Source organism: Arthrobacter sp. SAFR-044 (assembly GCF_059414985.1).
In genome coordinates this window covers 57,211-113,762 of record NZ_JBPFDN010000011.1, presented here as the reverse complement: position 1 = coordinate 113,762, position 56,552 = coordinate 57,211, and the positions used below count along the sequence as shown (strand labels likewise).

Sequence of the window (56,552 nt, the reverse complement as noted above, 5' to 3'; positions counted from 1 at the left end):
CCACGTCCAGGTCTTGTCGTCCGGGATGGGAACCCCCGCCGCTTCAAACACCTTGGTGTTGGCCATGATGACATAGGCGTTCCCGCCGGTGCTCAGCCCGTACTGCGCGCCGTCATACTGGCCCGAGGCAAGGGCCTCCTTGTCCAGTCTTGCGGTGTCGATGCCGTTTTGCTTGGCGAGGTCCAGCAGCGCGCCGCGGCCGCCGTATTCGGCAATATACTTCTGGTCCATCTGGATGACGTCGGGTGCATCGTTGGCGGCAGTCTTTGTTGCCAGTTTGTCCCAGTAGCTGGACCATTCTCCGGGCTCGGCCTTGATCTTGATGTTCGGGTGGGAGGCTTCGAACGCGGCGATGACCTTGTCCGTCTGTCCGTTCAGGTACTCGTTGCCCCACTGCAGTGCCTTTCTCAAAACTGCGCGGGAGCGTCAGAAACCGCTTTCTCGCACGATGTTGCGATTGTTTCGCGCATTCCAGGGCACGTCAAGAATGTTTGGTAAACGTTTTCCTGCGGGCGGTTGGTACGCGTGTCAGTTGCTTCTGGCAGGATGGACCGGTGACGATTACTGCAGCGGCTGATGGTTCGGCCTTGGGAAACCCCGGCCCGGCCGGCTGGGCCTGGTATGTGAATGACGATTGCTGGCGCGCGGGCGGTTGGCCCCACGGGACCAACAACCAGGGAGAGCTGATGGCTGTCCTTGACCTGCTGCGCGCCACGGCCCACCTGCCCGGGGAAGACCTGCGCATTCTTTGCGACAGCCAGTACGTGATCAACTCCATTACCAAATGGATGCCCGGATGGAAGCGCAAGGGCTGGCGCAAGGCCGATGGAAAACCCGTCCTGAACGTGGAACTGCTGAAGGAACTTGACCGGGAATTGGCCGGCAGGACCTACACCTTCGAATGGGTCAAAGGGCACGCCGGCCATGACCTGAACGAGGCAGCCGACGAGCGTGCCAGGGCGGCCGCCACGGCCTACCAGCAGGGGGTGGCAGCAAGGTCGGGTCCGGGGTTCCCGGGCGGCCACCACCCTGGCACCTCCGGGCGTCCAGCGGCCGCGCAGCCTGCATCCGGCGTCGGACTCCCGTCCGCCACGCTGGACATTCCGTCCACTGGGCAGGCCCGCCCCGCGGCAGCGCCGGCCGGCAGGGCGCCTGCAGCCGGCGTCAACGTTCCTGCAGCTGGCGGCGCTGGTGCCGCGGGAACGCCGCGGGCAACTCCTGCCCCGGTCTCAGCCTTCGAGGAACTTGACCTGTTCAGTGAACTCGGAAACGAAGCCCTTGAAGTTGCGGAGGCAACCCAACATGCCGGCTCCATCCCGCCCGAAGCGCTGGTGGAAGAGCTCGAACGTGAGCTGCTGGGCCCCCTGGTGCGGGGAGACATCGGCCGGACCGCCGTCCTGCTCCACCCCGACTTCATGGAGATCGGCAGTTCGGGAAGGGTGTGGACCCGGGATGCCATGATGATGGCCCTGGAAGAGGACCCGGGCGAACGGACCGATATTGAAATCCTGGGTGCTGACCGCATCGGCACCGGCGCGGTCCTGCTGACGTACCGAAGCTTCGCACGTTCCGGCACGATCCTCCGCAGCTCGCTGTGGGTTCTCGACGGGGGCCGGTGGCGGCTCCGGTTCCACCAGGGAACTCCGGAGGCCTGACGGTACCCTCAGGCCATGGCGTCAGCTGAACCGCTGCGCGTTTCCCTGCTCCGCCTGGGCATAGGTGGCGGCGGCGGACGCCAGTGCCGCGTTGATGGAGGCGAGAGATGCCTCCACCCTGCCCTGGGTGATGGTCCACTCGGTCACGAGCGCCTGGAAGTTGGTGGCTGCGGCACCCCGCCACGAACCCTGCAGCTCGTCCAGTCCGCGCTTCATGGATTGCACGTCCGCGCTGATCCGGTCCACGGTTGCCTGCACGTTGGCGGACTTCAGCTGCAGTAATTCTGTGTCGACGGAAATGATGCTCATGGCTGTGCCTTTCGGATTCGGCGGGCGGAGCGCCCCGCGCCCGGGGGTTCCCGGCTGCTGGGACGAGCCTACGGAGCAGCGGCAGGCCTGGGCGATGGCCGGTTGGCTATATGTGGATAACCGATCCGTCGCTGCCCTTGGCGCCTGCGGTACTGCCGGCGGATGCTTCCTGTCCGTCCACGCTGCCCTCCCGTGGCGCGTCTTCGCGCCGGGGCAGGCTGACCACCAGGGTGGCGCCGCCGCCGTCGGTCTTCTCAACCCGCACCGAGCCTCCGTGGGACCCCACGATTGCCGCCACGATGGCGAGCCCAAGGCCGCTGCCTCCTGTCTCCCTGGTGCGGGACGTATCCGCCCGGTAGAAGCGTTCAAAGACCTTGGCTGCGTCCTCTTCCGAGATGCCGGGTCCGTGGTCCCGCACCTCGATGACGGACCGCTCCCCGCCGTCAGTCCTGCGGACTCCGACGGCGAGTTCGATGGGGCTGCCTTCGGGGGTGTAGCGCAAGGCATTGCCCACGAGGTTTCCCACCACTTGCCGCAGCTTGGCCTCATCGCCGAGCACCGGGGAAGGCGCCGCCGGTCCGCCGTCGAGCCCGGTCAGCGAGATCACCCTGGAACGGTCACTGGCCTGCGTGTCCACCACGGCATCGTGGGCGATGAGCTGCAGGTCCACCGGCTTTTGCTGCAGGGGACGCTGCTCGTCAAGCCGCGCCAGCAGGAGCAGATCCTCAACCATGGACCCCATGCGCTTGGCTTCGCTTTCGATCCGGCCCATGGCCGTGGCCACGTCCTCATCCGTTGCCAGGGCGCCGTGGCGGTACAGCTCGGAGAAACCGCGGATGGTGACCAGCGGAGTGCGCAGCTCGTGGGAGGCGTCGGCGGCGAAGCGGCGCATCCTTGCTTCCGAGGCGGTCCGCGCTGCGAACGCGGTCTCGATATGGGCCAGCATGGCGTTCAGGGAGCTGCTCAGCCGGCCCAGCTCGGTGGTGGGGTTTTCCACCTCCACGCGGCGGGAGAGGTCGCCCGCGGCAATGGCGGCGGCCGTTTTCTCAACCCGGGCAAGAGGCCGGAAGGAACGCGACACGGTCCAGCTCGCAATGAGCGATGCCAGCAGCAGCGTCAGCAGGCCTACCCCGGTGACCACCAGGGTGGCATGCTTGAGGACGTCGTCCACGCTCTCCAACGGCAGCCCAATCACCACCACGGCAGTGCTTTGGCCGTTCTGGACCGTCACCGCCACTACGCGCCAGTTCTCCCCGTCCGTCCCACGGACCTGGAAGGGGGCCAGCCCGCGGGCCTGCGCCTGCTCCACGGTCATGGAGCTGATATCCGGGTGGTCGTCGGGATCGCCGCCGAACGTGTACGGCTGCTCGCCCGGAGCGAAGAGCATCAGCGAATAGTCGGTGGGTATGGAACTGGGAGCCTGCAGCTGGGTGAAGGAGCGTTGTTTCCGGGCGGAGTCGACGGCGGCGTTCAGTTTGTCATCCACCTGGCCCTGGAGGTAGCTGTGCAGCAGTGTCAGGGTCACTGCGCCGGTCACCGTCAGGGCCACAATCAGCAGGGCCATGATCATGGCCACCAGCTGCGACCTGAGTGAGGCCGACTTCCACCGCTTCAGCAAGGTCAGCGCTTTTCAGCCGTCCGCAGGACGTAGCCCACGCCGCGCTTGGTCTGGATCAGGGCCGGCGCCTCGGGGTCGATGTCCACCTTCCGCCGCAGGTAGGAGATATAGGACTCCACGATGGACGCGTCGCCGTTGAAGTTGTACTCCCAGACGTGGTCCAGTATCTGCGACTTGGACAGGACCCGGTTGGGATTGAGCATGAGGTAGCGCAGGAGCTTGAACTCGGTGGGGGAGAGCTCAATGACGGTGCCGCCGCGCCGCACCTCGTGGGCGTCGTCGTCGAGTTCGAGGTCGTCCACGCGGATGACCGCGTCGTCGTCGAGCAGGGGCTGCGTGCGGCGGAGCACGGCCCGGATCCTTGCCACCACTTCGTCGAGGCTGAAGGGTTTGGTGACATAGTCATCGCCGCCCACCGTCAGGCCGGTGACCTTGTCCTCCGTGTCATCCTTGGCGGTCAGGAAGAGAACGGGGAAGTGCTTGCCCGAGGCGCGAAGCCGCCGGGTCACGGTGAAGCCGTCCATGTCGGGGAGCATGACGTCCAGCACGGCCAGGTCAGGGGCGTGGGTGTCGGCCGCGGCGAGGGCGTCGCGGCCGTTTGCGGCGGAAACCACTTCAAAGCCGGCGAACCGCAGCGACGTGGAGAGGAGCTCGCGGATGTTGGGTTCATCATCGACGACGAGCAGCCTGGCTTCTGGACCGTTCTTGTTCATGCTCCCATCATGCTCCCAGTCTCTGGGAGTTGTCTGGATATTGCTTGTGAGCATGATGGAGATGGGCTTGCGGTTACCAGCCCATGGTTCCCGGCTCGCCCTTGAACGGGCCCACCACACGGGCGGTGATCCAGCCGCCGTAGAAGCGGCCGGGCTGCGGCTTGACCCGCTCTCCATCCACTTCGCAGTAGTCCATCCGGCCGGGGTAGACGGCCACCCGGTCCGCGAGCGCCTCAAAACCGGACGCGGGGTCAGGATAGGACCAGGCGGCGCTGTCCGCTTCCTTGCCGCCGCCGCGAACGGTCAGGTACTTTGCCGAGCCTTTGAACTCGCAGAAGCTGCTGCCCGAGGCAGGCTCCAGTGCGCCGGCGGCGAATGCAGACTTGGGGACGTAGTACACCGGCGGGTGGCTGGTTTCGAGGACGCGCAGGGAATCGGTCGTATCGAGAATCAACTCACCGCCCAAAACAATGCGTATCCGTTCACTGCTGGGTTCGATCCGCGGGGGCCGGGGATAGTCCCACACGGACTCCTGCCCCGGCCCGGGCACAGCCGGAATGACTCGTATGCTCATGCTTCCAGTGTGCGCTCCGGCGGCTGCTGTGCGCACCGGCGGATTCCTACTCCGAGGCGTGCACGTCCTTCGCGTCCATGATCCGGTAGGCGTAGCCCTGCTCGGCAAGGAACCTTTGGCGCTTGGCGGCGAACTCCTGGTCGAGGGTGTCCCGTGCCACCAGGGAGTAGAAACGGGCGGCCCGGCCGTCCTTCTTGGGCCGCAGGAGCCGGCCCAGCCGCTGCGCCTCCTCCTGCCGGGACCCAAAGGAGCCCGAGACCTGGATGGCCACGGAGGCCTCGGGAAGGTCGATGGAGAAGTTGGCCACCTTGGACACCACCAGGGTCTGCAGCTCCCCGGTACGGAACGCATCAAAGAGCTTCTGCCGGACCTTGACCGAGGTATCACCCTTGATCACGGGCGCCTGCAGCCGCTCCCCAAGGTCATCCAGCTGGTCGATGTACTGGCCGATCACCAGCAGCTGCTCCCCGGAGTGCCGTGCCACCAGTTGTTCCACCACCTGGGTCTTTGACTCCGACGTGGCGCACAAACGGTACTTGTCGGCGTCATCCGCCATGGCATAGGCAACCCGCTCATCCTTGGGCAGGTCCACCCGGACCTCCACGCAGTCCGCCGGGGCGATGTAGCCCTGCGACTCGATGTCCTTCCAGGGCGCGTCATACCGCTTCGGCCCGATCAGGCTGAAGACCTCGCCCTCGCGGCCGTCCTCCCGGACCAGGGTGGCGGTCAGCCCAAGCCGGCGGCGGGCCTGCAGGTCGGCGGTCATCCGGAAGATCGGTGCCGGAAGGAGGTGCACCTCGTCGTAGATGATCAGGCCCCAGTCGTGGCCGTCCACCAGTTCCAGGTGCGGGTAGATGCCGCCGCGCTTGGTGGTGAGCACCTGGTAGGTGGCGATGGTCACCGGCCGGACCTCCTTCAGGGCGCCGGAGTACTCACCCACCTCGTCCTCGGTAAGGGAGGTGCGCCGGAGCAGTTCGTCCTTCCACTGCCGGGCAGCCACCGTGTTGGTGACCAGGATCAGCGTGGTGGTGGAACCGGTGGCCATGGCCGCGGCGCCCACCAGGGTCTTGCCGGCGCCGCAGGGCAGGACCACCACGCCGCTGCCGCCTGCCCAGAAGTTTTCGCTGGCCAGGCGCTGGTACGGCCGGAGCTGCCAGCCGTCCTCGTTGAGCGAAATCAGGTGCGGGGTGCCGTCCACGTACCCGGCGAGGTCCTCCGCAGGCCAGCCGATCTTCAGCAGCAGCTGTTTGAGCTGGCCGCGCTGGGAGGCGTGCACCACCACCGTTTCGCCGTCGATCCTCGGCCCCAGCAGCGGCGCGATCTTCTTGGCCCGGATCACTTCCTCCAGGACGGGGTAGTCGTCGGTGCGCATGACCAGCCCGTGCCGGGGGTCCTTTTCGAGGCGCAGCCGGCCGTACCGGGACATGGTTTCCTCGACATCGATCAACAGGGAATGCGGCACCGGGAAGCGGGAGTATTTCAGCAGCGCGTCCAGCACCTTTTCCGCGTCCAGCCCGGCGGCACGTGCGTTCCACAGCCCAAGCGGGGTCAGCCGGTAGCTGTGCATGTGCTCAGGTGCCCGTTCCAGCTCGGCGAACGGCGCGATGGCGTGCCGGGCCTCGGTGGCGAGTTCGTGGTCCACCTCGAGGAGGATGGTCTTGTCGCTTTGGACAATCAGGGGTCCGTCGGTCACGCGGGGGATTCCTTCACTGGCGCAGTTCCTCTGCCGCCTCGATATCGATAATGCGGTGCACGGACAGGACCCGCTCCGTGTCCTTGGCAGGATCGAAGACGCGGACCCTGCCCCCGCTCACAGAGAGCGGAACAACGACTTCCTGGCTGGCATTCCCCAGGCTGTCCACCACGTTCATGTGGATCCGTTGCTTCAGCCGGATGGCCCTTTGCAGTGCCTCAAGCCCCAGCTGCGTCGCGGCCTCGCTGCCGGCAGCGGTGCCGGGGTGGTGCCCGACGCCGGCACCCGCCTGCCGCAGGACGTCCAGTTGGGCGTCGACTTCCTCCGCCGGGGGCGCCATCCGCGGGGCGGTGTAGACGGGGCGGGAGGTTTCCTGCGGCGTGGAAGGGCGGCGCAGATGCGTGACCGGTTCGGCCCCGTCCACGGACGGGGACAGGCCCAAGCTGCGAAGCGCGGCGGCGAGTTCACGCGGCGGCGACGAGGAGGCCACCACCGTGGGTGAGAGGCTGACCAGGCCCAGCTGGGTGGCTTTCGGTCCAGCCAGCAGCTCGCGCAGGGCCGCTTCATCGTCGCTTTGGATGAAGCTGGCGGCCTGGCCCACGCGGAGGCTGCCGTGGCGGGAGGCCGTGTCCTCCACCAGGTACTCCAGCGGCTGCGGTAGGGCGGTGGCCGAGTGTTCACGGAGAAACGCCAGCAGGCCGGAGGCGTCGTAGCCGTGGTCGAGTGCCCGCTTGATGGTCTCCGCGGAGAACCGGTAGATGGTGGCCGGTCCCTGGCCCTCCGCGTCGGCCATGACCAAGAGCTTTTCGGTCAGGGCCGGGGCGAGGTAGCCCGGCGCAACGGCTGTGAGGTCCGCCTGCAGCAGCACGTGGTTCAGGGCTGCAGGCAGGTGCTCGCCCAGGATGGCAATGGCAGCATCCGGGTTGTCCTCGGCGATGGCGCTGCCCAGCTGGCTCAGGGCACCCGAACCCACCAGGCCCAGTATTTCGGCTTCGGCGAGGACCCCGCGGATCAGCGAGCTGAACCGCCTGGCCATCCGCGGCTGCGACCACTCCGCGCGCTGCAGGACGGCGGCGGCGTCCAGAACGGGCGCCGCACCGTCGGCCGCAGGCGCCTCCTGGGTGAGCTCGTGCAGGATCTCGAGGATCCGCTTGCGGACCACGGGAGCGTCGGGCCGCTGCGCTCCGGCGGACAACGCGGCGATGGTGGTTCCCGACGCCGAGCGCCCGGCCGGTGTGCCCGGAGCCGAATTCACCGGCTGGCCCACCATCGAGGGCACGCGCTCGCTGGCCAGCCAGGCGTTCACCAGCCACAGCCATTGTTCCTGCCGGGGAAGGACCAGCCATTCCAGCTGCGGCGGCTGCACCCATGATGAGGAGTCGACATCGAGCCGGATGAGGCCGGCCAGCCCGCACAGCTCCAGCAGCAGGTTCACCCTGCCCTGGTCAACCCGCAGGTGCTCGGCCAGGCGGCGGATTTCGCGGACTCCCACGCCTCCGCTGCGCAGCGTTGCCAGCGGATGTTCCTTGACCGCGTGGAGCAGCTCGGCGGCCAGCCGCAGGGTGTCCGAGATGGCGCTCAGGGCCGCATTCCGGCGCAGCGCGGCCGTGGTCCGGCCCAGCTCGGGGACCGGTGGCGCAAGGGTGAAGTCGTTGATGATCGCGCCGCCGCGCAGGGCCAGTCCCACGCTGTGGGGCAGTTCCACGTGGGCGGCGTCGAGCGGAACCAGCAGCCCGCGGGCGAGGAGCCAGTCAACGGGCCCGACGTCGGCCCCCTCCGTGGTGACCGACGCTTTCCGCTGTGCCTGGGGGACGGCACCCATGGCCCAGTTCCGGAACCTGGCGAGCAGCGCCGTCGTCCGTTCCGGGGCGCCGGCGAGGATGTCCTGCAGTGCCTCGGGGGAGGACGTCCAGTGCTGAAGGGCCAGGGCAGCCTCCATGGGCGTGGTGGCTTCGTGGATTGCGAACCCGCTGCGGTGCAGTTCGGACACCAGCTGTACCGCCCGCTGGGCGAAGGCGGGTTGCAAGCGGACCAGTTCGGTATAGCTGCGGCCCAGGCCGGCCGGGTAGATTCCCACCACGTCCTTGAGTGACCCCACCGGAAGGTAGAAGGGCTGGCCGGCGGCCGGGGAAGGGGTGCCGTGCGGGGGAGCGGCGGGGTGCACCAGCGCCAGCTCCTGCAGGGTGCCCAGGATCTGGTTGACTGTGGCCAGGGCGGAGCCGTGGATTAGTTTGTGCACCCCCTCAGCGGAGGCACTGTGCCCGGTGTCGGTGTTGGTGCACAGATGCAGGGTCTCCAGGACCTGCATCTGCGGCCGGTTGAGCCGCTCAAGGGCGCGCTGGACGCTGACGCGGGATGTGGCCCGTGCCGCCAGGGCAGCGAAGTCCGGAACGGAAGGGGAAATGAGGTCCGGCCGCGCGGCGAACAGCGCACGCAACGAATCGTCGCTGCGTGCCTCCAGGTCCTTGCCAAGCGCGCGAATGAGGGACATCAGTCCAACGTTACCGCTGCTGCGTCCTTCCCGCCCGCCGCCGGGCGGCAACACCGTCCAGGACCAGCAGGAGCATCAGGATGAATGCCACCGGGAGGCCGTACAGCGCGGTGTAGGTGACCCAGGCAGGAGCCACCGAGCCGGCGAAGGCAAGCGCCATGACAGCTGCCACGGCTATCAGGGACAGCACGGCAACAACTGCGGCGAGGACCATCAGCGGCCGCCGGTAACGCGAGGGAGTCATGGACGCAACGCTACCGCGCCGGGAACGGCGCGGGTTAAAGCCGGGGCCTTGCGCCTGGGGCGGAACAGCGCTGCCCAACGCATCAATAGGCCATGCGGCAGGATAACCTTGAAGCATACAGACCAACACGGTTTACGTTTGCCATACCCTGAACCCGCACAACAATGCGGATGCGGTGGCAGCGGGCCGTGTCTCATGACAGCAGAACGAAGAAGGTTGATTACGTGCCTACCGGCAAGGTCAAGTGGTATGACAAGGACAAGGGCTTTGGGTTCCTGGCGGGCGAAGACGGCCAGGAGGTTTTCCTGCCCAAGTCGTCGCTGCCCGAGGGCGTTACGGAGCTGAAAGCCGGCACCCGCGTGGAGTTCGGAGTGGCGGACGGGCGCAAGGGTGCCCAGGCCCTGGGCCTGCGGGTACTGGACAAGACCCCTTCCATCGCCAAGGCCAAGCGTCCCAGCGCCAAGGACCTCGCCCCCCTGGTGCAGGACCTGGTGACCGTCCTGGACAACCTGTCCGGGACCCTGTCCAAGGGCAAGTACCCGGACGGCAACAAGGGCAAGGCCATTGCTGCCGCCCTCCGCAAGGTCGCCGACGAGCTGGACGTTTAGGCGCCCATGACTCCCGATTCTGAACAGCCGGGCACGCCAGTGCAGGAGCAGGCTGCCAAGACTCCGCCCAAGCGCAAGGCCGGCGTGCCCGTGTGGCGCACGGGCAAGCCGGATGCTTTCCTGGCTGCTGCGGTGGACACTGCCCGGGCCGCCGTGGAGGGCATCACGCCGGCGGCGACCGTCGGCGCGCACCTGGCGGCCAAGAGCGAGGGCGACCGGCTGGTCACGCACCTGTTCGAGTCCAGGCTGCCCGGTTACGCAGGATGGCAGTGGTACGCGGTATTGACCCGCAACTCGCGCTCCAAGGTGGTCACCGTCAACGAGCTGGGCCTGCTTCCATCCGAGGATTCGATCCTCGCCCCCGAGTGGGTGCCGTGGGCCGAACGCGTCCGCCCCGAGGACCAGCAGCAGGAGGAGGACCAGCAGCAGGAGTCCGAAGCCGACAGCGGGGAAGCAGCCGCCCCCGAAGCAGCCCGGCCTGCAGCGGACGGCCAGGAAACAGCGGAAGCGGCGGAGGATTCCACGGACGACGCCGGCACGCAGCCGGGAGCCTGACCGCACCTTTGCCGGGAAACCGGCCAGCCCTTGCGGGCGACAACGAAAACGGCGCCGTCCGGGAAGAACCCGGGCGGCGCCGTCGTACGTTACCTGTAGCTGCTGCCGTACCTACTTGCGCAGCTCGCCCACAACGTAGTCGATGCTGGACAGCAGGGCGGAGACATCGCTGGGCTCGATGGCCACGAAGGTGGCGATGCGGAGCTGGTTGCGGCCCAGCTTCCGGTAGGGCTCAGTGTCCACGACGCCGTTGGCGCGCAGGACCTTGGCAACAGCCGCGGCATCAACCGACTCGTCGAAGTCGATGGTGGCGATGACGTTGGAGCGTTCCTCCGCCTTGGCCACGAACGGGGTGGCAAAGTCGGAGGCCTCGGCCCAGCTGTAGATGCGTCCGGCCGAGTCAGCTGTGCGCGCTGCGGAAAAGTCCAGGCCGCCGTTGGAGTTCAGCCACTGGACCTGGGCGTCCAGCGTGACCAGCGTGGACAGCGAGGGCGTGTTGTACGTCTGGTTGAGGCGGGAGTTGTCGATGGCGGTCTGGAGATCCAGGAAATCCGGGATCCAGCGGCCGCTGGCCTTGATCCGTGCAGCACGCTCGATGGCGGCGGGGGAGAACAAGCCAAGCCACAGGCCGCCGTCGGAAGCAAAGTTCTTCTGCGGGGCAAAGTAGTAGACATCGCTCTGTGCAACGTCCACGTCCAGGCCGCCGGCCGCGGAGGTGGCGTCAACCAGGACCAGGGAGCCTTCGTCGGCTCCGGCTACCCGCTGGACCGGGGCGGCCACGCCGGTGGAGGTCTCATTCTGCGGCCAGGCGTAGACGTCCACCCCGGCCTCTGCCCGGGCTGCAGGGCGCGTGCCCGGCTCTGACGTGATAATCGAGGAGGCATCCAGGAAGGGCGCCTTGTTGGTGGCCGAGGCGAACTTGGAGCCGAACTCGCCGAAGGACAGGTGCTGGGCCTTCTTCTCGACGAGCCCGAAGCTCGCGATGTCCCAGAACGCCGTGGAGCCGCCGACGCCGAGGACTACCTCATAGCCCTCCGGGGCGCGGAAGAACTGGTTCAGCCCTTCCCGGACCGATCCAACCAGGTTCTTGACGGGCGCCTGGCGGTGGGACGTGCCGAGGATGGTCTTGGACGCTGCTGCCAGGGCATCGATCTGTTCCTGGCGGACCTTTGACGGGCCGGCGCCGAACCGCCCGTCCTTGGGCAGGAGGTCGGCGGGGATCGTGATGCTGGTGTCGCTCACAGGTGCTCCAATTCGGCGGGGACGAAAGCTTTGGTCCGGACGGGCGGGTTAAAGGTGGCCGGTGGCGCGCAGTGGCTGCGCAACAGGGCCTTCCCCATTCTGCCTGAATGGCAGTGGGGGCGGGAGCCGGAGGGATCAAAGTCCAGACAATGAGACGCGCCGCACGCTGTCAGGCTGCCCGGGGCGCGGCTATTCGGACAAAGTCAAAATAGGCTAAGCTGGCCCCCGGACTACCTCGCGGCAAGAGGCGATACGGTGGGACAACGCAAGGTACTGCGCTCGAGGAGCTGAGCTGGATGACGGATCTGATCGACACTACGGAGATGTACCTCAGGACCATCCTGGAGCTTGAGGAAGAGAACATCGTTGCCCTCCGGGCCCGTATCGCCGAGCGCCTGCGCCACTCGGGCCCCACCGTGTCCCAGACCATCGGCAGGATGGAACGCGACGGACTGGTTGTCGTCTCCGGTGACAGGCACCTGGAACTCACGGATACGGGCCGCAAGCGGGCCACCGAAGTCATGCGCAAGCACCGGTTGGCCGAGCGCCTGCTGGCCGACGTCATCGGACTGGACTGGGCCTACGTGCATGACGAAGCCTGCCGCTGGGAACATGTCATGAGCGAGCGTGTTGAGCGGCGCATTTACGAGATGCTGGACCATCCCACGGAATCGCCCTACGGCAACCCGATCCCCGGCCTCGCGGCGCTGGGCGGACAGCCGGCCACCGGGTTGGCCGACGGCGCCATCAGCCTGGTCGAGGCAATGAAGAGTTATGCGCCCGCCTCCGTGGTGACCATCAGCCGGTTGGCGGAACCGATCCAGGTGGAACCGGAACTGCTGGCGCAACTGGACGAAGGCGGAATCCGGCCCGGGGCTGCCGTAGGCCTGGAGCGCGTGGGGGATTACATCTCCGTGCGCGTCTCCGGAATCGAAGGCGCACTGGAGCTCCCGCCCGAGGTTGCAGCCCACGTTTTTGTCGCCATGCGCCGGTCCTGAGGCGGGCCCTATAGCCCAGCGCCGTCGTTCCACGCAAAGATAACGGAATTGTTACCTAGGGTCTTAAGGCCCTATAGTGGAACCAATCGTTGATACTTAAGCGTTACCCGATCCGGAGCCGAGCTCTGCCAGCGGATCGGGTGCACGAGTCGTTACTGGCAGAGGCGGGGGAACCACAAACGGCAGCGGGGGGCTGCCTTGGGGTGAAGTCCGTCAGCAGCAAGCCTCTCCAGTGAAGGATTCTTCCGGGAACACCCCTGTGCAGAAGCTTGCCCTGACGGGCCGGGTCTTTGATCTCTCTGACCCGAATCCGACAGCTAACTCCGCAGGCTTTTCCAGAGAGGAACCCTTCTTGACCATGCAGACCTCCCGGGGCCGGCGCCGCGCGGCCGGCACCCCTTCGGCACCCCGGGTTGTCGAAGATGTCGCAGCGGAGCGCCCCCGTGATCTGCATCGCGACGCGCGCCGGCGCCGGGGTCCGTTCCGGCAGGTGACGGAGTTTGCCGCCGCCAGCGGTATCGGCCAGAAAGCTGGAATCGCCCTGGCCGCCACCGGCCTGGTGCTGACGGTCACGGTGCCCGCCACCAGTCCTGTCATGGCAACGGACGCGTCAGGCAACGCGCCGTTGGCGGCCTCCGCCGTCAGTCCCCAGATTTCCGCTGATATCGGGGCCCAGATCGACTTCAGCCGCTCAGCCGTAGTGACCCAGGCCGACCCCGACGGGAAGCTGAAGCAACTCCTGAGCGCCCAGTCCGCCGGTTCCGTAACGCGGGCCGCGTCGGCCGGTACCCTGGCCGCGCCGCTGGCCTCGCTCACCACTGCGTCACCCTTCGGTTACCGGGTGAGCCCGATCACCGGTGGCTCCGGGGACTTCCACCGCGGCCAGGACTTCGTGGCCCAGTGCGGAACCTCCGTCCTTGCTGCCGCGACGGGCACCGTGACCTTCGCGGGCTGGCACCAGTTCGGCGGCGGAAACCGGGTGGTCATCGACCACGGCAACGGGCTCGAGACTACCTACAACCACCTGTCGTCCTTCAACGTCAAGGTGGGCCAGACGGTCTCCCGGGGCGACGTTGTGGCGCTCAGCGGCACGACAGGGGCGTCCACCGGCTGCCACCTGCACTTCGAGGTGCAGGTCAACGGCGAAGTGGTCGACCCGATGGGCTGGCTGTAACCAAATGATTGACCACTCTCAGATCGCATCCACGCGCTGTGACCTGAATGTGACATTGAAAGAAAACTGCTGTACCGTCTAACTCGCGTCAACTTTTCCGAAGTTGACGCTCTTGAGTGGATTGCCTAACTCTGCCACCGCTCAAGGTCCGTTCGCATTTCATCGTCTGGCAGGGGCGGGGGAACCAATTTTGGCCTTCACGTTCAGAAGGCCTTGGGGTTAAGTCACGAGCTTCCCAGGAAGCAGTGTGGCCGGGTGACTCCCATCCGAATCCGACAGCTCACCTCGCAGGCATTGGGAGAGGCTACCTTCGTGTCTTCACGCCATAATTCTGCGCGCCACCGTGCGCAAACGGTTCGCACCAGCCCCTTGGACGCCGTGTCCAAGGCCGTGAGTGCAAATGCCGGGCCCGTAGGCCGCCAGGCTGCCGTTGTGGCAGCGGCGTCGGGCCTCATCCTGAGCATGGGCCTGCCGGCCACCGCAGCAGACACCACCGCTGGTGTCTCTGCCTCCACCGAGTCCGGTTCGGCCCAGACGGCCCTCGCTGTCACCGCCGCCCCGACGGCCACGGTTTCCTTCGAGCGCCCCGTCGTCAAGACCACCGCCGCTCCAAAGGTGGAAGCGGTGCGTACCCAGTCCACCGCTACGGCCGAACGCGCTGCCACGGCCACCGCAGGCCAGGACGCTGCCCCGGCCGCGAAAGCCGCAGAGACCGTATCCGCGGCAACGTCCGGCATTGCAGCCATCGCCTACACCGGCATCGGACACTCCTACGTGTGGGGCGGCACCAGCCCCGTCACCGGCTGGGACTGCTCCGGGTTCGTTCAGTGGGTTTACGCCCAGGCCGGCATCAGCATCCCCCGCACCAACGCGTGGAACATCATGACCCCCACCTCCACCCCGCAGCCTGGCGACGTTGTCGTCCAGAACGGCGGCGCGCACGTGGGCATCTACGTCGGCAACGGCATGATGATCAGCGCACTCAACCCGTCCCAGGGCACGCTGCTGCACTCGCCTGCAGCCACCGGTACCTCGTCGTACTACCACCTCAACAAGTAGTTCTTGGACTTCATGCTCCAAGGGCTATTTCTTTGCCCAAAGCCTTTTCGCTAGAAACCACATCCCCGTTCGGGATGCGCCGGCGTACCCCCAAGATGCCGGCGCGTCCAGTTCCCTTTGCCTGCCTACACGCGGTCCGAAGGAAAAACGAAAGAGAGAACTCATGACGACTCGTGCTACCGCACGGCACCGCGCCGAGGTCACCAAAACCAACTCGATCGCAATCATTGCCAAAGCTGTCAGCGACAACGCCGGTGGCATGGGCCGCCAGGCTGCTGTTATCGCCGCGGCTTCCGGCCTGGTCCTGACCAGCGGAATTGCTGCGAACGCTGCCGACGCCAACGTCAAGCGCGATTCCGCTCCGGCATCCCAGCTGGAGGTTGAATCGGTCGTTGATGCTCCTATCTCCGCGGCTTCCACCATCGCCATCAGCTACGAGAAGCCTGCCGTCACCACCACGCCGGCTCCCGTCGCCGAGCCTGAGCCCCAGGTGGAGGTGCAGGAGGCTGCACCTGCTGCCCAGCCCGCTGCCGCTCCCAAGGTCACGGCCAAGGTTGCCACCGCTGCTGCTCCGGCTGCTCCTGCAGCCCAGGCTTCCGCGAGCGGGAAGGGTGCAGCCATTCTCTCCGCCGCCTATGCCCAGCTTGGCGTGCACCAGGACTGCACCATGCTGGTGACCAACGCCTTGGCCGCCGTTGGCATCCACTTCCATGACTGGCCTGCCGGCTACCTGTCACTGGGTGACACCGTGCCCATGTCCCAGGCCCAGCCCGGCGACCTCCTGTACTACGCTGATGGCGGCGGCGGCATGGCCCACATTGCCGTCTACGCCGGAAATGGCATGGCCGTGCACGGCGGCTACAACGGCAACGACACCGTGGTCTTCAGTGCCAATGTTGGTTCCGGACCCGTTGCCATCCGCGTAAGGTAACATTTTTCGTGCCGGCCTGAACCAGCGTCGGCCACGAATTGCAGCAAAGGACCCCTGCCGGAAGGCGGGGGTCCTTTTCGTTTTGAGCCTTCCGCGCCCGCATGGCTGCCTGTCCTTGTCTTTGGGGCTGGAACGGGCCCAGGGGCCGCGATTACCCGATTCTGCACTTCTTTGCTTACTCTTGTGATGTCGATCCATAGCCCGGACATGCCGGGGGCAGCCGGCCCTCGTGCCCCTGACGGGTGCGGCCGTGAAGAGGTAAGTGCATGCGCACTCTCGTTCTGAATGCTGGATATGAACCGCTGGCGGTAATCACTTTCCGCCGGGCGCTGGTGCTTGTGCTCACGGGCAAGGCAAGCGTGGTGGCCGAAGGGGACGACCCCGTGGTAGGCCCCACCGACGTACTGGGCCGCCCGTCCGTTATTCTCCTCAACCGCTACATCCGGCCCCGGTACAACCACTCCACGGCAGTCAGCCGCAGGGGTGTGCTCCGCCGCGACGGGCATAAATGTGCTTACTGCGGCAAAGCCGCGCACACGATCGACCACGTGCACCCGAAGTCACGGGGCGGGGCCGATTCATGGGAGAACCTGGTGGCTGCCTGCCTGCGGTGCAACAACGTCAAGGGCGACCACACTCCCGCTGAAATGGGTTGGACCCTTCGGTTCGTTCCTGAACCCCCGCACGGAATGATCTGGCAGATCAAGGAGCTTGAGAAGCCGACGCCCGCCTGGGATCCGTTCCTGCTGCCGGAGCGCGCTGCCTGATTACCTGCGCTGCATCACCACCTGCCCCGTGTGGCCAAGGCGCTCCCCGGCCACCTGCCGGTCACCTGACCCTATGATCCAGCCCCGGTCTGCGGCTTTGGCTGCCCGGTACCGTGTTGATCTATAGGCTGGGGGAGTGCAAGAGAACAGGTTGGCTTTCGACGCCTTGATCCTGGCCGGAGGGCGGTCATCCCGGCTGGGCGGCGTGCCCAAGCAGTCGCTTGTCTTCCAAGGTCAGACCCTGCTTGAACGTGCCATCGCCGCGGCGGAAGGTGCGCGGCACACCGTGGTTGTCGGCGATGCGGGGTCCCTGCCGGACGGGGCCCTGGCCGCCGGCCTGCTGCGCCCGCCGACCAGGCCTTCCCGCCTGCTGATGTGCCGGGAGGAGCCGCCGTTCGCTGGTCCCGCAGCTGCGATTGCCGCGGGCCTGGACGCCCTGGCCAGGAACGGCGAAGAGGCTCCCTACTCCCTTGTGCTGGCCTGCGACATGCCGCTGGCTTCCCTGGCGGTGACAGCGCTGCGGGATGTACTGGCGCAATCCGCTGCCGCAGGGGGTGGCGGGGACGGCGTGATCGCCTGTGCCCAGGACGGCCGCGTGCAGCCGCTGGCAGGTTTATACGGCACGGCTGGGTTAACAAAAGCCTGCAGGAACCTCGCTTCCCGCAACGCCCTGGTCAACGGCTCTGTCAGGGCGCTCCTTGCTAGTCTGGACGTGCAGCTTGTCACAGTCCCCGCCGGGTCCACTTCCGATGTGGATACCTGGGACGATGCTGCCGCGCTGGGGGTTGCCGCCGGGAAGCAGCGCGTATGCCAGGACCGGCAAGCGGGCGGAGACAACGTGGGAGGCAAGTCGTGAAAAGCCAGGACGAGACGCTGGAAGAGTGGTGCAGGGCGCTGCTCCAGGCATACAAGCTTGAGGATGCCCAGGTGGATGTCAATGCCGTACTGTCGCTTGCCGGCGTCGCTGCCCATGCGGTTGTCCGCCCGGCCGCGCCATTGACCACCTTCATCGCAGGCTTCGCAGCGGGACTGGCTGCCGCTCCAGGCAGGGAAATGGACGCAGCTTCGATGGACGCCGCGCTGGCCGTTGCCCGTTCACTGGCCGCAGACTACGACGCTGAAGCCGCCGGGACCGCCGGCGAATGACAGCAGAACCCCACGACGATCCGGAGGCGCCGCCGGGCAGTGAAGCAGAGGCGCACCCGGTTACAACTGAACAGGGGCATGCTGACCACCACCATGCGGCCCACACCTGGGAAGAGGCGCGGCAGGCTGCGTTCGATGCAGCCACGCCCATTCCCCCCGGACCGGTGGGGCTGCGGATAGCCGTGGGCCGCAAACTTGACCGGGACATCGTGGCCCTTCAGGACATGCCCCACTACGCGTCCTCAGCGATGGACGGCTGGGCAGTCAATGGAAGCGGCCCGTGGATTCCGGTGGAGCCCGGGACCCGGCTGGCACCGCACCAGGCGAGCCCCATTGCCACAGGTGGGCTGATCCCGCCCGGGGCCAAGGCTGTTCTGCGCACCGAGAATGCCGTCCTCGGCCAGGACGATGAGGGGCTCCCCGTCCTGATGACCGGCGGCAAGGCGCGACCCGGCGAGCCCCGCGCGGGGGAGCACATCAGGAAGGCCGGGGAGGAAGCCCTGGAAGGGGACACCCTGGTCAAGGCGGGGGTGGAACTCAACCCGGCACACCTGGCCCTGGCCGCCCTGGCCGGCTACGACGAAGTGCAGGTCCAGGGGAAGCCGGTGGTCCGGCTGGTGCTGACCGGGTCAGAGGTGGTTGAGCACGGCACGCCCGCCCCCGGCCAGGTGCGCGACACATTCGGCCCGCAGTTGCCGGACGTCGTTGCCATGCTGGGCGGCATCGCCGGCGGCCAGCAGCGGATCGGCGACTCCTACGCCGAATGGCTGGCGGCGCTTGAGGACGTACTGCCTGAGGTACCCGACGCTCCGGACCTGCCTGCCGACGTCGTCATCACCACCGGGGGCACTGGACGCTCGGGAACTGACCACCTCCGGCGGGCAGTGGCTGAACTCGGCGGCCGGCTCATCATCGACGGCGTGGCAATGCGGCCCGGACATCCGGCGGTTCTCGCGGAACTTCCGGACGGCCGCTTTGTCCTGGGACTTCCAGGCAACCCGCTGGCGGCCATGATGGCCCTCTCCACCGTGGGGGCTCCGCTGCTGGCCGCACTGGGGCACCGCGCCATGCCCCCAGTGGAGGAGGTGCCGTGCGGGACGATGATCGAGCCGGACCCCGGACGCACCCGCCTGATGCCGTTCCGGCTGCTGTACGGCATGGCCTCCCCGGCGCAGCATACGGGACCGGGCATGATGCGCGGGCTCGCCGCCGCCGACGGGGTACTGGTGGTGCCGCCGCACGGAGTCCAGCTGGGCGAAGTGGTGCCCGCCTTCGCGCTGCCGTGGGGGCCGCCCATTCCCCGTCCCCGCGAAGGGGGCGCAAAACCCCGAAGCAATGCCCGCACCGGCCAGCCCAAGGCCAAACCGGCACCCAGCGGGCCCGTCGACTGGAGCGCACTCCTGGGCTAAGGGGCCAGGCAGCTGGGGCTGGAGCGCTCGGGCCAAGCGCCCCGGGCTGCGCCTTTTGGGCAAGGGGAGGCTCTGTTGGTGCCATGATGGAGTAATGAACAGGCAGGGTGGAACATGGGACGAGTGACCCAGCGCCGCAAGGTGCACAAGTATCTTCTGGACGGTTCTCCGGCCGCCCTGGAGTACCCGGTCCGGCACCGCGAAGATGTCCTCGCCGTGGAGGAACCGCTGGAAATCCGGCTGGGCAGGCTTTCCTACTCTGTCACCATGCGGACACCCGGCGACGACTTTGACCTGGTGGCCGGATTCCTGGTGTCCGAGGGCGTTATCTGGGCGCCCGAACAGCTGGTGTCGCTGCGCTTCTGCGCCGGCGAGGACGAAAACGGCGTCCAGACATTCAACGTGGTGGAGGCCCAGTTGCGGCCGGACGTCCCACTCCCCGACACTGGCCGCAGGGTCTACACGTCCAGCTCCTGCGGCATCTGCGGAACGGACTCCATCGAAGCTGTCCAAAAGTCCTCCCACCACAGTCCTCAGGCGGACCCGCTGACGTTGGACGCCAAGGTCCTGGCCTCCCTGCCGGGGCTGCTGCGCGAGTCCCAGCGCGTCTTTGACGATACCGGCGGAGTACACGCGGCGGGCCTGTTCAGGATCGACGACGACGGCGAGCCACGGCTCCTGTGCCTGCGGGAGGACGTGGGACGGCATAACGCCGTGGACAAAGTGGTGGGCTGGGCGCTGCGCGAAGGCCTCCTGCCGTTGGCCGGGACAGTCCTCCAGGTGTCCGGCAGGGCGTCCTTCGAACTGGTGCAGAAAGCCTCGCTCGCCGGAATTCCCGTCCTGGCAGCCGTCAGTGCCCCTTCCAGCCTTGCCGTGGAACTGGCAGAGGCGAACGGGCTGACGGTGGCGGGATTCAGCCGGGGCGCCAGTTTCAATGTCTACGCCGGGAACGCCCGGATCCTGAGGCCCGAAGCGGCCGTTCCAAGAACGTAGGGGTGCCGACACCTGGGACGGTCCGCTGGATGTGCCCAGGGGGTTGGATGCAGTGCTGCCAGCGGGTAGATTTGTCCATCGAATGGACGCGATGATCCAGTCTCCAGCCTAAAGAGGACCTATATTGCATGACGACCGCAGGATCACGGAAGTCCGCCTCGCGAGATTTGTGCGCGAGCGCATTGTCCCTGCCGTTTACAGCAGGACAGTCCCGCTTACCCTGAGCAGCTGGGAAGTGCCCGGTGAACCGGTCCCCGCGCTCGAGGCGATGAGGCAGGAGTTCCAGCCGCAGGAGCACGGTGCGCCCTGGGGACGGCCGTGGGGCACCACGTGGCTGCGGCTTCAGGGGGAAGTGCCCGAATCCTGGGGCGGCGGCCCGGACACCACCGTGGAGGTGGTGGTGGACCTGGGGTTCACCACAGAAGCGCCCGGGTTCCAGTGCGAAGGCATCGCCTGGCGGTCCGACGGCAGCATCATCAAGGCAATATCGCCCCGCAACCAGTACATCCCGCTCAAGCTGCTGGGCAGCGGCATGGCGGTGGACTTCTACGTGGAAGCGGCTGCGAACCCGGACATGGCGCAGGGCTGGACCTTTGCCGCTACCCCGCTGGGGGACAAGGCAACCGCCGGGGACGCCCCGCAGTACCGGCTGGGAAACATCGCCATCGCCGAACTGAACCAGAGCGTGTGGGAACTCCAGCAGGACATCTGGACCCTTGCAGGCCTCATGGAGCAGCTTCCGGTCGAGCTCCCGCGCCGCCACGAGATCCTCCGGGCACTCGAACGCATGATGGACGTGATGGACCCGGACGATGTTGCCGGAACCGCCGCCGCCGGACGGCGGGCGCTCGCCGGCGTCCTGGCCAGGCCGGCGTACGCTTCGGCGCACCAACTGGTCGCCACGGGGCATGCGCACATCGACTCCGCCTGGCTGTGGCCGGTCCGGGAAACCATCCGCAAATGCGCCAGGACGTTCTCCAACGTGGTGGCCCTGATGGATGAAGACCCAGGCTTTGTCTTCTCCTGTTCGTCGGCCCAGCAGTTGGCCTGGATCAAGGAGCAGTACCCGGACCTGTTCAGCCGGATCCGGGAAAAGGTCCGGGCGGGGCAGTTCGTCCCGGTCGGCGGCATGTGGGTGGAGTCGGACACCAACATGCCCGGCGGCGAAGCCATGGCCCGGCAGTTCGTCGAGGGCAAGGGCTTCTTCCTGGCGGAGTTTGGCATCGAGTGCAGGGAAGCGTGGCTCCCGGATTCGTTCGGCTACAGTGCGGCCCTGCCGCAGATCGTGAAGGCCGCCGGCAGCCGCTGGTTCCTCACCCAGAAGATCTCCTGGAACCAGACCAACAGGATGCCCCACCACACTTTCAACTGGGAGGGAATCGACGGCACCCGGCTGTTCACCCACTTCCCGCCGGTGGACACTTACAACTCGGATCTCAGCGCCAGGGACCTGGCCCACGCGGAGCGGAACTACCGGGACCATGGCCGCGGCACGGTGTCGCTGGTGCCGTTCGGGTATGGCGACGGCGGCGGCGGTCCCACCCGCGAAATGCTTGCCGCCGCTGCTCGTACGGCCGACCTGGAAGGATCCGCGAAGGTCAGGATCGGCTCCGCGGAAAGCTTCTTCCGGCAGGCCGAGGAAGAGTACCCCGCCCTGCCGGTCTGGGTGGGTGAGATGTACCTGGAGCTGCACCGCGGCACCTACACCAGCCAGGCACGCACCAAGAAAGGCAACCGGCGCAGCGAGCACCTGCTGCGTGAAGCGGAACTCTGGTGCGCCACCGCTGCCGTGCGCGCCGGCGGCGCCTATGACTACCCCGGCGCCGAGCTCAAGCGACTTTGGCAGCTGGTCCTGCTGCAGCAGTTCCATGACATTCTTCCCGGCAGCGCCATTGCCTGGGTCCACCAGGACGCCGAGCGGAACTACCAGGCCATCGAAACTGCCCTCGAGTCACTGATCAACCGCGCCGCTGCGGCCATGCTGGGCTCCGGCGACCGCCAATTCCTGCTCAACGCCGCACCGCATGCCCGGGACGGGGTCCCCGCCCTGGCGGCGGGGGAGCCCGCGTTGAGGCCGGAGCCCGTGCAGGCCACGCCGCACGACGGCGGCTACATCCTGGACAACGGAATCATCCGGGCCGTGGTGGACGCCAACGGACTCCTCTCCTCCCTGCGCGACCACGCCAGCGGCCGCGAAGCGATCGCCCCCGGCCAACACGGCAACCTGCTGGAACTGCACCGGGATACCCCGAATGAGTGGGATGCCTGGGACATCGACGAGTTTTACCGGCGCAACGTCACGCCGCTGGTCCAGGCGGAATCGGTAGGGCTTGCCAGCGAAGGCGGCAGCGCCGTCGTTGTGGTGCAGCGGTTGGCGGGCACGTCGCCGCTGACCCAGCGCCTCACCCTCGCTCCCGGCAGTCCGTCACTGGAAATCACCACCTCGGTGGACTGGCAGGAGCGTGAGAAGCTGCTGAAGCTTGGGTTCGCCCTCGACGTGCGGGCGGACCGCTCGGCGGCCGAGACGCAGTTCGGCCACGTCTTCCGGCCCACCCACACCAACACCTCGTGGGAGGCCGCCAAGTTCGAAATCTGCGCCCACCGGTGGATCCATGTGGGCGAACCCGGCTACGGCGTGGCCGTGTCCAACTCCTCCACCTACGGCCACGACGTGGGCAGGAGCATCAGGGAAGCCGACGGCGGGACCACCACCACGGTGCGCCTTTCCCTGCTGCGGGCACCCAAGTTCCCCGACCCGGACGCAGACCGTGGACAGCACGAGTTGACGGTGGCCATCCGCCCGGGTGCCGATATTGCCGATGCGGTCCAGGAAGGCTACCGGACAAACCTGCGGCCCCGGCTGGTCAGCGGCGCCGCCGGCGTGGAGCCGCTTTTCTGCGTCAGCAATCCTGCCCTGGTCATTGAAGCGGTCAAACAGGCGCAGGACGGTTCGGGCGACGTGGTGGTCCGGCTTTACGAGTCACTGGGGCAGCGTTCCACGGGGAGTATTACGGCGAACTTCCCGGTGCGGGACATTGTGCCCACGGACCTCCTGGAGCGCGCCGCCGAAGCTCCTGGAGTTGAGCCCACCGGCACCGGTGCCGTGCTTACGCTCCGGCCGTTCCAGCTGGTGACGTTGAGGTTTGCCCGGAAGTAGTTGCCCGCCTGTGTGGGCCGGCCCTGCTGATATGGCCTGCTGAAAGGGGCCTTAAACAGGCTGAGTGGGGGCGGTCCCCAACGATCCGCCACCACTCATCCCCCCAATGTGTGCAAAGGCCCCCGGGCCGGCGGCGATTTGGAATTTATCCCCGTTCGAAAGCGCTTGGCGGCCCCGCCTTCACACATTCATGATTGTGTCACAGTCTAATGATTTTGTGAAAGCGGCAGGAGGTTATGTTTCAGAAGATGTCCTCTTGCGGGCCGTGCTGCGGCCGTTGACCACCCTTGCTGCCCAGATCAAGGCTAATCCGACGACGAAGCACAGGATCGCCGTGTAATTGATGATGAACTCAATTTGCCCCAGTTCGGGCGGGATCACCGGAAAGAGTAGCGTGAGGGCAACCGCCGCTCCGCCCAGCGCCAGCAGCCCGGCACCGGTGCGCACCAGGGCAGGAAGCCGGTCCCGCGCCGCCCCCACCAAGGCCGGAACCAAGGCCAGGGCCACATAGGCGGGATAAGCCCGGCCTGCCGCACCGTAGTACTCCACGAGCGCGAAGTGACGGGCGTCTTTCGCGGAAATGGCGCTTAGGCCCGCCGAGGAACCGGCCGTGTCCATCGAGAAGAACAGCGCCACCATAACCGTGGAGATCACCAAGAGAACCAGCATCCCCGTTTTCCCCGTGATATGCCGATAGGCGCCATCTGCACCGAAGCCCCTGGAGATGCGGATGCCCATGAAGTAGATGGCCCCGAAGATCACGAACCGCAGCAGCAGGTTGGCGAGGTTGATCCCTCCCAGCGCCTGGTCGATCACCAGATAGGGACCCTGGATGCTCAACAGGATGGCCAGCGTCATCATGGCAAAAATGCCAAACAGGGAGCGGTTCTCGCCGCGGAGGGTGCTGGGAACGCGGGCCACTGCAACGAATGCGCAGATGGCCAGCGTGGTCCATTGAAGGGTCTCGATCATCCCAGGTTCTCCCAAATCTTTTCTGTCTGCGCCTGGTCCTGCTCCTGCCGGCGCAATACTTTGCCCAGTGCCTGGAGCCTGTCTCCTGCAAGCGCGGTAAGTTCTCCGTCGGAGAGGCTGTCCAGTGCCGCCTGCCGGGCTCCGGGAGGCCAGCCGGCCTCCTCCTCCGTGATGACCCCGGTGGCCACCAGGCCGCCGGCAGGTCCCACCCCGGCCGCCGACGCCGTAGCCATGGCAAGCTCGGGGGACAACCGGTTGGCCGTCAACTGGGCGGAATAGTTTTGCGGGGCCACCCCGGTGGAGGCCGAAACGCGGTGCCGGACCTCGCCGTCGTCAATGGCGTCAACCCAGTTCTTCACGGAAGTGGCGTGCGGGGCGGGGCTGAGGGCGGGAGCCGCTGCTCCCCGGTCGGCATCCATGGCGGGGCGGGCCAGCAGCGCCCGGAGGAGGTCTGCGGTTGAAATCTGGCTCACCAGCTCGTTCCTGGTGGGCGGACGCGGCGGCCCAGCGAGGGCGCTGTAGGCGTCGAACCCGGCCAGTGCCGTGACGGGGTTGATCCTGTAGGCGCGGCTGATGCTGACCACAGTGCTCACGGAGACCTTGCCGCGGACCAGTTGCTGGGCCAGCGTGGTCCGCTTGATCCCCGAGACCCGGCAGACGTCTGCGGTGCTGGCATCTGGTGCGATGCCTTGCAGCCAGCGCTGGAACGCCTTGGCGGAAAGGGTCATGGAGGACTCTCTGCAGAACGGGTGGTGCTGACGATTTTACCGCGCCCGCGTGCGGCGTCCGGCCGGGCGCCGTGTACCTCGGATTTTGTCCATGGCCCACATTCGTCTATAGTTGATGGTCGAGCCCGTTGGTCCGTACACCCCCCAAGTCCGGACCAGCGGGTTCTTCTATGTCCTGCAGCCCCAGCGGCGCCGCGGCCCGCTTTTCGCCGCCTCTGCCGGCCGTCAACGGCTGTCCGGGCAGCGGCGAAAGGACGAATCGATGACTGCAACCCTTGTTGCCAAGGACATCTCCGGCGGGCACGGCCACCGCACGCTTTTTTCCGGGCTCTCGCTCTCAGTGGCTCCCGGTGACGTGGTGGGCGTCGTGGGCGCGAACGGCGCCGGAAAGTCCACGCTGCTGCGGCTCCTCGCAGCTGTGGACCAGCCCCAGCAGGGCTCTGTCAGCCTTGCCCCGTCGGATGCATTTGTGGGTTGGCTGCCGCAGGAACATGAACGCGTTCCGGGTGAAACAGTGGCCGCCTACGTCGCCCGCCGGACCGGCTGCGCGGAAGCCACCCTTGAGATGGAATCCACCGCGGAGGGTTTGGGCTCCGGTGCTCCCGGGGCAGATGATGCCTACGCCCGGGCGTTCGACCGCTGGATGGCCTCCGGCGCCGCCGACCTGGATGACCGCCTTCCTGCCGTGCTTGCAGAGCTGGGTCTGGACGCCGGCCCTGACGCACTCATGACCGGGCTTTCCGGCGGCCAGGCGGCCCGGGTGGCGCTGGCTGCCCTGCTGCTGAGCCGCTTCGATGTGGTGCTCCTGGACGAGCCCACCAACGACCTCGACCTCGCAGGCCTTGCCACCCTTGAAAACTTCGTGACGGGATTGCGCGGCGGGGTGGTCCTGGTCAGCCATGACCGTGAGTTCCTTGCCCGCTGCGTGACCAGGGTGGTTGAGCTGGACCTGGCCCAGAACAGCGTGGACGTGTACGACGGCGGCTACGACGCCTTCCTCGAAGAACGCGCAGTGGCGCGGCGGCACGCGCGCGAGAAGTACGAGGACTTCGCCGCCACCAAGGCAGACCTGGTGTCCCGGGCACGGACCCAGCGTGAGTGGAGTTCCCAGGGCGTCCGCAACGCCATGAAGAAGAACCCGGACAACGACAAGATCCGCCGCGCCGCCAGCACCGAGTCCTCCGAGAAGCAGGCGCAGAAGGTCCGGCAGATGGAATCCCGGATCGCCAGGCTGGACGTGGTGGAGGAGCCCCGGAAGGAATGGCAGCTCCAGTTCAGCATCGGCCAGGCACCCCGCTCCAGCGCCGTCGTCGCCACCTTGCGCAACGTGGTGGCACGCCAGGGCGACTTCACGCTGGGACCGGTCAACCTCCAGCTCAATGGCGGCGAACGGATCGGCATCACCGGCCCCAACGGCGCCGGCAAGTCCACGTTGCTGCGCCTCCTGCTGGGAACCCAGGCCCCGGACGACGGCGACGCCTCCATGGGTGCGTCCGTCGCCGTCGGCGAAATTGACCAGGCCCGCGGCCTGCTGGATGGCAGCCTGCCGCTGGGCGACGCCGTCGAAGCAGTGCTGGCGGACTGGACCGGCGCCGACGTCCGCACGCTCCTGGCGAAGTTCGGCCTCAAAGCCGACCACACGTCGCGGGCCGTGGATTCCCTGTCACCGGGGGAGCGGACACGGGCAGCCCTGGCCCTGCTCCAGGCCCGGGGCGTGAACCTGCTGGTGCTGGATGAACCCACCAACCACCTCGACCTGCCGGCCATTGAGCAGCTGGAAGAGGCCCTTGAAAGCTACGACGGCGCCCTGCTGTTGGTCACCCACGACCGCCGCCTGCTGGAAAACGTCCGACTCGACTATCGGTGGCACCTGGAAAACGGGAACGTCCAGGAACTCCACCACGCTGCTAGCCAGGAGAAATAACCATGAGCATGGACCGCGTGGCCTGGAGCTCGCTTTACAACATCAGCACCGCAAAGAGCGCTTCCAAGCCGTTCTCGAAGGAAACCCTGAAGCGGGTGCTTGCCTTCGCCGCCCCGCACAAGGGCAAGCTCATCGCCTTTGTGCTCTCCTCCATCGTGGCTGCCTTCCTGGCGGTCGCCACCCCGGTGCTCGCCGGACAGGTGGTGGACGCCATCATCGCCAAGGCAGGCGTTGACACGGTCATCTGGCTCGCGGTGCTGATTGCCATCGTGGCCGTCGGGGAAGCCGGGGTGGGACTGCTGACCCGTTGGCTGTCCTCCACCATCGGCGAGGGCGTCATCGTGGATTTGCGCACGCGGGTGTTCGACCACGTGCAGCGCATGCCCATTGCCTTCTTCACACGCACCCGGACAGGGGCGCTGGTCAGCCGCCTCAACAACGATGTCATCGGGGCACAGTCAGCCTTCGCCGGCACCCTCTCCGGCGTCGTGAGCAACTCGGTGGCGCTGGCACTGACGCTGGCCGTGATGCTCAATACGTCCTGGCTGGTGACCGTGCTCGCCATGGTGCTGCTGCCCATCTTCCTGATCCCGGCCCGGCGCATGGGCTCCAAGCTCGCAGACCTGCGCCGCGAAGCCGCCGCCCACAACGCCGCCATGGGCACCCAGATGACGGAGCGGTTCTCCGCGCCCGGCGCCACGCTGGTCAAGCTGTTCGGCCGGCCGGATGAGGAGTCGCGTGAATTCGCCGCCCGGGCGGGGCGCGTCCGTGACATTGGTGTCCGCATGGCGATGCTGCAGTTCACGTTCGTCACGGCACTGACCCTGGTCTCCGCGCTCGCACTGGCGCTGGTCTACGGCCTGGGCGGCTGGCTCGCCCTGGGCGGCCAGCTCGCGCCCGGCGACGTGGTGGTCCTGGCGCTGCTCCTGACCCGGCTCTACGCCCCGCTCACGGCGCTGTCCAACGCCCGGGTGGAAGTCATGAGCGCGCTGGTCAGCTTTGAACGGGTATTTGAAATCCTGGACCTGAAGCCGCTTATCCAACAGAAACCGGACGCCGTGGCGGTGCCGGCCGGGCCGGTATCCGTTGAGTTCGACAACGTCCGCTTCGCGTACCCTTCGGCGGACAAGGTGTCCCTGGCCTCCCTGGAAGAGGTCTCTACCCTTGACACCCGGGGCGGCGAGGAAGTGCTGCACGGCGTCAGCTTCCGGGTGGAGCCCGGCCAGACGGTGGCTTTGGTGGGTTCTTCCGGCGCCGGCAAATCCACCATCGCCCAGCTGCTGTCACGGCTGTACGACGTCGACTCGGGCGCTGTGCGGCTCGGCGGCACCATGCCGGGTACGGGCCTGGACGTCCGGGACGTCACCTTCGATTCCCTGCGGGACACCCTGGGCATGGTGACCCAGGACGGCCACCTGTTCCACGAAAGCATCGCCTCCAACCTCCGGCTTGCCCGGCCGGACGCCACGGACGAAGACATGTGGGACGTCCTGCGGCAGGCCCGGTTGGAGACCATGATCAGGTCTCTGCCGGACGGCCTGGAGACAGTGGTGGGGGAGCGCGGCTACCGGCTCTCCGGCGGTGAACGCCAGCGGCTCACCATCGCCCGGCTCCTGATCGCCCAGCCACGGGTCGTCATCCTCGACGAAGCCACCGCCGCGCTCGACTCCACGAACGAAGCCGCCGTGCAGGCAGCCCTGGGCGCCGCGCTCGAGGGCCGGACCGCCGTCGTGATTGCCCACCGGCTCTCCACTGTCCGTGCGGCCGATGCCATCCTGGTGGTGGAGGGCGGGCGGATCGTCGAACGCGGAACCCACACCGAACTCCTGGCAGCCGAGGGCCGCTACGCCGAGCTGTACCGGACGCAGTTTGCCGAGGCCACGGCAGTGGCGCAGGAAGCCGTCCCCGAGTTTTAGCCGGACTTCGTGGCCTGTGCCGCCAGCAGGGGCAGGATGTGGTCCGTCAGCAGCGGTGCGAGGTCCTGGGGGAGGGCCGTGCTGACGGCGGGTGGGCTGATGTCCAGCCACCGGATCTCGGCGATTTCGGCAGCAGGCGAGGCCTGCCAGGTACCCGGGGCGATGAAGACGGTGGCTTCGATGTCCGTGGCGGCCTCGTTGGCGGCGTCGGCGATCCACACCCCCATCAGTTCCAGCTCCCCGGGGTGGACGATGATGCCCACCTCTTCGGCGAGTTCCCTCGCAGCGGCCTGCACGGCCGTTTCACCCGGCTCGGGCTTGCCGCCGGGGTGCATGAACATGCCGGTCCCGCGCTTCCGCACCGTCAGGAGGCGCCCGGCCTTATCAAACACGCAGACGGCGGAGACCACGATCCGGTCCTTCACGGGGCGATCCTGGCAAGGCGCGAGACCAGCAGCAAATCCTTGCGGGGACCGGTCACGTCCCAGCTGTAGCTGAACGCGTCCGGGCCCAGGCGGGTGTAGGACACGCGGTACGTGTCGGGGTCGCACCAGTGGGTGTCCTGGCTGGTGTCCGGTGTGAAGCTCATGCGGTGGAACGGCCTGCCGTCGGGAAAGAACACGTCCAGCGCATCGGGCTCCGGCACGGGTTCCAGGACGTACTCACGCGAGGCGGGGCCGGTAAAAGCAGGCCAGCGCATGGTGCCTTCCTCGCGAAGGGCCAGGCTGCCGTCGTCAATTGGTGTGAAAGTGACGACGCCGGAAAAGGTTCCGCGGGTGCCGTCCGACCTGTCCAGCAGGTCCCGCTCCAGCCGCCAGCGGCCCGGGCGCCCGGGTTGGCCGGTTGGAGAGCTGCCCAGGAGGTAGGCGCGGAGGCTTGGCTCCGGGGAGGGAGAATTCAAGTGCCCTCGATTGGAATCGAACCAACGACACCGGCTTTAGGAGAGCCGTGCTCTATCCACTGAGCTACGAGGGCGGGTGTCCGGTGGGGTTCGGCGGGGCCGGTCCGTCCGGACACGGTTACAAGCATACAAGGTGCCGGGCCGTACTACGCTCAAGGCATGAGTCCAGCCCCCACTGCCGCTCCCGCCACTGCCTTCATCCCGAACATTGCGTCCACCCGGCAGTACATCGGCGCGTGGGCAGTGCTGAGCGTGCTGCAGTATTTCGCCGCTGAGGCAGCCGTGGCCATGGCCTGGGCGGGACCGCGTCCGTACGACCTGAGGACCGGGTACATCAGTGACCTGGGGGCGCTCCACTGCGGGATCTTTTCCGGCCGGGATGTCTGCTCGCCGTTGAACTGGCTGATGAACGCCTCGTTTGTGGTCCAGGGCCTGGGGCTGCTGCTGGGGGCGGTACTGCTGACGTCGGGACTGTTGCGCGTGGCCGCACGGCCTGGCACGCGGGTGGACTGGGGGCGCAGGGAGCCTTGGCTCGCGGCCTCAGCCGTCCGGCTGCTCACCGGAGCCGCCGGTGTTGGAACCGTCGTGGTGGGGCTGGTCCCCGAAGACGTTGGCTCCCCTTGGCACTATGCGGGAGCCGTCATGTACTTCATCACCGGGGGCACGGCACTGCTGGTGCTCGGCCTGCTGTGGCTGCGGAAGACAGGGATGGCGTGGTTCATCCTGGCGTGCGGCGGCGTCTCCGTGGCGGCAACAGCCACCGGGGGGCTTACCCACATGATGGTTCCCGAGTCAGGCACCCTGGAGCGGTTGATGGCCTATCCGGTAACCGTGGGAATGGCCGCCGCCGGGCTGGTCGTTGCGCAGCGGGTGCACAGGCACCGGAAGCAGCTGCGGGCAGCCGCTGCTGCTGCAAGGGCAACTGCCGCCTAGCGCTCTTTCCGTTTCCGGCTGTTGAGGAATACCGCCGCCGCCCCGGCCAGCAGGCTCAGCACCAGAAGCACCCAGCCTGCAACGGTGAGGCCGGACGCCAAGGCCACCTGGCCGGCGTCGGGACCTGCCGTGCCCAGCATGGCGTCGATGGCCACGTTGCCCCACAGCCGGACCACCACGAACAGCATGGGCAACGCCCAGAGCGCCCAGCGGACCGCCTTCCGTGCCACGTTGGTGCCAATGAGCAGCAGCCACGTGAACCCGAAGATCAATGGGAAGAGTGTGCCGGCGGTCTTGTGCACGTAGTTCAGCTGGCCCAGCGCATCGCCGTTCATGGCGCCCTGAAGCCGGCTGATGTAGCCGGCATCGAAACCGCCCACCAGCGAGTCCGGCATGGCCATGTCCTGGGAAAGCTGCGTGAGCTGGTTCAGGGTCAGCAGGTGCAGGTACCAGAAGAGGAACAGGCTGGCCACCACGCCGGCGATGACGATCAGGTTGCTGTTGCCCTGCGCCTTCTCCGGTGTTCGCGCCGTGGTGGGATTGACCACCGGTGGCAGGTGATGCTGCGGCACGGCCGCGTTGGCGCCGTGCTTTTTGATCCGCTGGGCAGGGGTTTTGGCCATGGCACCATTATCCCGCCCCATAAACTGAACGCATGACCACTGGCCGACACAGCGCAGCTGTTCTTGACCCCTCATTGAATGACTACGACCTGGCGGCCGCGCTGGTCCGTGAAGCGGGACAGCTGGCGCTCCTCATGCGCATGGCCGGGCTGGAGTCCGAGCAAAAAACTTCTGTCTCCGACGTGGTGACCGCGGCCGACCACGCCGCCGAGGCCTACGTGCTGGAACAGCTGAGGCGCTGCCGGCCGGAGGATGGGATCGTGGGCGAGGAAGGCGCCTCCGTCCAGGGGACCAGCGGCCGCACCTGGGTGATAGACCCCGTGGACGGTACCTACAACTTCCTGCACGGCTCCACCTACTGGTGCTCAGCCATCGCGCTCAAGGACCGCCGCGATGTGCTGCTGGGCGCTGTTTTCCAGCCTGAGGAGGACAAGTTGTGGCTTGGCGGCCATGACCGGCCTGCCACCTTGAACGGTGAAGCGCTGACGTCGTTTGCCGACGCCGGAGGCAGGCGCAACACCACCAGCGTTGCCGAACTTGGTGCTGCCACCTACATCCATCCCACGTGGCTGATGGACCCTATGTGCGCCATGCCCTGGCACGCCGCCGCGACCTCCGCCGCGTCCCTCCGCATGCTGGGATCCGGTTCGTGCGACCTGGGCCGGGTGGCCGACGGGCAGCTGGGGTGCTGGTTCCAGCACAGCTGTCCGGAATGGGACTGGCTCCCCGGAAAGGCCATCGTCCTTGCGGCCGGCGGTGCCGTGGACACCGTCCGGGTCAACGGGCTGGAGTGGTTTATCGCAGGAGGAACGACGGCGGTGCGCGAGTTGCGCGCGGCCCTTGAGTCAGCGTCGGTGGGCTAGGCATATGTTGCCCTGGCATGGGCGCATACCGTTTCCGGCCGGTGGATAAGGGCCAGTAATCCACAGGCTGGAAGGCGGTGTCGGTCCCACCGCCTAGACTTGTAGGCACCATGGATATGTTGTTTGACCCGTACTCTGACGGACCGTTCAAGGCCGCCCCCGCCGTCACCGCCCGCACCAGGACGGGGTCCGAGGGCGTTGTCACCACCGCCGGGCCGGGCGGAATGCCGGACCCGCAAGGCGGCGGCCAGCACCGCTCCGGCGGCTGGCAACAGTCCAACCCGAACGGCGGGAACAGGCACGACGACGGCGGCCACCATGGCAGCCGCCGCCCCGATGCTGCCCAGTTGCTGCAGGGGTTGAACCCGCAGCAGGAGGAAGCGGTCAAGCATGGCGGATCGGCGCTGCTGATCGTCGCCGGCGCCGGATCGGGCAAGACCCGCGTGCTCAGTAACCGGATCGCCTACCTGATTGCCACCGGCCGTGCCCACCACGGCGAGATCCTGGCCATTACGTTTACCAACAAGGCGGCCGCGGAGATGCGGGAACGCATTGAGGCGCTGGTGGGCGGACGCGCCAAGATCATGTGGATCTCCACGTTCCACTCCTCCTGCGTCCGGATCCTGCGGCAGGAAGCGGCGAACGTCGGCCTGAAATCCAATTTCTCCATCTACGACTCCGCCGACTCCCTGCGCTTGGTTACCCAGGTTTCCAAATCCCTTGACCTGGACCCCAAGAAGTTTGCGCCCAAGGCCATCCAGCACAAGATTTCCGCGTTGAAGAACGAACTGATCGACGCCGACTCCTTCGCCTCCGCGGCCAACTACAACGACCCCTTCGAACATGCGGTGGCGGACGTCTACAAGGGCTACACGCAGCGCCTGCGCCAGGCCAACGCCATGGACTTCGATGACCTCATCGCCGAGACGGTCTACATGTTCCGGGCCTTCCCGGCGCTGGCCGAGTCCTACCGCCGCCGGTTCCGCCACGTCCTTGTGGACGAATACCAGGACACCAACCACGCCCAGTACGCCCTGGTGCGCGAGATCGTGGGTGAGGGCCCCGGCGCGTCGGAGCTCACCGTCGTGGGTGACTCGGACCAGTCCATCTACGCCTTCCGCGGCGCTGACATCCGCAACATCGTGGAGTTCGAAAAGGACTACCCCGAAGCGCGCACCATCAAGCTGGAGCAGAACTACCGCTCCACCCAGAACATCCTGAGTGCCGCCAACTCCGTCATCTCCCGCAATCCCAACCGGCCCGAAAAGCGGCTGTGGACTGCCGAGGGCGAAGGCCACAAGATCATCGGCTACGTTGGCGAAAATGAACACGACGAAGCGCAGTTCATCGCCAAGGAAATCGACCGGCTCCAGGACGAAGAGAACCTCCGCCCCGGTGATGTGGCCATTTTCTACCGGACCAACGCGCAGTCCCGCTCCATCGAGGACGTGCTGGTGCGCGTGGGTTTGCCGTACAAAGTGGTGGGCGGCACGCGCTTCTACGAGCGCAAGGAAATCAAGGACGCGTTGGCCTACCTGCGCGTGCTGGTGAACCCGGACGACGACGTCAACCTCCGCCGGGTGCTCAACGAACCCAAGCGCGGCATCGGTGACCGCGCGGAAGGTGCCGTGGCGGCCCTCGCCAGCCGTGAACGCACCTCCTTCATGGCGGCCGCACGCCGCGCGGACCAGGCGCCCGCCATGGCCACCCGCTCGGTCAACGCCGTCCTGGGCTTCGTGAAAATGCTTGACGACCTCGCCGAGGTGGCCGCCGGGTCGGGGGCTGCCGCGGCCCTCGAAGCCGTGCTGGAACAGACCGGCTACCTTGCCGCACTCCGCTCCAGCACCGACCCGCAGGATGAGTCCCGCGTGGAGAACCTCGCCGAACTTGTGGCCGTGGTGCGCGAGTACGAGCAGGAGAATCCCGAGGGCAGCCTCGGCGCATTCCTGGAACAAGTCTCACTGGTGGCCGACGCCGACCAGATCCCGGATGCCCCCGGTGCGGACATCGACGCCGCCGTGGCCGAAGCCAAGCGGTTGGGCGTGGTGACGCTCATGACCCTGCATACGGCCAAGGGCCTGGAATTCCCGGTGGTGTTCCTCACCGGCATGGAACACGGGCTCTTCCCGCACCAACGCTCCGCCACCGACCCCAAGGAACTGGCCGAGGAACGCCGGCTGGCCTACGTAGGCCTCACCCGTGCCCGGAAGCGGCTGTACGTGACCCGGTCCGAGGTACGCAGCATGTGGGGCCAGAGCCAGTACAACCCTGCCAGCCAGTTCCTCGAGGAAATCCCCGCCGAGCTCCTGGAATGGAAACGGGAAGGAACCAGCCGGCAGTCGTGGGCAGGGGGCGGCTCGATTGGTTCGGGCCGGTACAGCGGATCGTTCTGGGGCGCCGGTACCGCCCGCGGAGCCGCGGCAGATTCTTCAGCCGGCTTCAATGCCGACGTCCCGGCGTTCATCGCCAAGAACCGGGTGCAGCCGCAGAAGGAAATCATCGCCGTCAGCGTGGGGGACAAGGTCAACCACACCAGCTTCGGCAACGGAACCGTCCTGGCCCTCGAAGGCGCAGGAGACAAGACCGTGGCAAAGGTGAAGTTCGACGTCGGTGAAAAGCGCCTGCTGCTGCGCTACGCCCCGCTCACCAAACTCGACGCCTAGAAACGCCCGCGCCCGCGCCGCCCTGCCAGCGTGGGGTCCGGTGGGTGCAGCATCAGCTACGTGCCGGGCAGGACCCGGCCACGAGGCGGCGGGCCATGGCCACTGCCCGGGCCCCGTACGCAGCGCCGTCCAGGACCGCGGCCGTGGCATATGCGCCGTTAAGGACAATGAGGAGTTCCTCGGCAAGCTGGTCGGGATCCTGGACGCCGGCGTCGGCCGCCAGTTCGCGGAACCAGTCGCGGACCTGCTGCTTGTGCGCGACGGCTGCCAGATGAGCCGGGTGCGACCCCTCGGGGAACTCGGTATTGGTGTTCAACATGGGGCACCCCCGGTAGCCGCTCCCGGCGCAGTCCGTGGCCAGTACTTCGAAGACGGCAACGAGCTTGTCCTGCGGAGCCGCTTCCCCGCCGGCGGCATCACGCATGCGTTCGAACCAGGCGTCGGCCCGGCCCTGGACGTAGGCGGTGGCCAGTGCATCCTTGGTAGGAAACTGCCGGTAGACGGTGGCGTTGCCCACCCCGCACTCTTTGACGACGGCATCCATTCCCACAGCCCGGATACCGTGCGCATAAAACAGGCGCGTGGCAACTTCCAGAACATTACGCCGATTTTCCTCAGCAGTCCTGCGCACCACAACACTCCTCTCGTTCGCTCCGACATCGACGCACCAAGTTTGACAGACGGAACGATCCGTCACAAACTTGAGAACGATCCGTCACATTGAGTGGGTGGACCACGCGCGAACAGGAGAACAGCATGAAGTCAGCAGTACTGGGGACCGGCATGGTCGGCCGGACCATCGCAGCACGCCTCGCAGAGCTCGGCCATTCCGTCACCGTCGGCACCCGCGATCCTGACGCCGCCATGGCCCGGAACGGGGCGGATGAAATGGGCAACCCGGCCTTCGCTGCCTGGGCCGCGGAACACCCGGACATCAAGGTTGCACGATTCTCCGACGTTGCGGCAGGCGCCGAGCTTATCGTCAACGCCACCAACGGCGGAGCATCCCTTGACGTTCTGGGGCAGGTTGGTGCTCGAAGCCTCGATGGCAGGGTGATCCTGGACATTGCCAACCCGCTCGACTTCAGCAACGGCATGCCGGCAACCCTTTTTGTGAAGGACACCGATTCGCTGGCTGAGCAAATCCAGCGTGCCTTCCCCACTGCCCGGGTGGTGAAGGCGCTGAACACCCTGAATGCGGACCTGATGGCCCGTCCCGGACTGCTGCCTGACCCTGGTTCCGTCTTCGTTTCCGGTAACGATGCGGAGGCGAAGGCCATTGTCACCGGGATCCTGAAGGACTTCGGCCACCAGGACGTCATCGATCTCGGCGACATTACTACCGCCCGTGGAACCGAAATGCTGCTGCCTGTCTGGCTGCGCCTTTGGGGTGCACTTGGAACGCCGGCCTTCAACTTCAAGATCGTCCGCTGACGGGCCGGACCCGGCAGTCACACGCGGGTTGCCTGAGGACCGCGCCGGCAAACACCAGCGGCTGAGCGTCCCCGACTTTCCGCGGCCGGGCATAATGGAGGCCATGCGACGGACTGTATGGGGGATGCTGGCCGCCCTTTTCCTGATCACCGCCACAGGCTGCACCGTGACCACCAAGGACCCGTCCTACGTTCCGCCGGCTCCTCTGCAACCCATGGAACAGCTGGAAAAGGCGCCACTGGCCGATGCGAAGACGTTCTCCAGCGGTGCAGATGTCCTCTCTTTCATCACCGCCGACCGGACCATCGCGTGCTCGCTCACGTCCGCCCGCGGGGAACACCTCAACCTCCCCTACGAGCAGAACCGCTACAGCGACGCCGCCAACAACAAGCTGCCCATCGTCCCGGTGGCCCACTGCGAGCTCGCCTCCTACCCGGCGCCCGAGCCAGGCGATATCAAGGACGACTGCGCCGGGACCCATCTTGGCTACCTGGGCGGTGTGGCCCTCCTGTCGCCGGACACCGCCCGGTACGGTGAATGCCGCTCCGGCGTCACATCCATGGAAGGAACCTACGGGCCCAAGGGGAACAAGCAGGGAGCGCTGACCCAGTTGCCTGTGCTTGCGGACGGGCAGAACCTGGAGCGCAACGGGCTCCGCTGCTCGGCCTACAACGGCGGGGTGGCGTGCGGAAATGTTTCCGGGGGCGTCGGATTCTTCGTTTCCCCCGAACGTTACGAGCTGGTTCCGGGGCCGGCCAAAAGCAGCCAGCCGCCGCAGCCGGAGGGTCAAAAAACCCCGTGATTCCGCGGTTTTTCTACGCCCCATAGAATAGTGTGCTTACTCACATAAGAGGTAGTCTGGGACGGCCCGGTCCCTCCAAAGGACTAGAGTTCCCCATGGAGCATTACGCCGCGTGGCTCGTTTCCAGACAGGCCGCCGGTGCGTGCAATCCGCAGCCCGGTCATCGTCTTTTCCGATGGTGTCCGACTGTACAGAAACTACTTCGACGTAGAAGGACACTAAACCGTGGACCTGTTTGAATACCAGGCGCGCGATATGTTCGAGGCGCACGGTGTACCCGTGCTTGCCGGCATCGTGGCGTACACCCCAGAAGAAGCAAAGGCAGCTGCCGAGAAGATCGGCGGCGTTACCGTTGTCAAGGCACAGGTCAAGGTAGGCGGCCGTGGCAAGGCCGGCGGCGTCAAGGTCGCAAAGTCCGCTGATGAGGCGTTTGAGCACGCCTCCAACATCCTCGGCATGGACATCAAGGGCCACACCGTCAAAAAGGTGATGATTGCCCAGGGTGCGGACATCGCCGAGGAGTTCTACTTCTCCGTCCTGCTGGACCGCGCCAACCGCAACTACCTGGCCATGTGCTCGGTTGAAGGCGGCATGGAGATCGAACAGCTCGCCGTCGAACGTCCCGAAGCGCTGGCCAAGATTGCCATCGATCCCGCCGTGGGCATCGACCAGGCCAAGGCCGACGAAATCGTCGCAGCCGCCGGCTTCGCCGAGGAACTGCGCGGCAAGGTCGCCGCCGTGATCCTCAAGCTCTGGGATGTCTTCAAGAAGGAAGACGCCACCCTGGTGGAGGTCAACCCGCTGGTCAAGACCGGCGCCGGCGACATCGTGGCACTGGACGGCAAGGTTTCCCTGGACGAGAACGCCGACTTCCGTCACGCCAAGCACGCGCAGCTCGAGGACAAGGACGCTGCAGACCCGCTTGAGGCCAAGGCAAAGGCGCAGGACCTCAACTACGTCAAGCTCGACGGCGAAGTGGGCATCATCGGCAACGGTGCAGGCCTGGTCATGTCCACCCTGGACGTCGTTGCCTACGCCGGTGAAAACCACGGCAACGTCAAGCCCGCCAACTTCCTGGACATCGGCGGCGGGGCCTCGGCAGAGGTCATGGCCGCCGGCTTGGACGTCATCCTGGGCGACGAGCAGGTCAAGTCGGTGTTCGTCAACGTCTTCGGCGGCATCACCGCATGTGACGCCGTCGCCAAGGGCATCGTCGGCGCACTGGCCGAACTGGGCCACACCGCGAACAAGCCGCTGGTAGTCCGCCTCGACGGCAACAACGTCGAGGAAGGCCGCCGCATCCTCAACGAGGCCAACCACCCGCTGGTTACCCTGGCCGCCACCATGGACGAGGGCGCCGACAAGGCCGCCGAGCTCGCCAACGCAGCGAAGTAAAGGGACGCACCATGTCTATCTATCTGAACAAAGACTCCAAGGTCATCGTCCAGGGCATCACCGGCGGCGAAGGCACCAAGCACACCGCCCTGATGCTCAAGGCCGGCACCAACATCGTTGGCGGCGTCAACGCCCGCAAGGCTGGCACCACGGTCCTGCACGGCGACAAGGAAATCAACGTCTACGGCACCGTCAAGGAAGCCATGGCTGAAACCGGCGCCGACGTCTCCATCGTCTTCGTGCCGCCGGCTTTCACCAAGAACGCCGTTGTCGAAGCCATCGAGGCCGGCATCGGCCTGGTCGTGGTCATCACCGAAGGTGTTCCCGTCCAGGACTCGGCCGAATTCTGGGCCCTGGCCCAGTCCAAGGTGGACGCCGACGGCAACCAGGTCACCCGCATCATCGGCCCGAACTGCCCCGGCATCATCACCCCCGGCGAAGCACTGGTTGGCATCACCCCCGCCAACATCACCGGCAAGGGCCCCATCGGCCTGGTCTCCAAGTCCGGCACGCTGACCTACCAGATGATGTACGAACTGCGCGACCTGGGCTTCTCCACCGCCATCGGCATCGGCGGCGACCCCATCATCGGCACCACGCACATCGACGCCCTGGCCGCGTTCGAGGCTGACCCCGAGACCAAGGCCATCGTCATGATCGGCGAGATCGGCGGCGACGCCGAAGAGCGTGCGGCCGACTTCATCAAGGCCAACGTCACCAAACCGGTCGTCGGCTACGTGGCCGGCTTCACCGCGCCCGAGGGCAAAACCATGGGCCACGCAGGCGCCATCGTCTCCGGCTCGGCCGGTACCGCACAGGCCAAGAAGGAAGCCCTCGAGGCTGCCGGCGTAAAGGTCGGCAAGACGCCGTCCGAGACCGCCAAGCTGCTCCGCGAGGTCTACGCAGCCCTGTAGGCAATACGTCGCAACGCGGGGCCACCCCGGTCCGTTCCCCCTCCACGGGACGGACTTACGGGTGGCCCCGCGTTTGTTGTTTAACGAATGACGACGACGGCGGGCGGCGCCTGCCCACCCCGGTCGAGTAATGTTGGGGAAGGAAAATCGGGGCGCCTTGGGCGCGCAGGCAGGGGAATGACGATGGCAGAAAAGCGACCCACTCTGGTCGACGCCGTCGTTGACAAGGTCCTCGAGCACATCATCAGCGGGGACATAAAGGCCGACGACGCCCTGCCGCCGGAGGCTGATATCGCCAAGGAATCGGGTGTCAGCAGGCTGACGGCCCGGGAAGCCATGAAGGTGCTCAAAGCGCAGGATGTTGTCTACGTCAAGCGCGGCCTGGGCACGTTCGTCAATCCGCCCGAGCGCTGGACCGGGTTGGACGCCATCATGCGCGCAGCCTCCAGGGGAGTGGCCTCGGACCAGGTGGCACTTCGCCTGCTCGAGGTCCGCCGGATGGTGGAGACCGGGGCAGCAGAACTCGCGGCCTCCCGCCATAGACCCGTTGACCTTGCCGCCCTGCAGGACAGCGTGGAGCAAATGGAAGCGGCGCACCAGGCCGGAGACGTCGATGCGCTGACAGTGGCCGATATCGCCTTCCATGACACCGTGCTGCGGGCGTCCGGCAATCCGTTCGTACCCGCACTGCTGGGCCAGCTTTCCACCCTGCTGTACGCCATGCGCAGGGAAACCTCCGCATTTCCGGACGTTCAGCGCCACGCCATCCATCACCACAAGATGGTCCTTGCCGCCATCGCTGCCGGTGATCCTGCCACGGCGCGCTCCACCATGGACGCCCATATCACGCAGACCTTTGAGGACTACGAGCAGTTCCTTGCCATGTCCAGCCGCCGGGGAACCACTGCCCGCTAGGCATGCCGCCCCCGCGGACCCGGGTTCGCCGCGCCTTCCCTCCTGGACCCGAGGGTGCTTCGCTTGTGTTGACGGCCGCATGGACCTGTGACTAGAATCTCAGTCAGACATCAGACATCTGATATCACCCCCCAAAATGCCGCCAGCCAAAGGAGTCTTCATGCGCGCGCATTCCCCTTTTGAGGGTCCCCGCACCACGACGGGAGGCACCCGATGACCTCCCGTGCTACCGCCCCCGCACTCAGCGAACTCGGCAGGACCACCCTCCGCAAGGTACGCCGGCGGCTGATGCCCCTGATCGTCCTTCTCTACTTCGTCGCCTACCTGGACCGGAACAATGTGGGCTTTGCCAAGCTCGGCATGCAGGGCGACATCGGCCTGACCGAGGCCGCCTACGGCCTGGGCGCCGGCATCTTCTTCCTGGGATACGCCCTGCTGGAGATCCCCTCCAACGGCGGCATGTACCGCTTCGGCGCCCGCAAGTGGATCGCCCGCATCCTGATCAGCTGGGGCATCTTCGCCACCGCCATGTTCCTGGTGAACGGCGAGGCCACTTTCTACGTCATCCGTTTCCTCCTTGGCGCGGCCGAAGCCGGCTTCTTCCCGGCGATCCTCTTCTACCTGACCCTCTGGTTCCCGGCCGCCCAGCGGGTGACGGTGCTTGGCATCTTCATCCTCGCCCAGCCCATCTCCAACGCCCTCGGTGCACCGGTGTCCGGCATGCTCCTGAACCTGGAAGGTTTGGCCGGCCTGCACGGCTGGCAGTGGCTCTACATCCTCGAAGGCATCCCCGCAATCATCCTGGGCATCATCACGCCGTTCGTCATGACGGACCGCCCGGAACACGCCAAGTGGCTCAAGCCGGAAGAGCGCGAATGGCTCTCCACCACCATGGCCGCGGAACTGGCCAACAAGCAAAAGGCCGGCAACCACAACTTCCTTGCCGGCCTGAAGGACCCCCGCACCATCGCCTACTCCGCGCTGTACTTCGGCCTGGTCTGCGGCATCTACGGCCTGGGGCTCTGGCTGCCCACCATCGTCAAGGCACTGGGGAAGTTCGACTCAACGCAGGTGGGATTCATTGTCTTCATCCCGTACGCCATCGCCGCGGTGTTCGTTTACTTCTGGAGCAAGCGCTCTGACCGCACCGGCAACCGCGTCTGGCATGCGTCCGTCAGCATGGTGCTCGCCGCCATCGGCCTCCTGGGCGCAGGGTTCCTGCTCCCCGTCAACGCCGTGCTCGCCATGGTCTTCCTGACCCTCGCGGCCATGGGCATCTACTCCGCGATTGCGCCCTTCCTGGCCATGCCTTCCGCAGCCCTCACCGGTGCCGCGGCAGCCGCTGGCCTGGCAATGGTCAACTCGCTCGGCAACCTGGGCGGCTTCGTGGCCCCCTACATCGTGGGCATCCTCAAGGACGCCACCGGAAACAGCCAGACCGGCCTGGTCTTCCTGGCCGCCTGCCTCGCCGTGACCGCCGTCGCCACCTACCTTTACGCACGCAAGCGGCCCGAAGGTGTCTCCGCGCCCGGAGCCACCGTTCCTGCCGCCGAAACCCACTAGGAAACAGCAATGACAACTCAGAACACTTTCCCCGCAGAACGTACCGCGGTCCTGACCGGGGCGGCATCGGCCCGCGGCATCGGCCGCGCAACCGCCGACCGCCTGGCCAGCGAGGGCTGGTCCATCGCCATCCTGGACATCAACGCCGAAGACGCCCAGGCGGCAGCGGCGGAAATTGGCTCCAGCCGTGCCGTCAAGGCCATCGGAGTGGGCGCCGACGTCTCGGACGAGGCGTCGGTGGACCGGGCCATCACGGAGATCGAGCAGTCCCTTCCGCCCATCGTGGGACTGGTCAACCTGGCCGGAATCAGTTCCCCCACTCCCTTCATGGAAACCACCGTGGCGGAATGGGACAAGGTCTTCGCCATCAACATGCGCGGCACCTTCGTGGTATCCCAGCGCGTCCTTAAGGGCATGATCGAGCGGGAACTGGGGCGGATTGTCAGCATCTCCTCCATCTCCGCCCAGCGCGGCGGAGGAACCTACTCCAAGGTTGCCTACAGTGCCTCCAAAGCCGGCATCCTCGGGTTTACCCGTGCGCTGGCGCGTGAAGTGGGCGAGCACAACATCACCGTGAACGCCATCGCGCCGGGCCCGATCGACACGGACATCATGGGCGGAACGCTGAGCGATGAGCGCAAAGCCCAGATGTCCGAGGGGATCATGATGGGCCGCGTAGGAACCCGCGAGGAAGTGGCTGCCCTGATTGCATTCCTCCTGGGCGAGGATGCGGGCTATATCACTGCCGCCACCTATGACATCAACGGCGGCCTGCAGGTCTCCTGACGCTCCTTGCGTTCCTGACCCACTGCGCAATGGTGCCGTGCGGATTACCCCCGCACGGCACCATTTCCGGAGCGCCGTCCTCCGCAACGTCCCGCCCCTTCAGCGGCTATAGGATTTCTACATGGCAACCAAGAACCAAGCCACCGGCGGGGTGAGCAGGCAGGTCCTCGCCGACCACGTCTACGAGGCGCTCTTGGTTGCCCTGATGGACGGCCGCCTGGAAGCAGGCACGCCGGTCAGTATCGACGGGATGGCCAGGGAACTGGACGTCTCACCGACGCCCGTACGGGAGGCGCTTGCCCGGCTGGAGGCCACCGGCATGGTCCGGCGGATGGCCCTGCGTGGCTACCGCGTGGCCCCGCTGTTCTCCCCGGAAGAGCTGGCAGACCTGATGGACGCCCGGCTGGTGATCGAACCCGCCAACGCCTTCATGGCCTGCAAGCACGCAGACCAGGAGCTGACAGGGCAGCTCCAGCAGGCCATCGAGGACTTGAAAGCCGCGCCGCGAGGCCCGTCGTTTGCCGAGTTCCGTGCCTACTGGGAGGCCGACGAACGTTTCCACCGTCTGATCGCCGAATCCGCGGATAACCAGTTCCTGCTGTCCGCCTACAACGCGCTGGGCGGCCAGGTGCAGCGTTTCCGCTTCTTCGGCGGCCTGGGCGTGACCGACGCCGACTACGCCATCGCCGAACACGCTGAGATCCTCAAAGCCATTGAAGCAGGCGACGCCGAGCTCGCCCGCCAAAAAATGATCGACCATATCGAGGGCGTTAAGCAGCGCTCGCAGCACGACAGCGAAGTCCGCAGCTAGCAGGACGCCCAGGGGCCGGACCGGCCCCTTCCTTCCTGGACTCCACAGCTGGAGTCCACAAACCAACCCTTGACAGGATCCCCAAGCAGCGTAGATCCTATAGGAAATGCGATTCTAGATCTGGAGTGACAATGCCGTACACAGCCGAAAACTGGCCCATCGCCGCAGCCCTGCTGCAGTTCCCCGGAACCAAACCCGATGGAACCGCCGTCCAGGACGCCCCTGCCAGTGACTGGCAGCAGGTCTTCGAGGAAGTGGCCGACGCCGGCTTCACCAACGCGGACCTCACCGACAGCTGGGTCCGCCCCGGTGACCTCTCCAGCGCACGCCTCGATGAGCTGAAGTCCGCAGCCACCGCCGCAGGCCTTGGATTGCCCTCCATCTCTGCCATCCGCCGCAGCGTGATCGAAGAGGGCAACTGGGAGGACAACCTGGCCTACACCCACCGCACCATCGAGGCCGCCGCACAGCTTGGCTGTGAGGTTGTCTCCATCGGGCTGCACCAAGCCATTACCCCGGAGCAGAAAAAGCAGCTGTGGTTCTGGACCGTCGAAGGCCACAAGGACCCCGTGGGGGACAAAGAAGCGTGGAACAACGCCGTCACCCGCATCCGCGAGGTGGGCAAGCACGCCGCCGAACTCGGCCTCCTGGTGTCCCTGGAGATGTACGAGGACACGTACCTGGGAACAGGGGACTCCTCCGTGCAGCTCGTCCAGGACATCGGCCTTGCCAACGTTGGACTGAACCCGGACCTGGGCAACCTGATCCGCCTGCACCGTCCCATCGAGGACTGGCGCGAACTGGTACACAAGACCCTGCCGTATTCCAACTACTGGCACGTCAAGAATTACATCCGCGATGAGGACCAGGCCCGGAACCAGTACGTGGCCATGCCGGCCCCCATGGAATCCGGCCTCATCAGCTACCGCGAGGCTTTCCAGTTCGCCATCTCCGTCGGCTTCCAGGGCGTCATCTGCACCGAGCACTACGGTGGCGACGGCCTGAGCGTCACCGCCGCCAACCAGGACTACCTGCGCCGCCAGGTCCTGCCCAAGCGCGACGGCTACGCCGTGGGCACCAGCCTCGTGGCCCAGGGCCGGCAGGCACCCGCAGCGGTTCCAGCACGCTAAGCCGCCAGGCATCCCAGCCGACCCAACCGGTTCAACGAGGAATCATGACAAAGATATTTGACGATCCAGCGCAGTTTGCAGACGACGCCCTCGACGGCTTCGTCGCCGCCAACCGCCAGTACGTGGCCCGCGTTGATGGCGGCGTGGTCCGCTCCACCGAGTCTCCGCAGGGCCAGGTGGCGCTGGTCATCGGTGGCGGATCCGGGCACTACCCGGCCTTTGCCGGCTTGGTGGGTGCCGGACTCGCGGCCGGAAGTGCCTGTGGAAACATGTTCGCTTCCCCCTCGGCGGGGCAGGTGTACCGCGTGGCCAAGGCCTCCCAGGCCGGCGGCGGCGTCCTGCTCAGCTACGGCAACTACGCAGGTGACGTCCTCCACTTCGGCCAGGCGCAGGACAAGCTGAACGCCGAGGGCATCGAAACCCGGACCGTCCTGGTCACCGATGACATCGCCAGCGCCCCGCTCGCAGAGATCGGCAAGCGCCGCGGCATCGCCGGCGACCTCACGGTCTTCAAGGTGGCCGGGGCGGCGGCGGAAGCCGGCCTGGACCTGGACGAGGTGGAGCGCCTTGCCATCAAGGCCAACCTCCACACCCGCTCGCTCGGCGTGGCCTTCGCCGGCTGCACCCTGCCCGGAGCAGGGGAGCCCCTGTTTACGGTGCCCGACGGCATGATGTCCGTCGGACTTGGCATCCACGGCGAGCCGGGTATTTCGGAGCAGCCGCTGCCCACCGCCAGCGAGCTTGCCAAGCTGCTGGTGGACGGGCTGCTGAAGGACAGGCCCCACGCCGCGGGCACCAGGGTGGTGCCCATCCTCAACGGCCTGGGCACGGTCAAGTACGACGAACTCTTCCTGCTGTTCGGCAAAATCGAGGCCTTGCTGACCGCAGCCGGACTTGAGATCGTGGAGCCCGAATGCGGCGAACTGGTGACCAGCCTGGACATGTCCGGACTGTCCCTGACGCTGTTCTGGCTGGATGAGGAACTGGAGAAATTCTGGGCCGCGCCGGCTGATACCCCCGCCTTCCGGAAGGGCAACCTGGCTCCCCGCCGGGCCCGTTCGCTGGAGGCCCTGGAAGACGCCGAAGCTACTCCGGCGCTGGTTGCCACGGCAGCCTCCACCGCCCTGGCGGCTACCGCGGTGGGCGCCCTGAAGGAGGCCCAGGCCGTCGTCGTCGAACACGAAGAGGCACTCGGGAAGCTTGACGCCATTGCCGGGGACGGGGACCACGGCATCGGCATGCGCCGCGGGGTGGATGCCGCCGTCGCCGCCGCTGAAAAATCCCACGCTGCCGGCGCCGGCCTCGAGGAACTCCTCGCGGCGGCGGGGGAGCAGTGGGCCGAACGTGCCGGCGGCACTTCCGGTGCCCTCTGGGGCGCGGCCGTCACCGCTGTCGGAAGGACCCTGGGCAGCAAGGATTCCTACACTGCCGCAGACGCAGCTGCAGCCGTCAACGCCCTCCGCGACGCCATTGTCACCCTGGGCAAGGCCGAAGCCGGAGACAAGACCATGGTGGACGCGCTGCTTCCCTTCGCCGACACCTTCACCAAGGCAATTGACGACGGCGGCAGCCTGGCCGGCAGCCTTCGTGCGGCAGCGCAGGCGGCGGCAGAGGCCGCTGACGCGACTGCCGCGCTCAGCCCGAAGAAAGGCCGCGCCCGGCCTTTGGCGGAAAAGAGCCTGGGCCACCCCGATCCCGGGGCAGTGTCCTTCGGCCTCATCGCCCGCCGGGTGGCCGAGTACGCCGCCTCGATCGAAAGCAACTAAGGAGACCCATGACTGAGAACACCCAGCCAGGCTGGCGCATCGTCGTCGGCAATGACGAAGCCGGCGTCGAATACAAGAACGCCCTGCGCGAATTGCTGGAGGCGGACCCCCGGGTCGCTTCCGTGGAGGATGTGGGAGTCGGCGCCGACGACACCACTGCCTACCCGCACCTGGCCGTCGCCGCGGCCCGCAAGGTGGCCGCCGGTGAAGCCGACCGCGCCCTGCTGATCTGCGGGACGGGCCTCGGTGTCGCCATTTCGGCCAACAAGGTACCGGGAATCCGGGCGGTCACGGCCCACGACAGCTACTCCGTGGAACGCTCCGTGCTGTCCAACAACGCCCAAGTGCTGACCCTGGGCCAGCGCGTCATCGGCCTTGAACTGGCCAAGAAGCTGGTGGGCGAGTGGCTCAACTACCGCTTCGATGAAAACTCCGCATCCGCGGCCAAAGTAGACGCCATCTGCTCCTATGAGGGCGCGTCGGAAGGACTTGAAACCAAATGAGCATCCGTAAAATCGCCGTCGTCGGTTCAGGCTACATGGGCGGCGGCATCGCCCAGGTCCTGGCACTCGCCGGAGCCCGCGTGGCCCTGGCCGACGTCTCGGCCGAAATAGCCCAAAGCAACTACGAACGGCTGCTGAAGGAATCCGACGAATTCGTGGCAGCCGGCCTCTTCCCTGCCAACGCCACGGACCTGCTCAAGGAGAACCTCTGGGCCGCCAAGGACATCGAAGAAGCGGTGGCGGACGCGGAGTACATCGAGGAGGCGGTGCCGGAAGTCCTCGAGATCAAGCACGCTACCCTCGGCCGGATCAGCGCCGCCGCCCGTCCCGACGCCATCATCGGCTCCAATACCTCCACCATCTCCATCGCCAAGCTGGCCGAGGTGGTGGACAGCCCGGAGCGCTTCCTGGGCGTCCACTTCTCCAACCCCGCGCCCTTCATCCCCGGCGTGGAAGTCATCCCGCACGAGGGGACCTCCGAGGCCACCGTGGAGGCCGCCCGCACCATCGTGGGGGAGACCGGCAAGGAAACCGCCACCGTCAAGGACGTCACCGGGTTCGTGCTGAACCGCCTCCAGTACGCGCTCTTCCACGAGGCTGCACAAGTGGTGGAGGAAGGCATCGCCACTGCCGAGGACGTGGACACGCTGGTGCGCACCACCTTCGGCTTCCGCCTCCCGTTCTTCGGTCCCTTCGCCATCGCGGACATGGCAGGGCTGGACGTCTACGCCTTCTGCTATAAGTCGCTGCAGACCGGCTTCCCCGAACGGTTCGCCACCCCGAAGATCCTGCAGGAAAAGGTCGACGCCGGCCAGCTCGGCACCAAGACCGGTTCGGGTTTCCTCGACGTCCCCGCCGACCGCACGGCAGCCTTGGTTGCCTACCGGAACAAGGCGTACGTCGCCATGCAGAAGCTCGTTGAGGAACTGGGCCCGGCCCCGCTGTCCTGAGTTTTTGGACTGCAGGCCGCCGGCCCCCATCAGAAGGAACACTTCATGACAGCATTTCCCGCAGACCGCACGGTGATCGTCACCGGCGCAGTCTCCGAACGCGGCATCGGCCGCGCCACCGCGGACTACCTCGCCGAGCGCGGCTGGAACATCGGCGTGATCGACCTTGACGACGCCGCCAGCAAGAACCTGGCCAAGGAACTGGCCGAAAAGCACGGCGTCAAGGCCCACGGAGCCGGAGCCAACATTGGCGACGAAGCCTCGGTCCGCGCCGCCATCGACGAGATCGAGGCCGAGCTTCCCCAGCTGGTGGCCCTGGCGAACATCGCAGGCGTCAGCTCCCCGGTTCCCTACCTGGAACTCGACGCCGCCGAGTGGGACCGCGTGGTGAACATCAACATGAACGGCGTCCACTACGCTACCCGCCGTGCGGCCGAATCAATGGCCAAAAACCGGCTGGGCCGGATCGTGAACATCTCTTCGGTCTCCGCGCAGCGCGGTGGCGGAACCTTCAGCAAGACCCCGTACTCCGTGGCGAAGGCCGGCGTCATTGGCCTTACCCGCGCCACCGCCCGGGAACTGGGCGAGTACGACATCACGGTCAACGCCATCTCACCCGGTCCGATCGACACCGACATCATGGGCGGCACCCTCAGCGAGGAACGCAAGGATGAACTCGTGAAGGATCTGGTGGTGAACCGTGTGGGCACCACCCGCGACATCGCGGCGGCCATTTCCTTCCTCATCGGCGAGGACGCCGGCTACATCTCGGGCCAGACGCTGAACGTCGACGGCGGCCTGTACATGCACTGACGGCACCCACGCGGGATGCCATAAGTCCCGCGGGCCGCCGGCCCGCGGGGAAACACCAACGTCACCACTCGAAGGAGAGTGTTGTGTCAGAAACCACCGCAACATCCAAGGAACTTCTGGCCCGTCCGGTCCTGAAGTCCGCGATTTCCAAGGCGGCCCGCCGGCTCATGCCGATGCTGGTCATCCTGTACGTCGTGTCATTCCTTGACCGCACCAACGTGGGCTTCGCCGAGGCGGCACTGGGTGCGGACAAGGGGGTGTCCGCCGCGGCTTTCGCCCTGGGCGCCGGCATCTTCTTCATTGGCTACGCGATCTTCGAAATCCCCAGCAACCTGCTGCTCAAGAAGGTGGGCGCCAAGATCTGGCTGGCGCGTATCGCCATCACCTGGGGCATCGTTTCGGCGTGCTTCGCGTTCGTGCAGGGCGAGACCTCGTTCGTGGTCCTGCGTTTCCTCCTCGGCGTCACCGAGGCCGGGCTGTTCCCCGGCGTCATCATGTACCTTGCCGAATGGTTCCCCAACAAGGTGCGTGTCCAGATGTTCGCCATTTTCTACCTTGCGCAGCCGTTCTCCCAGATGATTGGCAACCCGCTGTCCGGCTGGCTGATCAACATTGGCGACCAGGTGCCCGGCCTGCGCGGCTGGCAGGTCATGTTCTTCGTCGAAGGCCTCCTGGCCGTCCTGGCAGGCATTGCGGCCTTCTTCTTCCTCATCAACGGGCCGGAAAAGGCCAAGTTCCTCAACAGCGAGGAAAAGTACGCGCTGAAGGAGGTCATGGCGCTGGAGGACACCATCAAGGACGAGACCGGCCCCCGCGGCATCCTCGCCGCCATGCGCAACGGCCGCGTCTGGTACTTCACCGTCATCTACTTCTGCCTGCAGATTGCCGTCTACGGTGTGACGTTCTTCCTGCCGCAGCAGGTGTCATCCCTGACCGGGCAGAAGGTGGGACTCGCGGTGGGCCTGTTGATCGCCGTTCCGTGGTTCTTCGGCATCTTCTCCTGCTACTTCATCGGCAAGGCCGCAGACACCGTGGCCAAGCGCCGCAAGTTCGGCACCATCCTGTTCATCTCCACCGGCCTGTGCATCTTCGGCTCGGCCTGGGCGGGAACCAACCACCAGCCGGTCCTGGGCATGATCTTCATTACCCTGGCTGTCTGCAGCTTCCTGGCCGTCGGTCCCGTGGTGTGGTCCTATCCCACCGCGTTCCTGGCCGGATCCGCCGCTGCGGCAGGCATCGGGCTGATCAACTCCCTGGGCAACCTGGGTGGCTTCGTGGCGCCCATCCTGCGGACCGCGGTCAACGAGGCCACGCAGTCGCCAACGGGCTCAATGGGCGTCTATGCCCTGGGTGTCCTGCCGTTCGTGGCGGCAGCGATGATGTTCGCCACCAGGCGGTTCAAGAACAAGGCCGACGACCTGCTCGACTGAGCACGCCGCACTATCCACGCAAGGAATACCATGAGCACCTCCGGCAGCAGCACAGGCAAAGGCCCCCTCTACATCGGTGTCAGCACCAAGATGTACCTGGGTTACCAAACGAGCCTGCGGTGGCTGTCGGAGGTGCGTTCCATTGTTGACGAGAGGCCCGGACTCGGGGATTCCGCCGAAGGCGCCCCGGTCCGGGTCTTCGTCATCCCGTCCTTCCCGCTCCTCGAGGCCGCCGGCCGGATCCTGGCCGGGTCACCCGTGCTGCTTGGAGCGCAGAACTGCGCCTGGGGCGACGGGCCGCTGACCGGGGAAGTCAGCCCCGGCATGCTGGCCGAACTCGGCGTCTCACTCGTCGAGATCGGCCATGCCGAGCGCCGCCGGCTGTTCGGTGAGGACGATGCCGTGGTGGCACGCAAGGTGCGTGCCGCCGTCGGCCAGTCCCTGGCCCCGCTGCTCTGCATCGGCGAGCCGGACAGGCTCGACGCCGGAGCTGCCGCCGCCTTCTGTGTGGAGCAGGTCCGTGCCGCCACGGACGGCGACCCGGCCCTGCTGAACCGTGTGGTCCTGGCCTACGAGCCCGTCTGGGCCATCGGTGCGCAGGAGCCCGCCCCGCCGCACCACGTCAACGCCGTCCTGGCGCGGATCCGTGAGGAGCTTGGCTCGGCCTGCCCGCTGATCTACGGCGGCAGCGCCGGGCCCGGCCTGCTTCCGCGGCTGCCCGCCGCCGGCGGACTCTTCCTGGGCCGCTTCGCCCATGATGCCGCCAACCTTGGCCGCGTGCTGGACGAAGCCCTTCTGCTGCGTCAGACCGACGCGCCCGCCAACAGTTCGTCCAGCCGCTCATAGCCTTCGGACATGCCGCCCTCCATACCGGAGTGCAGCATGCCGTCGCGTGCCTCCATGCTCTGGTACATGGCGTGGCCCCGCAGCCGGCACCGGCCGCCGTCGAGCTCCTCAAATGTCATGGACTCCAGGCTCACCGAGTCCGGATAGCCGCCGAACTCGAAGGTCTGCAGGGCGAACTCGTTCTCGCGCACCGTATGGAAGATGCCGCGGAACTCGTATGGCACTCCCTCCGGGCCGGTATGGATGTACCGGTAGCTTCCTCCGGTGCGGAAGTCGTAGTGGTCCATCTCCATCTTCATGCCCCGCGGGCCGAGCCATTGGGCCACCAGTTCGGGGTCCTTATGCGCCCGGAACACGTCCGCCACCGGAAAATCGAACTCCCGCTCGAAGTCGATGTAGGGGAGTCCCTCGGGGGCGGTGATCTTCAGTTGGTTGGTCATTTTCAGTCCTTTGCCTTTGGCGCCGCTTGCCCGGCGCTGGATTCAAGCACCGCATCGAGGCTGCGGAACTGCCCTTCGCGGACCAGCCGGTACTGGTCGATCCAGGCGGTGAGCGCCTCCAGCCGTGCGGGGTTCAGATGGACGGGCCGGCGCTGGGCGTCCCTGCTGCGGGTAACCAGCTGCGCCTGCTCGAGCACCTGGATGTGCTTCGAGACGGCCTGCTTGGAAATCTCGAAGGGTTCGGCCAGGTCGTTGACGGTGGCCGGGCCGCGGCTTAAGCGGGCAATGATGCGTCGACGGACGGGGTCGGCCAGGGCCAGGAAAGCCACGTCCAAAGCCGCGTCATCATCAGACACCCTTCCGCCCCTCTTGTAATCAATTGTTTCGTTTATCAACCTTGTGGTTGATTAATGGTAGCCCTGCTGCTGCGCGCCGCGCAAGAGGTCTTGTATTCCTGAAATGCAGTTTGTTAGTATGTCAGTACAAACTATCTGAGGGAGAAGATTCATGCCGCTTGTTCGCGTTGACGTCAATGAAGGACGCACCGCCGAGGATCTGCAGCAGTTGAGCCGCGGCATCCACGACGCCATCCTCGCGGAGTACGGCATCCCGGAGCGGGACTACTTCCACATCCTTACCGAGCACCCGCAGGGCCAGATCTTCGCCCAGGATGCCGGGCTGGGCTTTGAACGCACCGGGGGAGTGGTGATGATCCAGATCTTTACCCAGGGCGGTCGGTCCCAGGAGGCCAAGCAACGGCTCTTTGCCGCAGTGGCCGAAAAGCTCGCCGCGGTGGGGGTTGCCGGCCAGGACGTCTTCATTGGCTATGTCGAAAACACTGCCGGCGACTGGTCCTTCGGGTTCGGCAGGGCGCAGTACGTCACAGGCGAGTTGGCGGTCCCGAAGAAGTAGCGCAAACGCACCCGTTGAATGGGGGACGGGTGCCTCCAACTTCTGTTGTAAGCATGTCAGTACAAACCTTTGACAGGACATTGGATCTAGGGCAAAGTAGTGCATGTGGCCCACGCCACGGCCTGCCAGTCCCGGAACTCCTGCTCTTCAAAGGATCCGAGTTCCACACCAGAAAGGTCCACGATTCCCGTGACCCACGAGCTTCTTACGATCGGGCGCATCAGCGTTGATATCTACCCGAACGACATCGGGGTTGGCCTGGAGGACGTTAATTCCTTCGGCAAATACCTTGGCGGTTCACCGTCGAACGTCGCTGTTGCCGCTGCCCGCCATGGCCGCAGGACGGGTGTCATCACCCGGACCGGGGACGACCCGTTCGGGGAGTACCTGCACCGCGAGCTGCGCAAGTTCAACGTGGACGACACGTTCGTCACGCCGGTGAAGGACTGGCCCACGGCGGTGACCTTCTGCGCGATCAAGCCGGCCACGGACGAGTTCCCGCTGTATTTCTACGGCCGGTTCCCCACGGCGCCGGACCTGCAGATCAAGGCTGAAGAGCTGGACCTGGACGCCATCCGCGAGGCCGGCATCTTCTGGTCTACCGTGACCGGCCTGTGCCAGGAACCTTCCCGTTCCGCGCACCTCGCCGCCCATGAAGCCCGTCCCCGTACCGACCTGGCCGAGGGACAGTTCACCATCCTGGACCTGGATTACCGGCCCATGTTCTGGGCGTCCGAGGACGAGGCCCGCGCAGAGGTGGCCAAGATCCTGCCGCACGTCACGGTCGCGATCGGCAATGACAAGGAATGCGCCGTCGCCGTAGGTGAAGGCACCCCCGACGAACAGGCGGACCGTTTGCTCGCTGCCGGCGTGGAAATCGCCGTCGTCAAACTCGGCGCCGAAGGCGTGATGGCCAAGACCCGCACCGAGCGCGTGGTCTCCGCCCCGGTCCCCGTCGAGACCCTGAACGGATTGGGTGCGGGCGATTCGTTCGGTGGCGCCTTCTGCCACGGGCTTCTTGCCGGCTGGCCGCTGGCCCAGGTCCTGGACTACGCCAACGCCGCCGGCGCCATCGTCGCCTCCCGCTTGTCCTGCGCGGATGCGATGCCGACGCCGGACGAGGTCACCTCCCTGCTGGCCGAACGCGGCCGTATTGTGCCAGGCGCAGTGCCCGGCGTTTCGCAGCTTGCCACCGAAGGAGCAGCACTGTGACCCTCACCCCGATTGCCTCAAACCACGTGGTGGATGATGATCCGCGCCGTTACGAGCACCTGAGCACCATCCGCCTCGAAGACCCGGACGCCGTGGCCCGCGCCGCGAAGGCCCGGCGCCGCCACCCCGGCGTGAAGGCCGGCCGGCAGAACTTCATTGTCGCCGCCGACCACCCGGCCCGGGGCGCCCTGGCCGTGGGCGATGACCCGGTGGCCATGGCGGACCGCCGGCAGCTGCTGGACCGTTTGCAGATCGCGCTGGCCAACCCCGCCGTCGACGGTGTCCTGGCTTCCCCGGACATCATGGACGACCTGCTCCTGTTGGGCGCCCTGGACGGCAAGCTCGTTTTTGGTTCCATGAACCGCGGCGGCCTCTCCGGCCTGGTGAACGAGTTCGATGACCGGTTCACCGGCCACACCGCCGCCGCCCTGGAAGCACTCGGCGCCGATGGCGGGAAGATGCTGACCCGCATCTGCCTGGGCGACCCGGACACGGTGGCGACCCTGGAGGCAACTGCCAAGGCCATCGACTCCCTGGCCGAGCGGAAGCTGATCGCCATGGTGGAGCCGTTCCTGTCGGTCCGGGAGAACGGCCGGGTCCGCAATGACCTGTCTCCCAACGCGGTGATCAAGTCCATCGCGATCGCCGAGGGACTGGGTTCCACCAGCGCGTACACGTGGATGAAGGTTCCCGTGGTGGCGGAAATGGAACGCGTCATGGCCGCGACCACCATGCCCACCGTGCTGCTGGGCGGGGACCCGGACGGGTCCCAGGACGAGGTCTTCGCTTCCTGGGGTGCCGCGCTGGCACTGCCCGGTGTCCAGGGCCTGACCGTTGGCCGGACGCTGCTCTACCCCGCGGACGGGGACGTCGCCGGCGCCGTCGCAGCTGCCGCCTCGCTCCTGCACTACAGCACAGAACTCCCGGAGAACTAGCTATGGGCACAACAACAGGAACGCGCAGAATGACGGTGGCGCAGGCCGTCGTCGAATACCTTTCCCAGCAGTACACCGTGGATACGGTGGGCGGTGTTGAGTACCGTGAGCGGCTCATTCCGGGCACCTTCGGGATCTTCGGGCACGGCAACGTGGCCGGCGTGGGCCAGGCGCTGAAGCAGTACCAGCAGCAGGACCCCACCCTCATGCCGTACTACCAGGGCCGGAACGAGCAGGCCCAGGTCCACCAGGCCGTCGGCTACGCCCGGCACACCCGCCGCCGCCAGACGTTCGCGATCAGCACCTCGATCGGCCCCGGTTCGTCCAACCTGCTGACCGGTGCCGCGCTGGCGACCACCAACCGGTTGCCGGTGCTGTTGCTGCCCTCGGACACGTTCGCCACCCGCGCCGCCGACCCTGTCCTGCAGCAGCTCGAGCAGCCCTACGCCTACGACCTGACGGTCAACGACGCGTTCCGGCCGCTGTCGAAGTTCTTCGACCGGGTGAACCGGCCGGAGCAGCTGTTCTCCGCGTTCCACCACGGCCTGCGCGTCCTGACCGACCCGGCCGAGACCGGCGCGGTCACGATTTCGCTGCCGCAGGACGTCCAGGCCGAGGCCTTCGACGTCCCGGCCGAGTTCCTCGCCGAGCGGGAATGGCGCATCCGCCGCCCCGACGCCGACGACGAGGACATCGCCCGCGCCGCCGCAGCCATCAAGGCGGCGAAGCGTCCGCTGATCATCGCCGGCGGCGGCGTCCTCTACGCCTACGCCAACGACGAACTCGCCAAACTGGCCGAGTTGACCGGGATCCCGGTGGGCAACACCCAGGCCGGCGTCGGCGTCCTGCCCTGGGACCACCAGTTCTCCCTCGGCGCCATTGGCTCCACGGGCACGACGGCGGCGAACGCCATCGCAGCCGAAGCGGACCTGATCATCGGCATCGGCACCCGCTACGAGGACTTCACCACCGCGTCCCGGACCGCATTCCAGAACCCCGACGTGCGCTTCGTGAACATCAACGTCGCCCCGATCGACGCCTACAAGCACGGCACCACCCTGCCGATCGTCGCCGACGCCCGCAAGGCCCTGGTCAAGCTCAACGCAGCCCTGGGCGGCTACCGGGTCGGCGCCGACCTGGAGCAGAAGATCGCGGCGGAGAAGAAGCGCTGGAACGCCACCGTGGAGGAGGCCTTCGACACCCGCTACACCCCGCTGCCGGCGCAGAACGAGATCATCGGTGCCACCAACCGGGCCATGGACGCCCGCGACGTGGTCATCTGCGCGGCCGGGTCCCTGCCGGGTGACCTGCACAAGATGTGGCGGGTCCGGGACCCGTTCGGCTACCACGTCGAGTACGCCTACTCCTGCATGGGCTATGAAATCCCCGGCGGGCTCGGCGTCAAGCGCGCCGCGATCGCCGAAGCAGCCAGTACGACGGCGGCAGGCGGGTCGGGTGACCCGGTGCGGGACGTCGTCGTGATGGTGGGGGACGGCTCCTACCTGATGATGCACACCGAACTGGTCACCGCCGTCGCCGAACGCATCAAGCTGATCGTGGTCCTGATCCAGAACCACGGCTACGCCTCCATCGGCTCCCTGTCCGAATCCCTGGGTTCGCAGCGGTTCGGTACCCAGTACCGGGCCCTGAACGAGGGGCAGCACAGCTTCGACGAGGGCGAGACCCTGCCCGTGGACCTGGCCCTGAACGCCGAGTCCCTGGGCGTGAAGGTCATCCGGATCGAACCGGGCGAGAAGGTCATCGCCGAACTCGAACAGGCCATCCGCGACGCCAAGGCCGCCCCGGAAAACAGCGGCCCGATCCTGATCCACGTCGAGTCCGACCCGCTCCTGGACGCCCCGTCCTCCGAGTCCTGGTGGGACGTCCCTGTCTCCCAGGTCTCCGAACTGGACTCCACCAAACAGGCCTTCCAGACCTACACCGACCACAAGAACCGCCAGCGCAAACTGCTGGGCTAAAACCTCTCTTTTACTACTCAAGGAAGAGTCCCATGACTGCCACCACCACCGAAACAACGGTTATCAACCACTTCATCGACGGCGCCGAGACCCCCGGTCAGGGCGACCGCACCACGAACGTGTACAACCCGGCCACCGGTGCCGTGTCCGCCACGCT

The 56,552-nt window shown here is 66.6% G+C and carries 55 protein-coding genes, 1 tRNA gene and 2 riboswitches (2 of these 58 only partly in view); of the genes, 38 read left to right on the top strand and 18 right to left on the bottom strand.

All coding sequences use genetic code 11. The features are described 5' to 3' along the window. On the bottom strand, positions 1-411 hold the beginning of the coding sequence (locus ACR65J_RS16815) for an ABC transporter substrate-binding protein (RefSeq protein ID WP_440171212.1). The gene continues 783 nt to the left of window position 1, outside the view; only the first 411 of its 1,194 coding nucleotides appear in the window; its start codon is at positions 409-411; the stop codon falls past the left edge of the window. Positions 412-554: 143 nt separating this feature from the next. On the opposite strand from ACR65J_RS16815, the gene ACR65J_RS16810 reads away from it, so the two are divergent. Next, positions 555-1,655 (top strand): RNase H family protein, encoded by a 1,101-nt coding sequence (locus ACR65J_RS16810; protein ID WP_440171211.1) that lies wholly within the window; start codon positions 555-557, stop codon positions 1,653-1,655. Between the two features lie 21 nt (positions 1,656-1,676). Here the strand turns inward: ACR65J_RS16810 and ACR65J_RS16805 are convergent, their stop codons facing one another. The 7 genes from ACR65J_RS16805 to ACR65J_RS16775 form a co-directional block, all read right to left on the bottom strand. Beyond that, positions 1,677-1,964 (bottom strand): WXG100 family type VII secretion target, encoded by a 288-nt coding sequence (locus ACR65J_RS16805; RefSeq protein ID WP_440171209.1) that lies wholly within the window; start codon positions 1,962-1,964, stop codon positions 1,677-1,679. Positions 1,965-2,070: 106 nt separating this feature from the next. Further along, entirely contained in the window at positions 2,071-3,582 is a 1,512-nt protein-coding gene (locus ACR65J_RS16800) for a sensor histidine kinase (RefSeq protein ID WP_440171207.1), read from the bottom strand. 2 nt (positions 3,583-3,584) lie between these two features. Next, a complete protein-coding gene (locus ACR65J_RS16795; protein ID WP_056331118.1) occupies positions 3,585-4,295 on the bottom strand; it encodes a response regulator transcription factor in 711 nt (236 codons plus the stop codon). Positions 4,296-4,368: 73 nt separating this feature from the next. Next, the gene (locus tag ACR65J_RS16790; protein ID WP_440171205.1) at positions 4,369-4,869 is read right to left on the bottom strand and encodes a DUF427 domain-containing protein; all 501 of its coding nucleotides are present in this window, start codon (positions 4,867-4,869) and stop codon (positions 4,369-4,371) included. A 46-nt stretch (positions 4,870-4,915) separates the two neighbouring features. Then, entirely contained in the window at positions 4,916-6,562 is a 1,647-nt protein-coding gene (locus ACR65J_RS16785) for a DNA repair helicase XPB (RefSeq protein WP_440171203.1), read from the bottom strand. A 13-nt stretch (positions 6,563-6,575) separates the two neighbouring features. Continuing rightward, positions 6,576-9,053, bottom strand: coding sequence for a helicase-associated domain-containing protein (locus tag ACR65J_RS16780; protein WP_440171201.1), 2,478 nt, complete (start codon positions 9,051-9,053; stop codon positions 6,576-6,578). A 10-nt stretch (positions 9,054-9,063) separates the two neighbouring features. Then, positions 9,064-9,297 (bottom strand): hypothetical protein, encoded by a 234-nt coding sequence (locus ACR65J_RS16775; protein WP_440171199.1) that lies wholly within the window; start codon positions 9,295-9,297, stop codon positions 9,064-9,066. A 224-nt stretch (positions 9,298-9,521) separates the two neighbouring features. Here ACR65J_RS16775 and ACR65J_RS16770 point away from each other — a divergent pair, with 224 nt between their 5' ends. Together ACR65J_RS16770 and ACR65J_RS16765 are read left to right on the top strand one after the other, a co-directional pair. Then, complete coding sequence (locus ACR65J_RS16770; RefSeq protein WP_018762148.1) at positions 9,522-9,905, top strand: cold-shock protein; 384 nt, start codon at positions 9,522-9,524, stop codon at positions 9,903-9,905. Positions 9,906-9,911: 6 nt separating this feature from the next. Next, entirely contained in the window at positions 9,912-10,460 is a 549-nt protein-coding gene (locus tag ACR65J_RS16765; protein ID WP_440171197.1) for a DUF3027 domain-containing protein, read from the top strand. 111 nt (positions 10,461-10,571) lie between these two features. On the opposite strand, the gene serC is transcribed toward ACR65J_RS16765, so the two are convergent. Continuing rightward, positions 10,572-11,702 (bottom strand): phosphoserine transaminase, encoded by a 1,131-nt coding sequence (gene serC, locus ACR65J_RS16760; protein ID WP_440171195.1) that lies wholly within the window; start codon positions 11,700-11,702, stop codon positions 10,572-10,574. 296 nt (positions 11,703-11,998) lie between these two features. On the opposite strand from serC, the gene ACR65J_RS16755 reads away from it, so the two are divergent. From ACR65J_RS16755 to ACR65J_RS16710, 10 genes are all read left to right on the top strand, one after another. Continuing rightward, positions 11,999-12,700 (top strand): iron-dependent transcriptional repressor DtxR, encoded by a 702-nt coding sequence (locus tag ACR65J_RS16755; protein ID WP_440171193.1) that lies wholly within the window; start codon positions 11,999-12,001, stop codon positions 12,698-12,700. Positions 12,701-12,816: 116 nt separating this feature from the next. Beyond that, a riboswitch (cyclic di-AMP (ydaO/yuaA leader) is annotated at positions 12,817-13,046 on the top strand. 12 nt (positions 13,047-13,058) lie between these two features. Continuing rightward, positions 13,059-13,874, top strand: coding sequence for a M23 family metallopeptidase (locus tag ACR65J_RS16750; RefSeq protein WP_440171243.1), 816 nt, complete (start codon positions 13,059-13,061; stop codon positions 13,872-13,874). Positions 13,875-14,002: 128 nt separating this feature from the next. Then, positions 14,003-14,182, top strand: a riboswitch (cyclic di-AMP (ydaO/yuaA leader). Positions 14,183-14,252: 70 nt separating this feature from the next. Beyond that, the gene (locus ACR65J_RS16745) at positions 14,253-14,933 is read left to right on the top strand and encodes a C40 family peptidase (RefSeq protein WP_440171241.1); all 681 of its coding nucleotides are present in this window, start codon (positions 14,253-14,255) and stop codon (positions 14,931-14,933) included. A 163-nt stretch (positions 14,934-15,096) separates the two neighbouring features. Further along, positions 15,097-15,864 (top strand): NlpC/P60 family protein, encoded by a 768-nt coding sequence (locus tag ACR65J_RS16740; RefSeq protein WP_440171191.1) that lies wholly within the window; start codon positions 15,097-15,099, stop codon positions 15,862-15,864. A gap of 266 nt (positions 15,865-16,130) precedes the next feature. After that, on the top strand, positions 16,131-16,631 hold the full coding sequence (locus tag ACR65J_RS16735) for an HNH endonuclease (protein ID WP_440171190.1): 501 nt from the start codon (positions 16,131-16,133) through the stop codon (positions 16,629-16,631). A gap of 136 nt (positions 16,632-16,767) precedes the next feature. Next, complete coding sequence (gene mobA, locus ACR65J_RS16730; protein ID WP_440171188.1) at positions 16,768-17,487, top strand: molybdenum cofactor guanylyltransferase; 720 nt, start codon at positions 16,768-16,770, stop codon at positions 17,485-17,487. Then, positions 17,484-17,777, top strand: coding sequence for a DUF6457 domain-containing protein (locus ACR65J_RS16725; RefSeq protein WP_440171186.1), 294 nt, complete (start codon positions 17,484-17,486; stop codon positions 17,775-17,777). The genes mobA and ACR65J_RS16725 overlap by 4 nt, the downstream gene beginning before the upstream one ends. Further along, on the top strand, positions 17,774-19,186 hold the full coding sequence (locus ACR65J_RS16720) for a molybdopterin molybdotransferase MoeA (protein ID WP_440171184.1): 1,413 nt from the start codon (positions 17,774-17,776) through the stop codon (positions 19,184-19,186). Before ACR65J_RS16725 ends, ACR65J_RS16720 begins: the two co-directional genes overlap by 4 nt. 114 nt (positions 19,187-19,300) lie before the next feature. Beyond that, positions 19,301-20,179, top strand: coding sequence for a formate dehydrogenase accessory sulfurtransferase FdhD (gene fdhD, locus ACR65J_RS16715; RefSeq protein WP_440171182.1), 879 nt, complete (start codon positions 19,301-19,303; stop codon positions 20,177-20,179). A gap of 124 nt (positions 20,180-20,303) precedes the next feature. After that, a complete protein-coding gene (locus ACR65J_RS16710) occupies positions 20,304-23,336 on the top strand; it encodes an alpha-mannosidase (protein WP_440171181.1) in 3,033 nt (1,010 codons plus the stop codon). Positions 23,337-23,570: 234 nt separating this feature from the next. Here the strand turns inward: ACR65J_RS16710 and ACR65J_RS16705 are convergent, their stop codons facing one another. Beyond that, the gene (locus ACR65J_RS16705) at positions 23,571-24,308 is read right to left on the bottom strand and encodes a hypothetical protein (RefSeq protein WP_440171179.1); all 738 of its coding nucleotides are present in this window, start codon (positions 24,306-24,308) and stop codon (positions 23,571-23,573) included. Further along, positions 24,305-25,036: a hypothetical protein gene (locus ACR65J_RS16700; protein WP_440171177.1), complete on the bottom strand. Its 732-nt coding sequence runs from the start codon at positions 25,034-25,036 to the stop codon at positions 24,305-24,307. The genes ACR65J_RS16705 and ACR65J_RS16700 overlap by 4 nt, the downstream gene beginning before the upstream one ends. A 262-nt stretch (positions 25,037-25,298) precedes the next feature. Between ACR65J_RS16700 and ACR65J_RS16695 the strand changes: the two genes are divergently transcribed. Then, entirely contained in the window at positions 25,299-26,960 is a 1,662-nt protein-coding gene (locus ACR65J_RS16695) for an ABC-F family ATP-binding cassette domain-containing protein (protein WP_440171175.1), read from the top strand. 2 nt (positions 26,961-26,962) lie between these two features. Continuing rightward, complete coding sequence (locus ACR65J_RS16690) at positions 26,963-28,876, top strand: ABC transporter ATP-binding protein (protein ID WP_440171173.1); 1,914 nt, start codon at positions 26,963-26,965, stop codon at positions 28,874-28,876. Here the strand turns inward: ACR65J_RS16690 and ACR65J_RS16685 are convergent. From ACR65J_RS16685 to ACR65J_RS16675, 3 genes are all read right to left on the bottom strand, one after another. Beyond that, complete coding sequence (locus ACR65J_RS16685) at positions 28,873-29,301, bottom strand: NUDIX hydrolase (RefSeq protein WP_440171171.1); 429 nt, start codon at positions 29,299-29,301, stop codon at positions 28,873-28,875. The two genes, ACR65J_RS16690 and ACR65J_RS16685, sit on opposite strands and share 4 nt — an antisense overlap. Then, the gene (locus ACR65J_RS16680; protein WP_440171170.1) at positions 29,298-29,777 is read right to left on the bottom strand and encodes a DUF6314 family protein; all 480 of its coding nucleotides are present in this window, start codon (positions 29,775-29,777) and stop codon (positions 29,298-29,300) included. The genes ACR65J_RS16685 and ACR65J_RS16680 overlap by 4 nt, the downstream gene beginning before the upstream one ends. A 1-nt stretch (position 29,778) precedes the next feature. After that, positions 29,779-29,851, bottom strand: a tRNA-Arg gene (locus ACR65J_RS16675). A gap of 85 nt (positions 29,852-29,936) precedes the next feature. Here ACR65J_RS16675 and ACR65J_RS16670 point away from each other — a divergent pair. Further along, entirely contained in the window at positions 29,937-30,710 is a 774-nt protein-coding gene (locus ACR65J_RS16670) for a DUF998 domain-containing protein (RefSeq protein ID WP_440171168.1), read from the top strand. Here ACR65J_RS16670 and ACR65J_RS16665 read toward each other — a convergent pair. After that, on the bottom strand, positions 30,707-31,333 hold the full coding sequence (locus ACR65J_RS16665; RefSeq protein ID WP_440171166.1) for a hypothetical protein: 627 nt from the start codon (positions 31,331-31,333) through the stop codon (positions 30,707-30,709). The genes ACR65J_RS16670 and ACR65J_RS16665 overlap by 4 nt on opposite strands. Positions 31,334-31,365: 32 nt before the next feature. Here ACR65J_RS16665 and ACR65J_RS16660 point away from each other — a divergent pair, with 32 nt between their 5' ends. Further along, complete coding sequence (locus tag ACR65J_RS16660) at positions 31,366-32,196, top strand: inositol monophosphatase family protein (RefSeq protein ID WP_440171165.1); 831 nt, start codon at positions 31,366-31,368, stop codon at positions 32,194-32,196. Positions 32,197-32,312: 116 nt separating this feature from the next. Then, positions 32,313-34,859 carry a DNA helicase PcrA gene (gene pcrA / locus ACR65J_RS16655; RefSeq protein ID WP_440171239.1) on the top strand — a complete coding sequence of 849 codons (2,547 nt, stop codon included), beginning with the start codon at positions 32,313-32,315 and terminating at the stop codon, positions 34,857-34,859. Positions 34,860-34,911: 52 nt separating this feature from the next. Here pcrA and ACR65J_RS16650 read toward each other — a convergent pair whose 3' ends face one another. Next, entirely contained in the window at positions 34,912-35,490 is a 579-nt protein-coding gene (locus ACR65J_RS16650; protein WP_440171164.1) for a TetR/AcrR family transcriptional regulator, read from the bottom strand. Positions 35,491-35,615: 125 nt separating this feature from the next. Here ACR65J_RS16650 and ACR65J_RS16645 point away from each other — a divergent pair, with 125 nt between their 5' ends. The 15 genes from ACR65J_RS16645 (at position 35,616) to ACR65J_RS16575 (ending at position 50,917) form a co-directional block, all read left to right on the top strand. Further along, positions 35,616-36,293: an NADPH-dependent F420 reductase gene (locus ACR65J_RS16645; RefSeq protein ID WP_440171162.1), complete on the top strand. Its 678-nt coding sequence runs from the start codon at positions 35,616-35,618 to the stop codon at positions 36,291-36,293. 94 nt (positions 36,294-36,387) lie between these two features. Further along, positions 36,388-37,095 carry a hypothetical protein gene (locus ACR65J_RS16640; protein WP_440171160.1) on the top strand — a complete coding sequence of 236 codons (708 nt, stop codon included), beginning with the start codon at positions 36,388-36,390 and terminating at the stop codon, positions 37,093-37,095. Positions 37,096-37,320: 225 nt separating this feature from the next. Further along, positions 37,321-38,490: an ADP-forming succinate--CoA ligase subunit beta gene (gene sucC / locus ACR65J_RS16635; RefSeq protein WP_440171157.1), complete on the top strand. Its 1,170-nt coding sequence runs from the start codon at positions 37,321-37,323 to the stop codon at positions 38,488-38,490. Positions 38,491-38,501: 11 nt separating this feature from the next. Further along, the gene (gene sucD / locus ACR65J_RS16630; protein ID WP_018769572.1) at positions 38,502-39,404 is read left to right on the top strand and encodes a succinate--CoA ligase subunit alpha; all 903 of its coding nucleotides are present in this window, start codon (positions 38,502-38,504) and stop codon (positions 39,402-39,404) included. A gap of 183 nt (positions 39,405-39,587) precedes the next feature. Next, positions 39,588-40,319, top strand: coding sequence for a FadR/GntR family transcriptional regulator (locus ACR65J_RS16625; RefSeq protein WP_440171154.1), 732 nt, complete (start codon positions 39,588-39,590; stop codon positions 40,317-40,319). A gap of 213 nt (positions 40,320-40,532) precedes the next feature. Beyond that, a complete protein-coding gene (locus tag ACR65J_RS16620; RefSeq protein WP_440171151.1) occupies positions 40,533-41,882 on the top strand; it encodes an MFS transporter in 1,350 nt (449 codons plus the stop codon). Between the two features lie 9 nt (positions 41,883-41,891). Further along, positions 41,892-42,668 carry an SDR family NAD(P)-dependent oxidoreductase gene (locus ACR65J_RS16615; RefSeq protein ID WP_440171148.1) on the top strand — a complete coding sequence of 259 codons (777 nt, stop codon included), beginning with the start codon at positions 41,892-41,894 and terminating at the stop codon, positions 42,666-42,668. Positions 42,669-42,789: 121 nt separating this feature from the next. Next, the gene (locus ACR65J_RS16610) at positions 42,790-43,479 is read left to right on the top strand and encodes a GntR family transcriptional regulator (RefSeq protein ID WP_440171145.1); all 690 of its coding nucleotides are present in this window, start codon (positions 42,790-42,792) and stop codon (positions 43,477-43,479) included. A gap of 131 nt (positions 43,480-43,610) precedes the next feature. After that, on the top strand, positions 43,611-44,609 hold the full coding sequence (locus tag ACR65J_RS16605) for a sugar phosphate isomerase/epimerase family protein (protein WP_440171142.1): 999 nt from the start codon (positions 43,611-43,613) through the stop codon (positions 44,607-44,609). 44 nt (positions 44,610-44,653) lie between these two features. Continuing rightward, a complete protein-coding gene (locus tag ACR65J_RS16600; protein WP_440171140.1) occupies positions 44,654-46,375 on the top strand; it encodes a dihydroxyacetone kinase family protein in 1,722 nt (573 codons plus the stop codon). Positions 46,376-46,383: 8 nt separating this feature from the next. Further along, positions 46,384-46,878, top strand: a complete 495-nt coding sequence (locus ACR65J_RS16595; RefSeq protein WP_440171137.1) for a ribose-5-phosphate isomerase — start codon at positions 46,384-46,386, stop codon at positions 46,876-46,878. Beyond that, complete coding sequence (locus ACR65J_RS16590; protein ID WP_440171136.1) at positions 46,875-47,828, top strand: 3-hydroxyacyl-CoA dehydrogenase family protein; 954 nt, start codon at positions 46,875-46,877, stop codon at positions 47,826-47,828. Before ACR65J_RS16595 ends, ACR65J_RS16590 begins: the two co-directional genes overlap by 4 nt. 45 nt (positions 47,829-47,873) lie before the next feature. Continuing rightward, positions 47,874-48,641, top strand: a complete 768-nt coding sequence (locus ACR65J_RS16585; RefSeq protein WP_440171134.1) for an SDR family NAD(P)-dependent oxidoreductase — start codon at positions 47,874-47,876, stop codon at positions 48,639-48,641. Positions 48,642-48,724: 83 nt separating this feature from the next. Further along, positions 48,725-50,071: an MFS transporter gene (locus tag ACR65J_RS16580; protein WP_440171131.1), complete on the top strand. Its 1,347-nt coding sequence runs from the start codon at positions 48,725-48,727 to the stop codon at positions 50,069-50,071. 30 nt (positions 50,072-50,101) lie between these two features. Then, positions 50,102-50,917: a triose-phosphate isomerase family protein gene (locus ACR65J_RS16575; protein ID WP_440171128.1), complete on the top strand. Its 816-nt coding sequence runs from the start codon at positions 50,102-50,104 to the stop codon at positions 50,915-50,917. On the opposite strand, the gene ACR65J_RS16570 is transcribed toward ACR65J_RS16575, so the two are convergent. Beyond that, the gene (locus ACR65J_RS16570) at positions 50,875-51,357 is read right to left on the bottom strand and encodes an SRPBCC family protein (protein WP_159632825.1); all 483 of its coding nucleotides are present in this window, start codon (positions 51,355-51,357) and stop codon (positions 50,875-50,877) included. The genes ACR65J_RS16575 and ACR65J_RS16570 overlap by 43 nt on opposite strands. Positions 51,358-51,359: 2 nt before the next feature. After that, complete coding sequence (locus tag ACR65J_RS16565; RefSeq protein ID WP_440171125.1) at positions 51,360-51,713, bottom strand: ArsR/SmtB family transcription factor; 354 nt, start codon at positions 51,711-51,713, stop codon at positions 51,360-51,362. Positions 51,714-51,864: 151 nt separating this feature from the next. On the opposite strand from ACR65J_RS16565, the gene ACR65J_RS16560 reads away from it, so the two are divergent. The 5 genes from ACR65J_RS16560 to ACR65J_RS16540 all read left to right on the top strand — a co-directional run. Beyond that, a complete protein-coding gene (locus ACR65J_RS16560) occupies positions 51,865-52,269 on the top strand; it encodes a tautomerase family protein (RefSeq protein ID WP_440171122.1) in 405 nt (134 codons plus the stop codon). A 189-nt stretch (positions 52,270-52,458) separates the two neighbouring features. Continuing rightward, positions 52,459-53,481 (top strand): 5-dehydro-2-deoxygluconokinase, encoded by a 1,023-nt coding sequence (gene iolC, locus ACR65J_RS16555; RefSeq protein WP_440171120.1) that lies wholly within the window; start codon positions 52,459-52,461, stop codon positions 53,479-53,481. Further along, complete coding sequence (locus ACR65J_RS16550; RefSeq protein ID WP_440171118.1) at positions 53,478-54,416, top strand: Cgl0159 family (beta/alpha)8-fold protein; 939 nt, start codon at positions 53,478-53,480, stop codon at positions 54,414-54,416. The genes iolC and ACR65J_RS16550 overlap by 4 nt, the downstream gene beginning before the upstream one ends. Before the next feature lie 29 nt (positions 54,417-54,445). Next, positions 54,446-56,395: a 3D-(3,5/4)-trihydroxycyclohexane-1,2-dione acylhydrolase (decyclizing) gene (gene iolD, locus ACR65J_RS16545; RefSeq protein WP_440171115.1), complete on the top strand. Its 1,950-nt coding sequence runs from the start codon at positions 54,446-54,448 to the stop codon at positions 56,393-56,395. A 32-nt stretch (positions 56,396-56,427) separates the two neighbouring features. Next, positions 56,428-56,552: the start of a CoA-acylating methylmalonate-semialdehyde dehydrogenase gene (locus ACR65J_RS16540; RefSeq protein ID WP_440171113.1), read on the top strand. 1,390 nt of this gene lie beyond the right edge of the window; the window shows 125 of its 1,515 coding nt (coding positions 1-125); its start codon is at positions 56,428-56,430; its stop codon lies off the right edge, out of view.

Coding starts and splice junctions, on each gene's coding strand:
- ACR65J_RS16640 (WP_440171160.1), top strand. CDS start 36,388: ATGGAGGCCATGCGACGGACTGTATGGGGGATGCTGGCCGCCCTTTTC.
- ACR65J_RS16735 (WP_440171190.1), top strand. CDS start 16,131: ATGCGCACTCTCGTTCTGAATGCTGGATATGAACCGCTGGCGGTAATC.
- sucD (WP_018769572.1), top strand. CDS start 38,502: ATGTCTATCTATCTGAACAAAGACTCCAAGGTCATCGTCCAGGGCATC.
- ACR65J_RS16660 (WP_440171165.1), top strand. CDS start 31,366: ATGACCACTGGCCGACACAGCGCAGCTGTTCTTGACCCCTCATTGAAT.
- ACR65J_RS16690 (WP_440171173.1), top strand. CDS start 26,963: ATGAGCATGGACCGCGTGGCCTGGAGCTCGCTTTACAACATCAGCACC.
- ACR65J_RS16670 (WP_440171168.1), top strand. CDS start 29,937: ATGAGTCCAGCCCCCACTGCCGCTCCCGCCACTGCCTTCATCCCGAAC.
- pcrA (WP_440171239.1), top strand. CDS start 32,313: ATGTTGTTTGACCCGTACTCTGACGGACCGTTCAAGGCCGCCCCCGCC.
- ACR65J_RS16705 (WP_440171179.1), bottom strand. CDS start 24,308: ATGATCGAGACCCTTCAATGGACCACGCTGGCCATCTGCGCATTCGTT.
- ACR65J_RS16625 (WP_440171154.1), top strand. CDS start 39,588: ATGGCAGAAAAGCGACCCACTCTGGTCGACGCCGTCGTTGACAAGGTC.
- ACR65J_RS16805 (WP_440171209.1), bottom strand. CDS start 1,964: ATGAGCATCATTTCCGTCGACACAGAATTACTGCAGCTGAAGTCCGCC.
- ACR65J_RS16620 (WP_440171151.1), top strand. CDS start 40,533: ATGACCTCCCGTGCTACCGCCCCCGCACTCAGCGAACTCGGCAGGACC.
- iolD (WP_440171115.1), top strand. CDS start 54,446: ATGACGGTGGCGCAGGCCGTCGTCGAATACCTTTCCCAGCAGTACACC.
- ACR65J_RS16795 (WP_056331118.1), bottom strand. CDS start 4,295: ATGAACAAGAACGGTCCAGAAGCCAGGCTGCTCGTCGTCGATGATGAA.
- ACR65J_RS16570 (WP_159632825.1), bottom strand. CDS start 51,357: ATGACCAACCAACTGAAGATCACCGCCCCCGAGGGACTCCCCTACATC.
- ACR65J_RS16615 (WP_440171148.1), top strand. CDS start 41,892: ATGACAACTCAGAACACTTTCCCCGCAGAACGTACCGCGGTCCTGACC.
- fdhD (WP_440171182.1), top strand. CDS start 19,301: ATGGGACGAGTGACCCAGCGCCGCAAGGTGCACAAGTATCTTCTGGAC.
- ACR65J_RS16600 (WP_440171140.1), top strand. CDS start 44,654: ATGACAAAGATATTTGACGATCCAGCGCAGTTTGCAGACGACGCCCTC.
- ACR65J_RS16755 (WP_440171193.1), top strand. CDS start 11,999: ATGACGGATCTGATCGACACTACGGAGATGTACCTCAGGACCATCCTG.
- ACR65J_RS16790 (WP_440171205.1), bottom strand. CDS start 4,869: ATGAGCATACGAGTCATTCCGGCTGTGCCCGGGCCGGGGCAGGAGTCC.
- ACR65J_RS16645 (WP_440171162.1), top strand. CDS start 35,616: ATGAAGTCAGCAGTACTGGGGACCGGCATGGTCGGCCGGACCATCGCA.
- ACR65J_RS16665 (WP_440171166.1), bottom strand. CDS start 31,333: ATGGCCAAAACCCCTGCCCAGCGGATCAAAAAGCACGGCGCCAACGCG.
- ACR65J_RS16720 (WP_440171184.1), top strand. CDS start 17,774: ATGACAGCAGAACCCCACGACGATCCGGAGGCGCCGCCGGGCAGTGAA.
- ACR65J_RS16740 (WP_440171191.1), top strand. CDS start 15,097: ATGACGACTCGTGCTACCGCACGGCACCGCGCCGAGGTCACCAAAACC.
- ACR65J_RS16605 (WP_440171142.1), top strand. CDS start 43,611: ATGCCGTACACAGCCGAAAACTGGCCCATCGCCGCAGCCCTGCTGCAG.
- ACR65J_RS16765 (WP_440171197.1), top strand. CDS start 9,912: ATGACTCCCGATTCTGAACAGCCGGGCACGCCAGTGCAGGAGCAGGCT.
- ACR65J_RS16590 (WP_440171136.1), top strand. CDS start 46,875: ATGAGCATCCGTAAAATCGCCGTCGTCGGTTCAGGCTACATGGGCGGC.
- ACR65J_RS16585 (WP_440171134.1), top strand. CDS start 47,874: ATGACAGCATTTCCCGCAGACCGCACGGTGATCGTCACCGGCGCAGTC.
- ACR65J_RS16750 (WP_440171243.1), top strand. CDS start 13,059: ATGCAGACCTCCCGGGGCCGGCGCCGCGCGGCCGGCACCCCTTCGGCA.
- ACR65J_RS16780 (WP_440171201.1), bottom strand. CDS start 9,053: ATGTCCCTCATTCGCGCGCTTGGCAAGGACCTGGAGGCACGCAGCGAC.
- ACR65J_RS16695 (WP_440171175.1), top strand. CDS start 25,299: ATGACTGCAACCCTTGTTGCCAAGGACATCTCCGGCGGGCACGGCCAC.
- ACR65J_RS16700 (WP_440171177.1), bottom strand. CDS start 25,036: ATGACCCTTTCCGCCAAGGCGTTCCAGCGCTGGCTGCAAGGCATCGCA.
- ACR65J_RS16595 (WP_440171137.1), top strand. CDS start 46,384: ATGACTGAGAACACCCAGCCAGGCTGGCGCATCGTCGTCGGCAATGAC.
- ACR65J_RS16560 (WP_440171122.1), top strand. CDS start 51,865: ATGCCGCTTGTTCGCGTTGACGTCAATGAAGGACGCACCGCCGAGGAT.
- ACR65J_RS16575 (WP_440171128.1), top strand. CDS start 50,102: ATGAGCACCTCCGGCAGCAGCACAGGCAAAGGCCCCCTCTACATCGGT.
- ACR65J_RS16610 (WP_440171145.1), top strand. CDS start 42,790: ATGGCAACCAAGAACCAAGCCACCGGCGGGGTGAGCAGGCAGGTCCTC.
- ACR65J_RS16775 (WP_440171199.1), bottom strand. CDS start 9,297: ATGACTCCCTCGCGTTACCGGCGGCCGCTGATGGTCCTCGCCGCAGTT.